The organism is Haladaptatus sp. W1, assembly GCF_001723155.1.
Lineage (GTDB): Archaea > Halobacteriota > Halobacteria > Halobacteriales > Haladaptataceae > Haladaptatus > Haladaptatus paucihalophilus.
This window is the reverse complement of the sequence record NZ_MEIH01000298.1, coordinates 1-54548: the sequence shown is the minus strand read 5'-3', so window position 1 is coordinate 54548 and position 54548 is coordinate 1. Positions and strand designations below refer to the sequence as shown.

Sequence of the window (54548 nt, the reverse complement as noted above, 5' to 3'; positions counted from 1 at the left end):
CTGCCACCGGAACCACGGTTCCGCCGCACTCCGGGCAGACGTCGTGGCTCGTGTAGAGGCGCTTTCCGCAGTCCGTACACTCGTAACTCGCTTCTTCGGCCGCGACCGCCTCGGAGGTCTGTTTGAACTCCTCGACTTTCCGGCCGATGTTCTTGAATAGTCCCATCGTTATCGGCACAGAGGGGGATGGGAAGGATAAGTCTTGGTGAGCTGAGAACTCCGATACCGTGCGAACGGCGACCCGAATCGACCCGCTTTCTGCCCGGTTCAGTCGAAAATCCGTTCTTTCGAGGACTCACTGAAGCCGTCGCTCGTCTCTTTCGTCGTCTCGTAGACGCACCGGAGTTCCGCTATCGCCCCCTCGTGTGCATCGACCCGCAAGTCGTGATAGGCCGTCGTTCGCGGCGCTTTGACCATCACCGCCGCCGAGGTCCGGCAGGAGCACGACGCCCCGCCTACCGAGGTGGACGTTGACGAAACTCTGCGTGCTGATAACGCCATCGTGAGTGACGTACGGTGCGCGCGCCGACCGCGGGCGCGGCGGTGGCGATGGCGAAACTGGTTCCCTCGTCGGTTTCCTCCTGGACGCAGATTGAGAAGGCCATATGCGTGTGGTTATCTCACATTCCGATAAGGATCACCCCGGACCTATTTGGGGGGTACTTTAGGGTTGCATCCGAGTATGTCATTGTATGACGCAACCCGATTTGGATAGGTTTACTTCGCGGCGTTCGACCGTTTACGCGCCGAACGGTGTCGTCGCTACCAGTCAACCGCTCGCTTCGCAAGCGGGCGTCTCGATTCTACAGCAGGGGGGGAACGCGTTCGACGCCGCCGTCGCCACCGCCGCGGCGCTCAACGTCGTCGAACCGACGAGTACTGGACTCGGCGGCGACGTGTTCGCGCTGTATCGCACCGCGGACGGCGACGTCGGCGCGATGCGAAGCTGTGGCGGCGCGCCCGCCGAGGCGACCATCGAAAACGTCCGCGCCTCGTTGAAAGCGCAGGATGACCCGTCGGAGTGGTACCCTGAGAACCGCGGGTACGCCGTGGACGGCACCGAGGACACGGACGACCTCGGCATGCCGTTCCTCGGCCCGCACGCCGTCACCGTCCCCGGAACCGCCCGCGGGTGGGAGGCGACGGTGGAGCGCTTCGGGAAGCTATCGCTCGAAGACGCGCTCCAACCCGCCATCGACTACGCCATCGGCGGCTATCCGGTCTCGGAAGTCATCGCCTCCCACTGGGTCGGCGCGGAGGCCCTCTTCAAGACGGACCACGCCCGCGAGGCGTACCTGAAGGACGGCACGGCACCGGAAGCGGGCGAGACGATGACGCTTCCCCGCCTCGGCGAGAGCCTCCGTCGAATCGCGGAGGAGGGCGCGGACGTGCTGTACGAGGGGGACATCGCCGAGAAAATCGCCGAGGAGGTACAGTCACAGGGTGGCTTTCTCACCGTGGAGGACCTCGCGGCGTTCGAACCCGAGTTTCCCGACCCGGTTTCGACGACGTACAACGGCGCTGAAATTTACGAACTGCCGCCGAACAATCAGGGCCTCATAGCGCTGGAGGCGCTCAACATCGCCGACGAACTCGGCGCGAGCGACCACCCCATCGACTCGCCCGAACGGGTTCACTACTTCGCAGAGGCGATGAAACTCGCGTTCCACGACGGCCACCGCTACATTACGGACCCGGAGTACGAGGATATCCCCCCGCTGGCGTCCAACTCGTGGGCGAAGAAACGAGCAGAATCCGTCGGCGAGAGCGCGAACCACGACGTTTCGTTCGGCGTTCCCGACGCGAACGCGGAGGACGCGGATACCGTCCTCCTCTGTGTCGCCGACGACGAGGGCAACGTCGTCTCGTTCATCAACTCCCGCTTCGCCGGGTTCGGCTCCGGACTCGTCGCTGGCGACACGGGCATCGCGCTCCAGAACCGCGGCGCGTCCTTCTCGCTGGACCCCGACCACCCGAACCACCTCGAACCCGGAAAGCGCCCGTTCCACACCCTGATTCCCGCGCTCGCCAAGTTCGACGACGACGACTGGGCCGCCTTCGGCGTGATGGGCGGCTACATGCAACCGCAAGGCCACGTCCAAGTCGTTTCCAATATCGTGGATTACGACCTGCCGTTACAGGCCGCGCTCGACCTACCGCGCTGGCGCTACCGTGAGGACGGCACCCTCGCCATCGAAGGGAGAATGGACGGCAACCTCGCCACGAAACTCACGCGGAAGGGCCACGACGTGCGCGTCCTCGCGCCGGTGCTCTTCGGCGGCGCACAGATAGTGAGAAACGACAACGGCGTCCTCTCCGGTGCGACCGAACCGCGAAAGGACGGCAACGCCTCCGGGTACTGAACTACTCTTCCTCTTCTTCCTCGTCCGATTCCGTCTTGTCGTCCGCTTCTTCGTCTTCGTCCTCTCCGTCCGCTTCTTCGCTTTCCGCGGAATCCTCCGCCTCCTCTTCTTCGTCGTCCGATTCCGTCGTGGTACCCACGTCGGTATCGTGAATCTCGATTTCCATCGGGCCGCTTTCGGACCCGCTGAACTCACCCAACTCCTCGCCGAGGCTCGATTCGTTTCGGCTCTTTCCGACGAGATAGCCAGCGATAAAGGAAATCCCGAGGAGGACCAGCGTTTTGAGTCCCGAACCGGACCGCTCCGCGCTCTCGGGTTCGGTTTCCGATTCCTCGTCTGTCGCGTTCTCGGACATACCGTTCGCTTTGCGGGTGAGTGACTTTTCCGTTGTGGTCGGGGACTGACACGGCGGTTGTCGCCGTCGGAGTGGACAGTTTACGGCGTCACCGTGGCCTAGCGGGTCGAACGAGCTCGGCACGCCGACGGACGATGCCGTCGCTCGTCGGTGACGTCAGAAAATCCGGTTCGGGCCGGGTGTTCCCCGAGACCCCCAAAATCCGCGGTTACGCGTCCGCTTCGGTTTCGACCGTCGGGTTCTGCTCGGTGTCGCTGCCGGAGTCGCGCATCTCGCGGAGCTCCGTCTCGACTTCTTCGCGGCCTTTCTTGAACTCTCCCATCGCCTCACCGGTCGAACGGGCGAGTTTCGGAATCTTGTTTGCACCGAACAGGAGGACCGCGATGAGCAGAATCACCGCGAGTTCCATCCCACCAGGAACTGGCCCGAACAGCGGAATCATTTCGACTACCATCTGTGTAAAACGATACCGTTCGGTTATTTATAGGCTTTTTGCCTCGTGGTAACTGTTACCACAACTCTGCTCGTCTCTCCTCCTTCTTTATTGTATGATAATTGTCATTTTCTCCCCTCCGTTTTTCAGTACCTTACTGATATTGCTGCTTGTCGGCCGCGAGAGGCGTTCTATCGATTGAATCGGTCGCGCATCCCGCCTACTAGACTCAGGTACGAATACAGACAAATAAAAACATTTATATAATTGCTCCCGGGCGAAACTGGATATGGAGTCAACAGCAACGTCGGATACCGAACCGCAGTCGATGCGGTCGAAACGACTCGCGTCGTTCTGCACTCGCGGGTTCACGTTCGGTCTTCTCTCGTATCTCGTCGGCTATCTCCTCGTCGCGGCACTGTTCGTCGTCGGTCCCGCGAACGTCAAGGGCCCCCTCGATGTCAAACTCAAGTGGTTCGGATTCGCGTTCTACAACGCCCACTTCATCCCCATCGCCATCGGGAGCCAATCGTACAACTACATCAGTCAGGCATCCGACCCGGCGGTTCCGCCCATCGTGTACTACGCGATTCCGGTCGTCTCGCTCCTCGTGACGAGCGCCGTGTTCTCCGCTCGCAACCGTCTGGGTGAGACGGTCGAAACTGTCGTCTACTCCGGCGCGAGCATCACCGTCGGATACGCGGCGATGGCAATCGTCGGCGCGTTCACATTCACGCTCCCCATCCTCGGGATGACGGCGCAACCGGACCTGCAAAAGGCGGCCGCCATCGGTGCCGCGTATCCCATCGTGCTAGCGACCGTGACCACCTTCGCGGTCGTCTTCCTCCGCCGATAACAGATTCGCGGTATCGTTTCCCTCGATTACGTATCGTTCGATGTTTCGACAAATTCGACGACCGCCTCCGTTCCCCGAAAGCCGTCGGCCATTCGGTCTACGAGTTCGCCATTCTCGAACAGCAGGAGGGTCGGCACGCTCCGGATGTCGTATCGCTCGACCAGCGAGAGGTCCTCTCCGAGGTTGACCATCGCAACCGCGACGTCCGTCGCGCGGGCGACGTTCCCGACGACGGGTTCGATGGCCTGACAGAGGGCACAGCCGTTCGTGTAGCAATCGACCAGCAGTCGGTCGTGTTTCTCGATGCAGCGGTCGAGTTCGTCGGCGTCTTCGACCCGTAGCGGCTTCGTATCGTCCTCGCTCACGTCGTTCACGACCGGAGTACGTGCGCGGTGTACTTGGGAAACTCGTTTTCGGAACTCCTCGTTTCGACGGGTCGCTTACGCGTGCCGTTCGATTTCCGAACGGAGTGCCGACTCCATCTCGCGCGCTCCCTCGTTCGTGAACGACAGTTGCGACCACCGCTCGTCGATATCGGCCATCTCCGAGAGCAGACCGCCGCGGCGGTCGATTTCGAGCTTCACGTCGAGTCCCGCTCCGGTCTCCGTGGGGACGACTTCGAGTTCGTCGAGCGCACCGGCGAACGGACCAGCGTGCGGGACGAACTCCAACTCCTGAACGAACCGTCCGGAGAAGATGGACCCCGGTGCCTGTTCGCACTCGGCCGACCTGAGCCTGAATCCGAGCGAGTCGAGCGCGTCCATGAACGCACCGAGCCGCGGGCCGGGTTCGACCTGCACCGGGTCCTTGTCCTCGGGGTCCACCGACCAGTCGATATCGAGGCCGGTTTCGAGCCACACGTTCGTCCGCCCGGCCGTGATGGGCGCATCGAGTGGGACGTCGATGGTGACGGGGAACGTCCGCTCCTCGTCCGGACCGATGGTGAACGGGTCGGCGACCTGGAACTTGTCGATGACGCCGGTTCGAACGCTGTCGTCGGTTTTGTATCGAGTCAACAGCGCGAAGTAGATGGCGTCAACTTCCTGTTCGGAAGAGCCGCCTTCGACGCGGACTTCGACATCGACCGACTCTCCGGCCGAGAGCGTGGTTTTCGGGAGGATGGTATCGACGCGGGCGGAACCAATACCAACGCGGGAAAGGATTTGTTTCATTCCACCGGTCACTTGCTCCATTTCCGATATAAGCTTTGTTGGTGCAGGTCGGTAGCGTTCGACACGGCTTTGTGTCCCGCCATCGCCCCTTCGAGCGATGACCGAGCCGGAACGCGCCGCCCGTGAATTCCTCCTCGCCGACCGCCGAGAAACCGTCCGCACCCTTCTGCAGTGTGCGAAGCGAGTCGCCGAGGGGTGGGACGACGGTTCGACGGACGACCTCGATTCGACGGACGGCCCCGATTCAACTGGCGGCCGGAACTCGACGACCGACCGAGATTCCGTCGTCCGACCGCTCTCGCGCGAGCTTCGGAAGACGGGGTTGTTGGAGCGGCTCCCCGACCTCCTCTCGGAGACGGTAACCGCCGCCGGATTCTCGCTTCAGGCGCGGCCGGTTCCCGCGCCGCCGTACGTGGCCGTGACCAGTCGCGGGCCGGTCCTTCGCGCCACCCTTCCGGCGGGTCGCCTCGTCGTTTCGTTTCGCCTGTTCGACGTGGTTCGAGAGGAGGACGCCACCCGAGAGGACGGGGTTCGGGTTCGGTACGTTCTCGGCGCGTGCGACCCCGAGAAGGTCGTCTCGGTCGAATTGCGGTGACTCCTCCCGCCGTCGAGCGGCGTCAGGTCGCTGGCGGTTCGACGCTCACGGTTCCCGCCGCGCCGCCCGCGATTGCGCCCTCCAGCGCGACGATTATCCCCGCGAGGAGCGGCAGGGCGATGCCGAGTTGCGCGTCGTACGCGGCCAACCAGAGTGGGATGCCGCCCGTCGCTATCAGGTAGTTCATGCCCCAAAGCGCGCCCACTTCGCTTCCGGGCGTCGCCATGGTGTAGCCCAGAACGACGGCGAGGGCGACGCCGCCTATCGCGCCCGCAAGCAGGCCGTGCCGGAATCCGTCGCGCCAGTTGCCGCCCGCGAACCATCCGGCGACGTATCCACCGGCGAGGCCGACAGCGAGGAGGACCAGCGCCGCCGAGACGCGGACGCTTCGGGGGAGCGGAATCGTCGCGCCGACGGCGATCGCGAGCAGTTCGACCAGCGCGCCCGCACCGATCGCTTCGAATCGCATGCCCCACACTGGGCGCTTCGTGTGGGAAGACGTTTCGGCCTCCCCTGCCCTGATTCGAACGCTCGATGGGTTTCGAATATTAAGTGTCCGCGACCCGTCGCCCCGATATGGCCCGGCAACTCGCTCCCGGCGTGTGGATGCTCGAACTCGCGGTTCCCGTCGTCGGCGCGAACGCCTTCCTCGTGGACGACGGCGAGGTGACGCTCGTGGACGCGGGCTTGCCGCGATTCGGGTTGCGCCGCGAACTCCGCGATGCGGGTTACGACGCCGCCGATATCGACCGCGTGCTGCTCACGCACTACGACATCGACCACGTTGGCGGCCTCCGCGACCTCCCCGCCCTCGACGCGCCGGTGTTCGTCGGCGAGCGCGACGCCGACCTGCTCGCCGGGCGGTACGACCCGCCGCTTTTCCACCACAAGGGCGCGTTTCATCGAGTCGCGCGCCGACTCGTTTCGATTCCCTCCCGGTTCGACGTCCGGCCCGTCGCCCACGGCGCGCGAATCGGCGAATTCACGGCCTACCACACGCCCGGCCACAACCCGGGGCACACGGCCTACGTCCACGACGGACTCGGCGTCGGCCTCCTCGGCGACCTAGTATGGGAGCGCGACGGGACGCTGACGCCGCCCGAGTGGTGGGACTCCTACGACACCGGCGAAATCCGACGGAGCATCCGGGCGTTCGCCGGGTCCGTCCCACCGCTCGACCTCCTCTGTATGGGTCACGGCACGCCGATTCTCCGCGGCGGGTCCGACGCGCTCGCGTCGCTGGTTCGACGACTGTGATGCGTTTCGGTATTTCGTTGTCGCACCTCCTCTTGCCTCTAGCGTTCGTTCTGCCCTTCGAAACTGTCCCTTCCTCGGCCGTGATTTCAACCGCTAGGGTCCACCCCTCCCCGATTTTGGCTTCGCGCGGGACGTGAGTCCCGCGCTTCGCCTCGTCTTCCGCCCCGAATCGCCCGGACGAGCGGCCGTCGCAAATCTGAATCCGACAGTTCGACGGGTGGGGTGGCCAAGTGAGCGGACCGAGCGGACCGAGCGGACGCGAAGCGTCCGCGAGGGGAGCAGGCGGTGGGGTGGGGTACGGTGGGGTGGGTGGTCCCTAGCGACTGCACACACCATCGCTATTTCCCCGACACTGTTGCTGGCAGGGATATCGAATTCACTGTTCTCCGGACCCGCTCTGCATTCACGCGACCCTTCCCCACACGTTCCCCAGTCACGCGGTTCTCCAATCACGCCGCTCCGTTCGATTTCATACGCCGAGTTCGTCGGCGAACTCGGACAGCGAATCGACGGTCAGGTCGGGGTCGCCGTCGAACGGTTCCCACGGCATATCCTTTCGATTCAGCCACACGCCCTGCAGTCCGGCGTGTTTCGCACCCATCACGTCGAACCACCCGGCCGTAACGTGGGCGAGTTCCTCGACCGGCACGCCGATTCGGTCGGCGGCGTGGCGGTACAGTTCCGCGTCGGGTTTGAACGTCCTCACCTCGTCGGCGCTGATGGTGTCCGAAAGTAGGTCGCCGATGTCGGCGTGTTCGACCATCGAATCGAGCATTTCGGGGTTGCCGTTCGAGACGACGTAACAGTCGTAGCCGCCGTTCCGCAACCGCTCGATGCCGCTCCGAACGTCGTCGAACACGTCGAGTTTGTGGTAGACCGCGAGGATTTCGTCGCGCTCGTCCGCGGACACGTCCGTGTCGTGGACCGACAGGGCGTATTCGAGCGCGTCGCGGTTCATCTCGTAGAACGTTTGATACGCGTCGATGTGATTGCCCACGAAGGTGTATTCGAGCGACCGAGCGCGCCAGAGTTTCGAGACGGGTTCCGGGTCGGCGACGCGCTCCGCGAGCGCCTTCTCGGCGGCGTCCACGTCCACCAGCGTGCTGTACGAGTCGAACGTCACCGTCGAAACGCGGTCGGAATCGAAGGCCATGCGTCGAACCGACGGAGCGGGGCGGGTTAACCGCTGGGGCGCACCACCACCACGATTATTTTCTTCCCCGTCCAGTATCCGAATATGACCACGGCAAACGACGGTAACTCGTTCCTTCGACTGCTCGTCGTCATCGTTATCGCCCTCCTGTTGTTCCCGATGGTGATGATGCTGTTCGCGTTCCCCATGATGGGCGGGTGGATGATGGGCGGTCAATACGGCCCGGGATACGGCGCGATGCCCGTGTGGGGCTGGCTCGTCATGCTCGTTCCGCTCGGTCTCCTCGTCGCGCTGGGCTATCTCGCTTACCGAGTTCTCCGCTCCGGCGAGCACGGGACCGACCCGGCGCTCGCCGAACTGCGGATGGCGTACGCCCGCGGCGACATCTCGGAGGAGGAGTTCGAAAACCGACGCGAGCGACTCCGCGGCGAGCGCTGACCGCGTTCAGTCGGCGGAGTGCGCGCTTCCCTCGCCCATCTTCTTCGGGTTCATCATCCCCTCCTTGATGCCGAAGCGGACGAGCGCGGCGTTCACCGGGTAGGCGAACAGGAACCCGACCGAGAGCGAGAAGGCGAGCGACCCCCAGAACAGGGGACTCCCGAACTTCGCGCCCCCGGCGAGCAGGAGGTCCGTGCCGATGGCCGTGATTTCCATGATGGTTATCGACGGCGTTTCGCTGTAGAAGGCGTCGGCGAACGCCGTCCGGAAGCCTTCTCCCTCCTGCATCAGCGGCCCGACCGTCAGCGCGTAGCCGAAAACGTACGCGAGTGCGAACGTTCCCGCGGCCTGAACCAGCGTGCTCCCGACCGCGAGCATACCCGCGATGGTTACCATGCCGACCACTTCTCCGGCACCGCAGCCGGAGTAACAGTGTGCGGTCGAGCGAAAGCCGCGACGCCACAGCGAGTCGTGGGAAATCTGGGTTCGTCCGGAGTACCAGTAGATGGCCAGTCCGAACGGCCCGGAGTACAACACGACGAGCGTCCAGACGAACTTCATCAGCGAGGGGAGCGCCCCGTTTCGCTCCCGGATGTCCCACCACAGGACGCCGACACAGACGAGGACGAGAAGCGCCCACGCACCGAGTAACGTCGGATTCGACAGTATCGGCTTCAGTAGTTCCCGCGCTGGCTCGAACGCGTGTTCGACTTGCGTGACGACGTGTGTGAGTTGCATGCGATGGTCACCTCGGAGTCCGCGTTCGGACCCGCATGTATGTGACCGCGCTTTTATACCATTCTGGCTAATGACGACGAAAAATCACCGTCGGAAATGCACGGAAGACAAAAATCAGAGGCGCTTTCGTGTGCTCTATTTCAATTCACTGGTGGCCGGACACGCGAACCGGTTCGTACGGTTCTTCGAGATACGCCATGTCGCCCGAGGAGAGGTCGATGTCGAGCGCCTCGACGGCCTCCTCCAGGTGTTCAATGCTGGTCGTTCCGACGATAGGGCGTCCACGGCGTCCTTGTGGAAGAGCCACGACAGCGCGATTTGCGCCATCGTAACGCCCTTCTCGGCGGCCAACTCCTGCACTCGTTCGTTGATTTCCTCGCCGCCACCCTCGGCGTAGGGGTGCTCGTGAGCGTAGTCGTCCGTCTTGCCGCGAGTAGTGTCCTCGAACGCCTCGTAGGGACGGGTGAGGAAGCCGCGGGCCAGCGGACTCCACGGGATGACACCCATGCCCTCCTTTTCACAGAGGGGGAGCATCTCGCGCTCTTCCTCCCGGTACGCGAGGTTGTAGTGGTTCTGCATCGTGACGAACCGGTCCACTCCGATTCGCTCGCTGGTGTAGAGCGCCTCGGCGAGTTGATGTGCCCACATCGAACTCGCGCCGAGATAGCGGACCTTCTCGCGTCGAACCGCGTCGTCCAGCGCCCGCATGGTGGTTTCGATGGGCGTGTCGGGGTCCCAGCGGTGAATCTGGTAAAGGTCGATGGTGTCCATTCCGAGGCGCTCGCGGGAGTTGTCGAGTTCCTGCTCGATGGCCTTCCGCGACAGGCCCCCGGAGTTGGGGTCGTTTTCGTCCATCTGGAAGTAGCCCTTCGTGGCGACGACCATCTCGTCGCGTCGGCCCTCCAGCGCCTTCCCGAGGATTCGCTCGCTTTCGCCCTTCGAGTACATGTTCGCCGTGTCGAAGAAGTTGATACCGAGGTCGATGGCCCGCTCGATGATGGGCATGCTCTCGTCCTCGTCCAACACCCATTCGCGCCAGTCGCTCGACCCGAAGCTCATACAGCCGAGACAGATTCGACTGACTTCCATTCCGGTGTCCCCGAGCGTCGTATACTCCATGCGCGTTCGCTCGTCGCCCGCGAGGAAAAAGGTACGGGCAACGGAGATTTCCTCGGTCGAACGAACGACCTCTCCCCGCGAAGTACGGTATCGGGAGGAGAACCCCACGGATTTCGATACTACTAATTATTAGGCAACGAATACGATAGTTGATAGAGAAGTTGAAACGATGATGGATGACATCCGTGTGCTATTCGTTGACCCCCTCTCTGACGCGGGTGTTTTTCCGGGCCGTCTCGCCGATGCCATCGACAGTCTCTCCGTCGTGGAGGCGCGGACCACGGACGAAGCACTCGATGTCCTGTCGGAGCGTCGTATCGACTGCGTTATCAGCGCCTACGCGCTTCCCGATTCCGACGGTATCGAGTTGTTGCACGCGGTCAGGCAAACGCGATTGAACCTTCCGTACATCCTCTGTACCGAATCCGGGAGCGAAAAAATCGCAAGCAGAGCCATCTCCGCCGGTGTGACCGAGTACCTCCGGGCCGGGGGCATCGACTTGGAAACGCTGGCGAAGCGCGTCGAACGAATCGTCTCTCCATCCGAAACGAGCGGCACCGACCGGCGATTTAACCACTACCGTTCCATCGTGCAGGCGATGGGTGACGGTGTGTACACGCTGGACACGAACGGCCGTATGACCGCCGTCAACGATACCCTCGTCGATATCTCGGGCTACGAACGTGACGAACTCGTCGGCGAGCACATCTCGATGCTGTTGGACGACGAGGACGTCGAGCGCGGGGACGAACTCATTAGAGGCCTCATCCGTGATAACGACGCCGTCGGTCAGTTACTGGCGACGCTTCATACGGTGGATGGGCGGACCGTCCCGTGCGAGGCCCGCATCGGGTTGCTCACGCACAACGACGTGTTTCGCGGAACCGTGGGGGTGTTCCGAAGTATCGAGGAGCACGAACACGTCAAGAAGGAGCTTCGTGACGAAAAACGACGAATCGAGGAACTCCACGAAGTGGCATCGGAGATGGAGTCGTGCCAAACGGCGGACGAAATCTGTGAACTGACCGTCGATGCGGCGGAAAGTATCCTCCAGTTCGACATCTGCGGTGTCGACCTCATCGAGGACGATCACTTCGTTCCGACTGCTATCTCCACCGGCATGACGAACGACGGGTACTCCAAACTCCGGACCAACGAGGGTATCGCCGGAAAAACCCATCAAAATAACGAGACATACGTTATCGACGACGTGCGCGAGGAATCGGATGCGGTCCCGGCACAGGCCGAATACCGGTCGCTCCTCAGCGTTCCCGTCGGTGACGAGGGCATCTTTCAGGCGGGGTCGCGCGACGTCGCGTCCTTCGACCGCGACGACGCCGAATTGGCCGAACTGCTGGTTTCACACACCGCCGAGGCGCTTCGACGAATCAACTCGCAAACGGCCCTTCGGGAGAGCGAAGAGAAGTACCGAACGCTGGTCGAACAGAGCCACGACGCGATCTATATCTACCGAAACGACTCGTTCGAGTTCATCAACCAGCGCGTGTGTGACTTGACAGGGTACACGCGCGACGAACTCATGGAGATGGAAATTTGGGACCTGATACATCCCGACGACCGCGAGGAGGTAAAGCACATCGCAAGCGGTCGAAGCCGCGGCGAGCACTCGCCGCACTACGAAGCCCGCGTCGAGACGAAACACGGCGACATCAGACATATCGAATTCAGCGTGCGCATCATCACGTACGAGGGCAAACACGCGCACCTCGGCTCCGCCCGTGACGTGACCGGACGAAAGAAGCGAAAGCAGGAGCTCAAGCGACAGAACAAGCGCTTGGAGGAGTTCGCCAGCGTCATCTCCCACGACCTTCGCAATCCCTTGAACGTCGCACAGGGCCATCTCGAACTCGCTAAAGAACGCGGAGAGGACCGCCACTTCGAGAAATCGGAGAGCGCCCTCGACCGAATGGAGAGCCTCATCGCCGACCTCCTGACGCTAGCGCGACAGGGGCAGGTCGTCAGCGAAACGGAACCGGTCGAACTTCCGACCATCGTTCGACAGGCGTGGTCGAACGTTGAGACGGGGGACCGAACGCTCATCGTGGATACCCTCGGAACCGTCGATGCCGACCCCGGACGACTGCAGGAACTGTTCGAGAACCTGTTTCGAAACGCGGTCGAACACGCCGGTGACGAGACGACCGTTCGCGTCGGGGGACTCGCGGACGGCTTCTACGTCGAGGACGACGGTCCCGGCATCCACCCCGAGGAACGCGACGCCGTGTTCGAACACGGCCACACGACCGCAAAGAGCGGGTCCGGACTCGGACTGTCCATCGTGAAGGGCATCGCAAACGCACACGGCTGGTCCATCTCCGTGTCCGACGGATCGGACGGCGGCGCGCGCTTTCGGATTCGACGGAGCTAGGTGCCCCCCGCCCTCGCCGCCGCCCGTTTCGTTCTCCGCTCGCTCGACATCGACGCGAAACGGTGCTTCCTCCGCTACTTATCGAGCTACTCCCACCGAAACCCTTCGACGGTCGGCGCTGGCAGCGGACTCGACTGTAACCCGGCGGTCGGTTCCGGGTCGTTGTACGACCGCGGAGCCACGTCGTTCGGCCCGTCCGGGTAGAACAGCGACGCCAGTAGTTGAATCTGTCCGCGGCCGACGCCGAGTTCGAACTGCCCGCCGCCGTACAGCCGAATCCCGTGCTCGGCACAGTATTCCAGCGCGTCGAACAGCGACTTGACGGTTCCGAAGCGCGAGGGCTTGATGTTCAACCACTCGGGTTCGAACGGGCGCGATTCGACGCTCTCGACGCCCGTAATCGGCGCGTCCCACGACACCCGCTCGCGCACCGAATCGAGCACGGTCGCCGTCTCGTCGGTGTACGCCGGGTCCTCGATGACGACTTCGGGCAGCGCGTCCGCCACGCGCCGGTACAGCTCGGGATTCGGAGACTGGCCCACCTCCGCCTCGCCGTACTCCGCTTTCATGTCCACGATTCGAACCCGCTCCGTCTCGGCCAGTTCCGAGACGAGTTCGTCGTCCCACTCCGGCGTGGCGTCGAGTTTGAACCCCAACTCGGGGTCGATGTCGAGCCACTCGCGCACTCGGTCGGCGCTCGGCGGGTCGCCCAGCCGCGTGCTCACGACGAATCGTACCGGTTCCGGCGTGCGGTCGAGGACGGCCGCGAGGTCTGTCCCCGCCTGCCGAAACGCGAGGTCGAGCGCCGCACTCTCGAACGCCCACTGTCGGTAGTGTCGGAAATCCTCGCGCGACGGTCCGACCGGGAACAGGTCGAGGTCCGATAGCGCTTCCGAGAACGAATCGAGGGTGTAGGTCCCGGTCAGGCCGAACTCCAACTCCGCCAACCCGTGCTGGTCCTCCGCGTCGTAGGTCACGTCCTCGCCCTTGCCGACCTCCCCGCCGCCGCGAAGCGAGATTTCGGTCGTGACGCGCGTGAAATCGCTCGACGTCTCGCGTTCGTGCGGCTCGAACGAACAGGACTCGATTTCGAGCGGCAGGTCCGCGACTGACTCGTAGAGTGTCATCGAACGATGAAACGGCAGGGAGAGTGAAAACTGTCGGGTCGGTTCACGTCGATTGACGGTTTCCATGGTCTCGCGGCCGACGGAAACGACATCGACGTTCCGGACTCTCGGGTCTCGTTAGGCCGGGCATTTTCCCGCTTCCCATCGATCTCCCTCGTTGAAATTTCAGTGCGTGATTGGTTTCAGCGAGTGTGTCGAGTTCCGTTGAGCGTGGCTACGGTTGCACTTGGTCCGTTGGACGGATCAAGACCTCGTTGATGTCCACGTGCTCCGGCTGGGTCACGACGAACGTGATCGTCCGGGCGATGTCGTCGGGCTGGAGAGCCTGCATCGTTCCGACGTGGCCCTCTACCCCTTCTTTGATCTCCTCGTCGGGAATGTGTTCGAGGAGTTCCGTACTGACCGCACCCGGTTCTATCGTCGCCACGCGGATTCCCTCGGAGGCGACGTCCAGACGGAGCGAATCGCCGAACATCTTCACACCGGCTTTCGCCGCGTTGTAGTGCGTGCTGTTCGCTTGCAGGAACCGTCCGACGACCGAAGAGAGGTTGACTACGTGTCCGCTCTCTTGCTCCAGCATCGTGGGGATGACGGCGTGTGTCAGGGTGATGAGACCGGTGAGGTTGACGTCGATGGTCCGCTGGAGCGTTTCCCTGTCCGCGTCCGCGATATGCGTGAGGGGCATGAGCCCAGCATTGTTCACGAGGATGTCGATGCGACCGTATTCGTCGGTCGTCGCTTCGACTACGGTGTCGATGTCCTCGTCATCGGTGATGTCGGTCGGAACGACGAGTGCCTCGCCGTCTTCGTCCTCGATTTGGGCCGCGAGTTCGTCGAGTTCATTTTCCCGTCGAGCGGCGAGTACGACACTCGCACCGCGCGCCGCCAGCGACTTGGCCGTCGCTTCTCCAATCCCGGAAGACGCCCCGGTAACGATTGCTACCTGTCCATCTAGTTCGGAACCAAACTCTGCTGTCATCAACTGAAAGAAGGAGACGGTACGGGGTAGATTCGATGCTATCTGTAAAGCGCGTTTAAGTACCGATGATAACGAACTCGACACCGCTCGTCGGGTTCTCCAGCTACTCGCTATTCGACCCCGCGAAGCTACTCTCTAGCGCCTCGACGATATCTTCGAGGTGCGCAACGATCAGTCGCTGGTTTCGCGTGGCAGTATCTCGATGGTGGCGGAGCGGGCCCGCTCGCTGACCATCGATTCGAGGTACGGGCTTCCCTCGTACTTCTCGCGGTAGGCTTCGTCGATGCGGTCGGTAATCGGTCCATCGACCGGCTCGAATGTAACCTCCTTCGTCATACCGGCGGCCTCGATTCGCCCCGCGTTTTCTCGGACCGCGGCCCGATACCAACTGGAGTCCTGACCGTTGTAGGCACGCACGTAGAGGGCGTCGTCGACCCGGACGGACCATATCCACGTCGGAGTGCCGTACGTCTCGCCGTCCTCACGGAACGGCGCGATGTGCAGGTCGTCGGATTCCGCAATCTCGCTCAATTCGTCGTCTGGCCATGCAGTCATCGGTATCTCCTCGAAAGTGGGGGACGCATACTCGGATGTCGGTTCGGCGGTATCGGCGTTGGATTAGCTATCCGACTCCGGGTCGTACTCCTCGTCGGTGACGTGTTCCAGCCAGGTGACGGCCTCCCCGTCCTGCTCTTCCTGGATGGCGATGTGGGTCATCGCGTTGTCCGGCGTCGCACCATGCCAGTGTTTTTCGCCCGGCGGGAACCAGACCACGTCGCCCGCTCGTATCTGCTCGATTTCTCCGCCTTTGCGTTGTACGAGGCCACACCCGCTCGTCACTATCAGCCGTTGGCCAAGCGGGTGGGTGTGCCACGCGGTGCGAGCACTCGGTTCGAACGTGACGCTCGCCGCCGCCGCGCGGGCCTCGTCTTGCGGGTCGAATAAGGGGTCGATTCGGGTGCTTCCCGTGAAGTACTCGTCGGGTCCCTCGACGGAGGGTTGTGAACAGTCTCTGGTGATATCCATGAATTGTACCGCTCTTCAGTAGAACGTCGTGTGACTTGGTTTCGATGCTATCTGGAAAGGGTACTTATGTGCTCCTGCACGTCGAGCGAGGAGGTGAGGAGCTGGCGCTCGCCGCGCCGGAGGAGACTCGACAGCGACGGTTGTGAAATATCTAACTCCTCGGCGAGTTCCGCGGCCGTCACTTGGCGCGGGCTCTCGTAGTATCCGCGAGAGACGGCGAGCGTCAGGGCCTCGCGTTGACGGTCCGTGAGTTCGTCTCCCGTGCGGTCGTTGGACGAGGATTGGTCGGGTGTGATGGAGATGAGGTCGAGCGAGATTCCGTGGTTCTCGAACGTGGTGTGAAAGTCGTGGAACGTCTCGTAGTCTTTGAATTCTTTCGTTTCGTGCCACCCTTCCGACGTGATGATCGTCGATTTCATCTTCGCACCGTCGAAGCGTTCTGGGTCGAAGGCCGGGGATATCGAGTCGTCGAGTTCGACGGTGAGCTTGTAGACGGTTGTATCGCCCCGGTCTCCGAGCGGCGTTACCGTTACGACTTCGTCGAGCGCTGCGAGTTGCGCTTCGGAGACGTCATCCTCGGCGTCGATTTCGACGATGAATACCCGCGCGTCAGGCTCGAGACAGAGGGCGTGGGAGCACACGATTTCGTCGGGCGGAAGCGTCGTCGGGATACTGACGAGCGGAAGTGCGGATGAACGAAGTCGAAATTCCGTCGTGATGGTCATTGTGTGGAGTCACGCTTTGCGCCCAGTTAAGCGTCTGGACGCCGCGGGTGGGCACCGAACTTCCATCGAATCCCCCCGCCACGGCCACCGCCGACGGATGCCAGAGTTGGTACGCGTGAACGGTCAGAACCGCGTCCGAAAACGGCGACCGCTAATCGTTCGACGCCAGCCACCGAGCCAGCGGTTCGGGGTACTCCTCGCCGAGCGTAACGCCGTATCGGTCCCGTTCCTCGGAGGTGAGCCGCCACGGTTCGTGCGCTTTCTCGTCGGGCACGTCGCGGAGTTCGGGGAGCCAGTACTTGACGTACGCCGCGTCCGGGTCGTAGTGCTCGGCCTGCCACAGCACGTCGAACGAGCGGTTTCGGGAATCGTTGCCGACGCCCGCGACGTACGCCCAGTTGCCGTAGTTGCTCGCCGGGTCGTAATCCACGAGTTTGGTTTCGAAGTACGCCGCACCCTTCCGCCAGTCGATGCGGAGGTCGTTCGCCAGCACGCTGGCGACATTCTGCCGCCCGCGATTCGACATGTACCCCGTCTCGTTCAACTCCCGCATGTTGGCGTCCACGAACGGGATGCCGGTCTCCCCGCGCTTCCACCGTTCGAACTCGGATTCTCCGTCGCCGTCGTCCCCGCTATATTCGTCGCCTCCGTCGTTTCCGCTATCTCCGTGAACCTCTCCGTTCCGCCAGTCGATGGTCCGCCGACGGATTCCCCGCCGTTTGAACGGTTGACTCCCGTGCTTTGCGAACTGGAACTGGAAGAAATCCCGCCACAGCAACTCGAACACGAGCCAGTAGGTCGATTCGTTCGCGACCCGCTCGCGCTCGTACCGCTGGACGGTTTCGACCACCGTTCGAGGGGAGAGGCACCCCGCGTTGAGCCACGGCGAGAGTTTCGAGGAGTAATCCGACCCCAACAGCCCGTTTCGCGTCTCCTTGTACTCGCGGAGACGGTCGCGCGTCCAGACATAGCGCTCCAACCGCTCCAGTCCGGCGGGTTCGCCGCCCTCGAAATCGAGGACGCGTCGCTCGTCCCGGGTCGGCGGTTCGACCCCTAAATCGGCGAACGACGGTATCGTTCCGGGATCGATTTCGTCGCCATCCGCTACCTCCCCCGGCACCGGCGGGAGCGTCGTCGGCGCATCGACGGTGGGACGGACGTCCGCGTCCGAACGCTCGACCGTCTGTCGAAACGTCGTGAACGTGTCGTCGATTTCGGCGACCGGGACGGGCACGTCGTCGGGATGATAGAGCGTGTGCCCCCAAATCGACTCGACGTCGGCATCGACATCCGTTTCCGGGTCGGCGAGTCGCTCGGTGACCGCCCGTTCGACGGCGCGCTCCTCCGGGGTGGGGAGGGCGTGAAAGCACACGAGGTCGGCGTCGATGTCGGCGGCGAGCGACGGGACGACTTCCTCAGGGCGTCCGTGTCGAACGAGCAGTTCGTTTCCCCTCTCCCGAAGCAAGATTCTGAGGGCTTCGACGCTCTCCCGGAGGAATCGCGTCCGGTGACTCCCCGTCTTCTCGTACCGGAACGAATCCTTTCCGCCGTACTCCCGCGACCCGAACTCCCGCGGGTCGAAGCAGTACACACAGCGGAGTCGCTCGGCCTCGCTCGCGACGACGAGGGCGCGGTTATCCCGAACGCGGAGGTCGGTTCGAAACCAGACGAGCGCGGTGTCCATACCGCCCGTTCAGTCCCCGAGCACTTCCCCTATCTCCCTAACTGAGTCGAGTACGTAGTCCGGCGTCACGTCCGATTCGGCGAGTTCACCGCGCGTCGTCACCCCTGAGCGAACCAACACCGTCGTCGCACCGATCCGCTCGCCGAGGGCTACGTCCGTATCGAGTCGGTCGCCGACGACGAGACACTCTTCGGGCGACACGTCGAGGTGCGACAAGGCGGCCCGTCCCGCGTCCGCGGAGGGCTTTCCGAGGACGTGGTTCGGGTCCCGTCCCGCCACGCCGGCGATGGCGTTGATGATGGCTCCCGACCCCGGCACCAGTCGCTCGTGGACCGGAATCGTCACGTCCGGGTCGGTACCGACGAAGGACGCGCCACTTTCGAGCGCCCAGAACGCCTCGGTGAGCGTCTCGTAATCGAACTCGCGGTCGATGGACGCGACGAGGACGTCGGCGGCGTCGGGGTCGTCCCGAACCCCGAACCCGCGCCGTTCGAGCAACTCGCGGAGATACGTTTCCCCGACGACGAACACGTCGCGTCCGGCATGCTCGTCTTCGAGGAACTCCGCGGTGACGAGTGCCGAGGTGAGCACTTCCACGGCGTCGATGTCGATGTCGTGCGTCGCGAGTCGCTCGACGTAGTGTTCGGGCGGCTGCGTCGGATTGTTCGAAAAAAAGAGTGGTGTGATTCCTGTCTCTCGCAACGTCCTCACGGCGTCGGCCGCACCGGTCAGGCTGTTGTCGCCGCGAACGAGCGTTCCATCCACGTCCACTATCGCGCCGCGATAGGTCGCCATTGGCGTGGTAGACGAACCACGGGATGTTGAGTCGTCCGGTGATTGGTGGCGGTCCGGTACCCAACCTCCGACCGTGATTCACACAGAACCTCTCCGGCGGACGGCAGAATGAAGTCCTCCGGCTTACAGTCATACGATAATGGTCGACCGACCCCGGCGCGTTCCGTTTACCGTCTTCTCGTCAGTCACGCGGCAGCGACGCCGGGTGTTTCTCTATATCGCGTCGTTCGTCGGCGTCATCGTCCTGTACACCGTCGCGTACATGTGGGGGATGGCGACGTTCCAAGGCGAAACCCGGACCGTCCTGCAGGCGTTCTCCATCGTCGTCGAGACGTTCACGACGACCGGATACGGGGTGGATGCGGGCCAGTGGACGACGCCGCAAATGCGCCTGCTGATGGTGTTGATGCAGATGTCCGGGGTGATACTCATCTTCATGGCCCTTCCGGTGTTCGTCGCGCCGTGGGTACAGGAGGCGCTTCGCGTGAGTCCGCCGACGACCATCGACGACGTGGAAAACCACGTCGTTATCTGTGGCTACTCGCCGCGCGCCGAGACGCTCATCGACGAGTTTCACTCATGGGACCACGAGTACGTCGTGGTCGTCAGGGACCGGGACGCCGCGCTCAATTTGTACGAACAGGACATCACCGTCGTCCACGGCGACCCCGAGTCGGCCGACGCGCTCCGAAACGTCCACGTCGAGGACGCGGATGCGGTCATCGCCGACGCGACCGACGAGCAGAACGCGAGCATCGCGCTTGCCGTCCGCGAGGTGTCCGAGACGGTTCGCGTCATCAGTCTCGTGGAGAATCCCGACCTGACGAACTACCTCCAGTACGCCGGTGCGGACCAAGTGTTCTCGCCGCGCCACCTGCTCGGTCACAGTCTGGCGGAGAAGGTCACGGCGTCCGTGACGACCGACCTCGGCGAGACCGTCACCATCGGCGAGGATTTCGAAATCCTGGAACTGTCGATTCAAGCCGGGTCGGACATCGACGGGACGAGGCTCGACGAGAGCGGTGTTCGGGAGCGCACCGGTGCGAACATCATCGGCCTGTGGCGGCGCGGGGAGTTCCAGAGCTCGCCCTCCCCGACGACTGAATTGGACGGCGACACGATTTTGCTCGCGGCCGGACGGGAGACGCAGCTCGAACGGCTGAAGGAGATGACCATCTCGGACGGCCGCGGACCCGTTCGGAGTTCGATACTCGTCGCCGGATACGGGGAAGTCGGTTCGACGGTGGAAGAGACGATGCAGTCGAAATCGGTGCGAACCACGGTCGTGGACAGGGAGGAGAAACCCGGCGTGGACGTGCTCGGCGACGTGACCGACGAGGACGTGTTGCGGGAGGCGGGCATCGAGTACGCCAACGCGCTCATCCTCGCGCTCGCGGACGACACGACGACGATTTTCGCCACGCTCATCGCCCGCGAACTCGCGCCGGGCGTCGAAATCGTCGCCCGGGCGAACGAGACGGACAACATCGGAAAGCTGTACAGCGCGGGCGCGGATTACGTCCTCGCCCTCGAAACCGTGAGCGGTCGGATGCTCGCCTCGACCATCCTCGAAGGTGAGGAGATAATCTCGCCCGACAAGCAGATAGAAATCCTCAGGACGACCGCGCCGCGACTCACCGGCCAGACGTTGCGGGATGCGGCGGTCAGAACCCGGACGGGCTGTACCGTCATCGCCATCGAGCGGAACGGCGAGGTCATCACCGACCTCGGCCCGAATTTCGTGGTTCGTGGCGGCGACCAACTCATCATCGCCGGAACGGACGAAGACACGAACGAGTTCGCCGAAATCGCGCAGTGAGTCTTCTGCTCACACGACCGCCGAGGCGACCCACCACGTCACGAACGCTTCGATGAACGCCGCGACGACGAAGACCGGGAACAGGCCGAGCAGGACGTAGTAGACGCGGACGAGTTCGCTCGCAACGGCGTCGACCGACGACCGACCGCGAACGTAGGACCACGCGACCCCGCCGAGATGTAAGCCGAGCGCACCCGCGACGGACAGGCCGGGGATTTCGATGATTCCGTGCGGGAGGATGAGCGCGAGGGCGAACGTGGGGTCGGGAAGGAGGCCGATGACGGCACCGACCACCGCACCGTTGAACAGCAGCGCGACGAGCGTCGGGACGCCGAACCCGAGCCCCGCGAACGCCGCCGTGATGGAGACGAACCAGTTGTTCGCGGCCAGCTTGACGAACACGTCTATCGGGAACGACCCGAAGACGTTGCTCGTCACGTCCGGGCGAACGCTTTCGAGCGTGAACGGTTGGACCGCGAGCCAGCCGCCGACGCCGCCGATCGCGAAGAGCGAGAGCGCGCCGAGAACGAGAAGCGGTCTCCGGCCGAGGAACGTCCGCAGTTCGTGAATCCCACGACCGAATGCGCCGCGGACCGACCCCCGACCGTTGGACACCGCGGATTCCGAATCGAGATACAGCGCCGTCTTCAGCACGCCGAGCGTCGGAAGCACCCCGAAGAAGAGGAGGAGTGCGGCGACTCGACTGACGCCGAGGAAACTCAATCCGGCCGTCGCGACGCCGAACACGCCGAACGACGCGACGACGACGACGATGTAACCCGCGACGCGAGCCTTGTGGTGACGGATGAAACTCCCGCTCCGTCGCAGTCCACCGCGAACGCCAACGTCGTCGATGACGATGGCCTGCGGGACGAACAGGAAGAGCAGGTAAACCGCGAGGAGGACGACGAAGAGCACGAGAGCCAGCACGAGCGACCCGAGGACCGCCGTGACGGTACTCCCACTCGTCACCGCGACCTCCACGACGCCGAACGCGACGAAGACGAGGAAGTACGTGAACAGACGGGCGAGCGACAGCAGGATGAACCTCGTTCCGTCCCTGCTCGCACCGGCGACGCCGGCCCCAATCGCTCGTTCGGTTCGAAGCGGCGTCGGGAGGGGAACGGTGGCCACGTCGCCGTCGGTCGCACTCGCGCGCTCGTTCTGCAGGGACCTCATCACGGCGTGTACTTGTCCCGCCCCGACGAGCGCGCGGGCGACGAACACGACAACGAGACTGCACAGAACGGACGCGACGAGGATGACGATGACCTCGGGCGTAAACGCGCCCATAATCGCGTCTCGCAGTCGCTCCACGGCGGCGGGATTCGTCTCGATTCCGTTCAAATCGCTCCGTCGAAACGCGGCGAATACGGCGTTGAGTCGCCCGGTTCCCGCGAGGAGCAAAAATGCCAGCACGAGTCCCACTATCGGGAACGTCTGTGCCATGAGGTTGATGCTCGCCCCCGCGAGGAACAGCGGGAGGACCGAGGCCGGGCGGCTAAGGAGGACCGTTCGAACCGACGCGCTCGCGTCGCTGAACTTCATACGGGAAACCTCTCACTCGAATTAGATATGTGTGATGGTGAAGAGGGTTGTGCGGTGATGTCGGTTTGGTAGTTGTGATGGTTGGGATGGTGGTGATAGTGGTTTTGTTGCGGTAGTAGTGATGGTTGAGATGGTAGAGGTGGTGGTATTGTCACGGTAGTCGTGAGGGTGAGAACGGTAGTAACAGTGGCACTGTCGCGGTAGTCGTGAGGGTGGGAAGTATCGCGGTAGTTGCGAGCGTCGGAATCGTTTCGAGGATACCGAACGTACCGATGGAACGAATCGTACCGAGAGTGCTGACTACCGTGATGGTTTCGATGGTAGCGATAGTACGAATTGTAACTGAGTGTACGTCGGTTACCGGTTCGCGTCGTATTCGATGGTGAGGAACCGTCGACCGAACACCCACATCGCGTGTTCGGCGTGGATGCCGTCACCCTCCGGAGCCACGCGGAAGCGCTGTTCCATCGGGAGCGCGACCGGACCGAGCGGCGTGCGGAGATACAACCCCTCGTCGCCCGTCTCGCTTCGGGTCGTCAGTTCGATGCCGGTCCCCTCGCCGTCTTCGTCACCGACCGACCCGTCGAGCGTTCGCACGTGCAGGACGGTGCTCAGGTTCGACCACGGGAGCGGGACGGCGATGTTGACGTAGCGGATTCCGTCCCGAACGTGGCTGGCGTAGATGGCGACGAAGACGGCGGTTCCCGTCCCGTCCGTTCGAATCCACGCTCGCGCCCCGTCTCGGGGGTCCTCGTCCGGGTCGATGGCGACGAGTTCGCTGGTGAGGGGGCCGCCGGACGACTGCCACGGGCCGGGGAGGTTGAGCTGTTCGATGCGGCTCGTGAGTCGGGCGGCGAGTGCCGCGCCGACCCGGAAGCCGCGGTGCCAGTGCACCCGATACGCCATGTCGTAGTCCGCGGTGCACTCGTAGAACCGTCTGACCTCCGGGTGCACCTCGTCGGGGTCGAAGTCGGGACGGGCGAACGCCGCCATGTCGTCCATCTCGCCCGACAGTTGCACGCCGGTCGTAACGTCGTTCCGTTGAAGGTAGTCCGAACCTACCCGGGTGCTGGCGACGAGCGGACTCAACGGAACGTCCCGTGTTCGGCGGAATGCCGAACGAGCGCGCCGACCGACCGCGACGACGGAGACGAGAAGTGCGAGAAAGAATCCGACGGCGCGTCGGCGCGGACGGACGGGCCACACGGTCATGCTATACGATTAGTCATCTCCGTATTTCAATTCACTCCCGCCCTGTCACGCGGTTATCGGGCGTATAATAAAGACGCGTGAAGTGTTTTCTCGGTGGTGTGAGCACCTTCGGAATCAACTGGCGGAAGACGTCCGACCGAGGAACGGGCCGACCGGACGCGAAAACCGAACAGTCGGACGACGAGGACGCCGCCCGCCGGTCGTATTCGATTCGCGCCCTCCTTCCCGGACCGTACGTTCGCTACCCAAAGGAGTGACGAGTCGGCCCCGCTACTCGCCGTGCCAGTCTAACACGGTCGCCGCCCACGTGTAGCCCGTCCCGGCGGCGAGAAAGCAAACCACGTCGCCCGATTCGACCAGTCCGTTCTCGATTCCTGCGTCCAGCGCGAGTATCTGGTCCACGCTCTGAACGTGCCCGAACTCGTCCAGATAGTAGTTCGCCGTGTCGAGCGTCGAACAGAGGTAGTCGTGGAACGACCGCTTCATGTGCGTCAACGCAACGAACCCCAGGTCGTCCCGGTCGTAGTCCGACCGCGAGAGCGCGGTGTCGGCCACGTCGAGGAAGTTATCGAGGGTGACCTCGTCCAATCGTTCCTTCATGCCGTCCGGGTCGGGCACGTCCAAGGTGTGGAGCCCCGCCGCCACGGTCGCCTCGCTGGGCGGGTTGCGCGACCCGCCAGCGGGCAGCGTCCATCGCGGTGTTCTCGTTCGCGCGGAAGACGAGATTGTTGCACGTCTCGCCGTCCGAGGTGATGGATGCAGACACGGCCGGTCCGGCGACGTACGGCATGCTGCTCGCCTTGGCCACCGTCTTGATGACCGTCGTCGCCGAGGACGACGACGCACAGCCGAAGAGCATATCGACCTTCTGATCCGTCACAAGGTTCGTCGCCAGTTTCTTCGCCTTGCTCTGGGAGAACCCGGTGTCGCGGACGTACAGTTCGAAATCGGTGTCACCGACCGAAACGACCGTTTTCCCGCTCTTGACGCCGGTCTTCGGTTCGGCGTCGGCTTTGTAGGCCAGTCCCGAGAGGAAGCCCCACAGGCTCTGTTGTCCGTAGTATTTGAGACTCCCCGAAATCGGTTGGAGAACGCCGATTTTCACCGTTCCAGATACGTTCTTGGTCGTCGTCATGCCACCCGTTCCATTGTCGTTCCCCGATTTATCGTCGTTCTTCGTATCGATTGTGTCATCGTTTCCAGTGCACCCTGCTAATCCGGCAATCCCGACCGCACCCGCGGACGTGAGGACGTTGCGCCGTGTCAGTCTCCGGTTCGTCATACCACCTATATCGGGAGTTACGAGCGGCAAATACTGCAGGGTTAACATGTGAACAGAACAGAATCAGGACGGTTCACATATCAACCGTGGATTTTTCGTCGCTATCGCTCGGAGTTTGAAATATGGCAGACGACGCGGTAACGCCGCCGACGTTCGACCCTGACGAGGTACTGCACGTCGAAGACGACCACTTCACGCCCGAGAACGTGGCTATCGTGACGGGTGCGGCCTCCGGAATCGGTCGTGCGACGACGCTCGCACTCGCCACGAACGACCTCACGGTGGTCGGGACGGACGTGGACGAGGACGGCCTGGCAGAGACGACCGACCGCGCCGAGGAGTTGGGACTCGGAGGAAACGTCGAAACGGTAGTTGCCGACCTCACCGACGAGGACGAGATAGACCATATCGTCTCCCACGCGGCGGACGCGGGCGCGGTGAAATATCTGGTCAACGTCGCCGGACTCCAGCACATCGACCCCATCGACGAGTTCCCGGCCGAGCGGTTCGACCTGCTTCACGACGTGATGGTCCGCGCGCCGTTCCTGCTGGCGAAGGCTTGCCTGCCCCACATGCGCGAGAGCGGCGACGGAACGGGCTGTATCGGCAACATGGCGTCGGTTCACGGCCACTACACCACCTCCGATAAGGTGGCCTACAACGTCTCGAAGTTCGGCCTCCGCGGCCTCACGCAGTCCCTCGCGGCCGAGGGCGGCGGCGACGTTCGCGCCTTCTCGGTCAGCACGGGCTACGTGAAGACGCCGCTCGTGACGGACCAGATACCGGACACCGCCGAACAGCGCGGTATCAGCGTGGACGAGGTGGTCGAGGACGTGATGCTGGGCCAAGCGCGCACGAAGGACATGATGACGCCGCAGGACGTGGCGAACCTGTTCGTCTTCGGCTTCTCCAAACACGCGGACCACCTGAACGGCGGCGACCTGCTGTTCGACGGCGGTATGACACTGACCTACGAGTGATTACTGCCGTCACAGACGAGCGACTACTGCCGTGACCGTCGAGTGAGAACCGTCGTGACGTCCGACCGAGCGCCGCCGCTGTGACGTACGAGTCGATACCGCTGTGACACGCGAACACCGCCGCTGTGAACGCGGGACGGTACGAAAAATCGATTCGACGACCGTTCGTCGGGCGCTTCACCGGTGCCGATTCATCTCGCTTAGCCCCACAGCCAATCCGAGAACCACACGGCGAGTCCGAGGACTATCGACGCGATTCCGACGGGTTGGAACGGCGGGACGACCAACATCACGACGCCGGCGGCGATCAGGATGATCGCCAACTCCTCTTCGGCGTACTCCTCGGCGAATTCGACGAACAGCGGTCTGCTGTCCTCTCTCGGTTGTTCGGACGTCGTTTTCTGTTCGGTTTCTTCGGTTGCCATATCGTATTCCCCCAGTTAGTCCGGTATCTCTGTCTCTTCGATCGGTTCCTCCTCGCGGTCGAACTGTCCTTCACCGAGCGCGATGAGGACGGTTCCGATGAGGTCGAGCGGCAACGTGAAGAACGTCACCAACCCGAGCACGCCAGCGGTCATGCTGCCGTACCAGTTGTGACCGTTGTACGCCGACCAGCCCCCCGCGAACTCGATGATCGAGAACACGAGGACGATGCCAGCGAGAATCGCCGCGCCGAGCCCGGTCACGCCGAGCATCTGCCCGGCGGCGCTCGTTATCAACAGTCCGAGCCCCACGATGACGCCGATGACCCCCGCCAACATCAACAGGAAGCCACCTGCTTTGTACGTGCGCGGCGTGTACGTTACTTCAGGCTCACCTACCCGTTCAGTTACTGCAATACGTTTTCACCTCCCCGCGTAGAAGGAGGGTTCCCCGCCACTTACGCCCGTTGTTGGTTCACGAAATCGTATCCGCTCTGATTCGGTCATCTCGCCGTTACTCTCATCTGACACTGTACGATTACAAATTCGGCCGTTCGCGCCGTACCGGAGTTTCGAAACTCGACGAAGGGCCATCTCCGACTCCTCGGCGGAAACCGTCAGCGCGACGGCGACCGTGACCGAGGATTTGGGCACGGACCGCCTCGCGGTGGAAATCAGCGCGGAAACCGACCGGGAAGTCCTCTCCGGCGAGACGACCGTCATGTCGCTTCCGCACGAATAGGGGCGCTACTGCCCGATTCGACGGCCGATTTCCCCCGTATCCTTTCCGCCTGTATCCTCTCTCTCCGTATCCTCTCCGCCCGTATCCTTTTGGGCGTGCCCGTTGCCCACATGAGCCATGACGACGACAGCAGAACTCGCGGATTTCGTCACGGAAACGACCTACGATGACCTTTCGGAGGACACGGTGGACGAACTCAAAAAGCGGGTGCTCGACTCAGTGGGAATCGCCGTGGGAGCGATGGGCGAAAACCCCGTCGAGGCGGTTCGCGCGACCGTTGAGGAGATGGGCGACGGAGATTGCACCTTGTGGGGTGGCGGAAGCGCGTCCCCGCCGGACGCGACCATGCTGAACACGGCGTACGTCCGGTATCTCGACTACATGGACTCGTTTCTCGCACCCGGCGAGACGCCGCATCCGAGCGACAACATCGCCGCCGCAATCGTGTGCGGGGAGTACGAGGGGTGTACGGGAGAAGACCTCATCACCGCCATCGCCGTCGCGTACGAGGTGCAGGCCGAACTGGCGTGGAACGCGCCAGTTCGGGACAGAGGATGGGACCACGTTACCCACACCGTCATCTCGGCGACGGCGGGGGCGTCGAAACTGCTCGGGTTGGACCGCGAGGAAACCCGGTCCGCCATCGGCATCGCCGGAACCGCGCACAACGCCCTTCGGGTGACGCGGACCGAGGGCATTTCGGAGTGGAAGGGTCTCGCCTCAGCGAACGCCGCGCGAAACGCCGTCTACTCAGCGATGCTGGCGAAAAACGGCGTCGAGGGGCCGACGAACCTCTTCGAGGGGCAAAAGGGATGGAAGCAGATAGTCTCCGACGAGTTCGACGTCGACCTGTCGCCGGGCGAGCGCGTCCACGACGTGATGACGAAACGATACGTCGCCGAGACGTACGCCCAATCCGCCGTGGAGGGTATCATCGAACTGGCGGAGCGCGAGGACATCGACCCCGACGACGTGGAATCGATTCACCTCGATACGTTCGCGGGTGCGAAACTCATCATCGGCGGTGGCGAGGGGTCGCGCTACGAGGTGGAGACGAAGGCGCAAGCCGACCACTCCCTGCCGTACATGCTCGCCGTGTCGCTCATCGACCGCGAGATGACGAACGCGCAGTACGACCCGGACCGAATCCGGCAGGACGACGTACAGGAACTGCTCCGGACCGTCGAAGTGGAGGAGGACGAGGACCTCACGGACCGCTTCGAGGCGGGCGAAATGCCCGCGAACATCGACGTGGTGATGGACGACGGCACGACGTACCACGTCGAGAAGGACGACTTCGCGGGTCATCCGAACAACTCGATGTCGTGGGAACAGGTCGAATCGAAGTTCGAGCGGATGGCCGAATCCCGGTACGACGAGGCACACCGGGAAGACATCATCGAGACGGTACACGGACTCGAAGACAGGGATGCCGACGACATCGTCCGGTTACTCGACTAACGGCGGCGCGTCAGCCCGCGGTTAACTCCCGGATATGCTGTCAATGGATAGCATATAACTCAGCTGGCAGCTCGGACATATCCTATGGAAAATGATATTTATCGACCGGTCGGCTGTGCTTTATCCGACAAGTTCGCCGAACCGTTTTGGACTGAAAGTCCTGAATTCGGCTGTATCGAGCGGTTTATCCTGCTTACCTCTCCTCGATGAAGGTAGCCAGAAGGTACCGACCGGCCGCGTCGAAAAAACGGTCCTCTCCATTGAAATACAGTTGGGGCGACACGAGAAAGTGGACGATGAACACACGACGACGTGTCGGTGTCGTCCAAGGTGAATACAATGAAAAAAGGATTCAAAGTTCTCCTCGCGATGAGTCTGGTCGCCAGTCTCTTCGTGATGGGCTTCGCCGGAAACGCAGCGGCCACAGATCGCCACCACCGTCACGGGGGCGACCATAGCGTACAGTACAGTGAACAGCACGCTTGGTCTGGTGTGAACCAGGACCAGTACGTCGCACAGGGTAACTGGAACAGCCAGGACGACAACTACGCAGTTTCTGCTGCGATCGGCGAGGACGCTGAGTCCGACGACGCAACGGCGATTCAGGCCAGCGCCCAGAGCAACCAGAACTCGCAGAGCGCGTGGTCGAACGCGGGTAACTGGAACGAACAAGAAAACTGAAGCGACGTCACACGTCGCAATTCGAGGGAATGTCCCCTCGAGCTATCCAGATTCGATTTTTTGTCCGGTTTCTCACGACGAGTGGCTACGCTACGTTTGGCGCATGTTCAATTCTCACCGGAATCTGATAGAATTGTATCTGGAACTGATACTACTCCCGCTAACGGATCTGAAACCGGTAATATGGGCGGTATGATGCTTTAGAGGGGAGGAGATACTCTTGGGGATGCGTCTCTCACACGTCACGTAACCGTCGTTATCCAACAAGCGACGGCCGAATAACAAAGGACCAACGGCACGTCGCTCTCGCCGACCAGCCATGAGTTTTCGTCCATCGTCGTCGAGATCCCGAACGTCCGTCGGTCTCCTCCTGCTCGTCCTCTCGTTTAGCGTCCTCGGCATCGTCACGGTCGGAATCACGAGCGCGACAGATACACGGACGGACACGCGAGTCGATGACACACGGGTCTCCGACTGTCCCACCGATGGGGGAGCGGGAAACGACGTCGCGTGGCACCTCCAGCGCTACGGCGCTGGCTGTGAGCGAAACGACTTCGTTCGCTTTCCGGCGGGTGAGCAGATAGACCGCATCGGCGAACCGCCGTGGGTGCCGCTGTAGCGGGTCGTCGCGCCGACTACCGAGCGAGATCCCGAGACTGCACTCCCAGCTAGTCCAAGAGCGGTCGAATGTCGTCCAGTCTGTCCTCGCCGTCGGCGTCGTCCCGTTCGACGTCGATTCCCGGAGAATCCGTGATCGTTCCGTCCTCGGCCACCGACGCGCGGAAGCCGACCTGATACCTCGTCGTTCGCCGTTCGCTTCCCTTCAGTCGAAACAGGCCGTCTCTGTCGCGCTTCAAACGCTCGCTACCGACGAGAAATGCCGGGTTTCCGCACGTCGCGCGTCGAACGACCCGCCTATCGATATCCGTGTTCGAGTCCCAGTGAACGCTTTTCTTCCGCTATCGGTTCCGTTCCGGGTTCGGCGTCGGATTCAGGTGACAGACAGTCCCGACAGTAGACGTTTTCGCCCCAGTCGAGCGTTCTGAGCGGGATGCCGAAGGCGACCTGCTGTTTGGCGTACCGCCGCCGCTCGCCGTCCTCGGTTCGACCCCCACAGCAGTCACAGCGAACCCGTTCGTCGGTTTCGATGGGCTGGATGTCGGTGCGGTGTTTCACCCCGAAGCTCGTCAGCGAGTATGCCACACGTCCTCGGGAGAACGCCCACGTCATCCCCAACAGGGTCATCCCCATGCGAGCGTCCCGTCGTCGATTCCGAAGTACGAGTCCGGGCCGATGAACGAGACGGCGACCACCGCCATCGTGGTGAGCAAAAAGATATCGTCGAAGCTCATCGACCGAATCTCCGACGCGAGCGATGGTGGAGAGCCCATACCTGTAAAATTCCGAACCACGTTCCTTCAGCGTTTGGCGAACGAATATTCTATTGTGATATTGTCATTTACTGCGACGCCCAACGCCTTTAGTATCTGTTCGTCGTACCCCGTCCGGGGGTTTCATGACCGACAGAGCATTCGACTTTCTGCACGTCAACGAGCGCGAATCGAAACCGCGGGAGAAGGGTATCACCGAGATGCGCGGGCCGTACTACGACCCGATGGGGCCGCGCGAACTGCAGGACATCCTCGACACGATGGGCGAGTACGTGGACATCTACAAGTTCTCGGGCGGGTCGTTCGCGCTGATGCCCGAGGACGTGGTGGAGGAACTCATCACCGTCTGCCACGAGTACGACGTTCAGGTTTCGACCGGGGGATTCATCGAGAACGTCCTCGTCCGCGACAACGACAAGGTAGAACAGTACATCGAGGAGGCCGGAAACCTCGGTTTCGACATCGTGGAAATCTCCTCGGGGTTCATCGCCATCGACACCGACGACCTCGTGGAACTGACCCGACTCGTTCAGGACCACGGCCTGAAGGCCAAGCCCGAAATCAACGTCCAGTTCGGCGCTGGCGGGGCCTCTTCGGTCGAGGAACTGGAGAGTGAGGCGGCCATCGACCCCGCGAGCGCCATCGAGGAGGCTCACCGTCACCTCGAAGCAGGCGCGTACAAAATCATGGTCGAATCCGAAGGAATCACCGAGCGCGTCCGCGACTGGCGGACCGACGTGGCCTTCGAGATAGCGAACGAAGTCGGCATCGAGAACTGCGTGTTCGAGGCCGCCGACCCGCAAGTCTTCGAGTGGTACATCAAGAACTTCGGGCCGGAGGTGAACCTGTTCGTGGACAACTCCCAAATCGTCGAGTTGGAGTGTATGCGTTCGGGCCTGTGGGGGAAGAAGAGTTCGTGGGGGCGCGTGGTGTCGTACGACGAGGAATAGCGGCGGAACGACGAGGTGTCATGGCGGAGTATCGGGAACGCCGTTCGAACCTCACCAGTCCGCCAGTCGATATTTACCGTCCCGCACGCATACGAACGATATGGAGTACGAGACGATTCACGGAGAGGAGATTCCGAAGGTCGGGCTCGGAACGTGGCGGATGGAGGGCGCGACGTGCCGCGATGCGGTCGGAACCGCGCTCGACCTCGGCTATCGACACATCGACACCGCGCAAGCCTACGGCAACGAGCGGCAGGTCGGGCAAGCCATCGAGCACTCCGACGTCGACCGCGACGACATCTTTCTGACGACGAAGGTGTGGCCGATGCACCGCAAACGTCCCGACATCGTGAACTCCGTCCACGAGAGTCTGGCGCAGTTGGGGACCGAGTACGTAGATTTGCTCCTCATCCACTGGCCGAACCCGCTCGCCTCGACGGGCGAGGTGATGCGGACGCTCTCGGACCTACAGAGCGACGGGGTGGCCCGCCACATCGGCGTGAGCAACTTCGACACGGAGCAGTTGGAGACGGCGCGGGAGGAGGCGACGGTGGACGTGTTCACCGACCAGGTGCAGTTTCACCCGTTCAACCCGCAGGCGGAGTTGCTCAACTACTGCCAGCGAAACGACGTGCTGCTGACGGCCTACAGTCCGCTGGCCCACGGCGGCGCCATGCACGACCACGTTCTCACGGAACTCGGGACGAAGTACGACAAGTCCCCGGCACAGGTCGCGCTCCGGTGGGTGACACAGCAGGACGGCGTGGTGACGATTCCGAAATCGACGAGCGAGGCGCACCTGAAACAGAACCTCGAAATCTTCGACTTCGAATTGACCGAGACGGAGATGGCGCTCGTGGCGCGCCCCTCGCGCCTTCGCACGGGAATGTCGATGCTTCGCGGCCGGTTGGGACGGTAGTTTACAGCCTTCGAACTCGGTTTCACCCGTCGAACGACGCGCCATCGGTGCGGAGTTCGTCCACGATTGCCGACCCGACGTCGACGACGTTTTCCAGCGCGGCGTCGAACGTTTCCGCCTCCGCGCCCTCGTGGAGGCTTTCCCGCATCGATTGCCCATCGTACGGTCGGTCGAAGTTGACGACGCCGCGGACGCTCAGGAACCTATCGAGCACCCCGAACCTGTCGAGGGCCGTCGCGGTTCCCATCTCCTCCATCTCGGTCGTGGCGTAGGTCCCGACGTCGTACTCGTCCACGAGCCACTGGGCTTGCTCGGACACCGTCTCGCCGTGCCAGAACTCGTCGCTACAGAGCGTCGTTCCGACGGCCACGCTCGGGTCCGACCGCGCAGCGTCCTGCGAGTACTGGTTTCGGTACTCTCTCATACCGGGAGCGTCGCGCAGTTCGACCGACTGTCCGGCGTCGAGAGCCACGGCCACGAGGTCGTCGTCGAGGTGATAGACGTAATCGTGTGGACGATACGAGAACAGTTCGAGGGGATGATTCCGTTCTTCCTCCGTTTTTCCGTCTCGGGCGACCCACCGATGTTTGATATCCCAATCCACGATGTGGTCGGCGACGAATACCGACCCGAGCGTTCCAACGTCCGGCGGCGACCCGGCGATGCCGACCGTGATGAAGTACGTCTCCGAGCAGTCGAACCGCTCTCCAGCGAGAATCGCGGTCACGGTCGCCGCGGCGGCGGCTTTTCCCATCCCCGTTGACGTGATTCCGATACCGTCGTCCGTGTAGTAGACGGGCATGTTCGCGCCGGGAACCGACGCCGAGTTTTCGAATTCGTACGTCGAGAGCCACCGTTCGAACTCGTCGGGGAGGTCTTTCTCCATCTCGAAATCGTCCGCCGCGAAGGCGGGCAACAGGAGTACGTCGAGCGAAATCCGCTCTGTCGTATCCGTCATGTAAAAGCGCGTTCGGTAGCGTTCCTATAGAGTTTGGTGACCGATGTCGGCAGAACTCGTGTTCTCAAATTCGTTTCTCCACCGGTATCTCGACCAACGTCATGTCCTCGCTCTCGACCGCTTCGGTCAGCGCCGCGTCGATTTCGTCCCACGTCTCGGTCCGCGTGGCGTCGATGCCGAAGCTTTCGGCGAATTTCACGAAGTCGGGATTCGTCAGGCCGGTCCCGAAGTGTTCGCCGAACTCCTCCTCCTGTTCCTCGGTGATGAGTCTGTACTCGGAGTCGTTGAAGACGATGATGGTGTACGCACAGCCGAGTCTGGTCGCCGTCTCTATCTCCGCCGCGTTCATCATGAACCCGCCGTCCCCCGTGGCGACGACGACGTTCGAATCGGACGCGAGGTCGGCCGCCAGACCGCCCGGAACGCCGATTCCCATGCTGGCGAGGCCGTTCGAGACGATGACCGTGTTCGGTTCGTAGGTCGGGAAGTTCTGCGCGATGGCCATCTTGTGGCTGCCCACGTCGGAGACGAGCACGTCCTCGTCGGCCATCGCCTCCCGGAGGAATGGGAGGACGCTCGTCACCGTCACCGGGTCGTCGGACTCGGGGTGCCGGGTCGTCTGCTCGGCGATGGCCTCGCGCTGGTCGCGGTACCATCCGGCGGGGCAGGCCACGTCGAGTCGCTCCCGGAGCGCGTCGAGTCCGGCGGAGATGTCACAGACGAGTTCCACGTTCGGGTTGTAGTGTTCGTACACCTCGGCGGGTTCAGAGTCGAGGTGAACGATGTCCTTGTCGCGGTCGGGATTCCAACTTTCGGGGTCGTGTTCGGCGATGTCGTAGCCGAGCGTGAGCACGCAGTCGGCCCGCGCAATGGCGTCCGCGGCCTCGCCGTTTTCGCCCGAGTCGAGCGTGAACAGGGAGTGCTCGTCGGCGTCCGAGAGCGCCCCCTTTCCCATGTAGGTTCCGACGACGGGAACGTCGGTCTCGGAGACGAACTCGCGGAGGCTCTCTGCCGCCCGTTCCCGCACCGCACCGTTGCCGGCGATGACGAGCGGTCTGTCGGCCCGTTGGAGCAGTTCGGCGGCGTGCTCGACGGACCACTCGTCCGGGTCGGGCCGCCGCACCCGACGAGTGAATTCGAGCGGTTCCGCGCTCGTTTCCTCGGCCGCGACGTCCTCCGGGAATTCGAGGTGTGTCGCGCCGGGTTTCTCGTATTCGGCGAGTTTGAACGCTTTGCGGACCGACTCGTTGATGGTTTCCGGGTCGGTCATCTGCGTGTTCCACTTCGTCACCGACCGGTAGGTGTGGAGCACGTCGAGCAGTTGATGGCTCTCCTTGTGCTGGCGCTCGAGTCCGGCCTGTCCGGTGATGGCGACGACGGGGCTCTTGTCCAGATGTGCGTCCGCGACCCCCGTCAGGAGGTTCGTCGCGCCCGGCCCGAGCGTCGAGAGGCAGACGCCCGCACGTCCGGTCACCCGTCCGTGCACGTCGGCCATGAACGCCGCACCCTGTTCGTGTCGAACGGGGATGAACTCGATGTCGGAGTCGCGGAGCGAGAAGAGGACGTCGCCGAGTTCTTCGCCCGGCAGGCCGAACACGTACTCGACGCCCTCCTGCTCCAGACAGTCCACCAGCAAGTCGGATGCTTTCATCGCCCGGAATACGAGGAAGAAGGATTAGTGCTTGGTGGCGGGTCAGCAGTTGACCGGCTTCACGCTATCGACGGCGAGCAGGCGACAGCCGCTTCCCGTCTCGGCTTCGAGGAGCAGGCTCCGGTCGCTCGAACACAGTTCGAGGTCACAGCTACAGAACGTCAGTACGGTGTCGCCGTCGGCGTCGCCGTCCACGTTCTCGTTTTTCACGCGACACGCCGGTGCGGACCGCCCGTCGGTCTCCGAGAGCAGGCCGTCGATGTCCGCGCAGGAGATGTCTCGCCACTTCGGATTTCGGTACTTCTGACAGCGCCGCGATTCGAACGGTGCCCGGGCCGACGACGGAACCAGACGAACGCTCTCGGGTTTCACGTTCGGCCAGCCGATGTAGACCGTGACGGGTACGTCCGCCCGCGCGTTCACCGTGTTCGGACAACAGCCGGGTTTCACGTCCATCCAGCAGGTCTTACAGCAGTCTTCCGTCTCGTCTTGCGCACTCGCCTGCCCGACGAGCGAGGGGACGCCGAAGGCCACCCCGACGGTGGCGAGGGCACCCCGTTTGAGGATGCGTCGTCTGCTCTGTGTGTGTCGTTTGGATTCCATGCGAATCGTTCCTGCATGGTCGCCCAACATGTTACCGTTTTTGTCCGTTTCAGAGAGATGTTCGTCAAATCGTCGTTCCGTCGCTCGCCATCCGACCGAAATGGCATATCGACGACGGGGTTTATCCTCGTTCGGCCCGTGATACCCGTTCGAGGGGGTTTCGATGAGCCAACAGGAAGGGGAAATGGAGCGACAGGAGTCCGAAGAGGAAGTGGAACAGGCTGGAAGAGCGACCGAATCGTCGCCACAACAGCGCCGACTGGAGCGCAAGGCGCGGCGGCGACGGGAGCGCGAAGCCGAGGCGGAACGGGCCGCCGAATCGCCGGACGAGTCGGTTCACCTCAAGGTGTTCCGGTACGACCCCGACGTGCCCGAGAAGCAAAAGCCGCGGTTCGACCACTTCTACGTCCCGGACAAACGGGGGCTGACGGTCCTCGACGCGCTCATCTACGCCCGCGACCACTTCGATTCCACGCTGACGGTGCGCCACTCGTGTCGGCAAGCCATCTGCGGGAGCGACGCCGTGTTCATCAACGGGTCACAACGGCTGGCCTGCCAGACGCAGGTGTCCGACCTCGACAGCCCGGTGCAGGTCGAGCCGTTGCCGCATCAGGAGGTCATCAAAGACCTCGTGGTGGAGATGGAGCACTTCTACGACCAGATGCACGCGGTCGAACCCTACTTCCAGACGGACGAGAAGCCGGACGACGACCTCGAAGAACAGCGCCAGTCCCGCGAGAACCGCGAGGAAATAAAGACGGCAACCCGGTGTATCTGGTGCGGTGCGTGCATGTCCTCGTGTAACATCGCGGCGGGCGACAATCGGTATCTCGGCCCGGCGGCCATCAACGCGGCGTACCGGTTCGCCATGGACGAACGCGAGGGCGAGTCCGTGACGGAACATCGACTGAACCTGATGGACCAAGAACATGGCGTCTGGCGCTGTCAGACGCAGTTCTCCTGTACCAACGTCTGCCCGAAGGACATCCCGCTGACACAGCACATTCAGGAACTGAAGCGGGAAGCGGTGAAGAAAAACCTCTCCTTCTGGTAACGCCCGGTTCGGCGCGTCGGCCGTGCGTTCCCCGTCGCCGTCCGCCACTTGATTTGTCGTGCCACGCCTTTTTATCGGAGCGTTTCACATCGAATACATTTCAGGTCATACATGGAACTCGTGTGGCCACGCAAAAAATGACAAACGACCGAAACGAATTACTCCTTCCCCGCCGACCATTGTGTGATGGCAGCGCTTACCACATCATTGGCGCTCTCCATTCTGATGGGTGGGTTCCTTCTCGTCGTCCTCTACTTCATCCTCCAAGTCGAGGACTGGCGGTCGTACACACCCACCGGTGGGGGGTTCGGTCGCGGCGAAGAGCAGGGGGTCGGCTACGCACAAAAGCCCTCGGGGATACTCCGTTGGCTGACGACCGTCGACCACAAGGATATCGGCATCCTGTACGGCATCTACGGGTTGGTCGCGTTCGCGTGGGGCGGTATCGGCGCCCTGCTGATGCGAACCGAACTGCTCTCGCCTGATACGATGTTCCTTCAGGCGCAGGCGTACAACGCTCTGATGACGACCCATGGCCTCACGATGTTGCTCCTGTTCGGGACGCCGATGATTGCGGCGTTTGCGAACTACTTCATCCCGCTCCTCATCGGCGCGGACGACATGGCGTTCCCGCGCATCAACGCCATCGCCTTCTGGCTGCTACCGCCCGCGGCGATTCTCGTTTGGATCGGCTTCCCGCTCGGGGCAATCGGGTCGGGCATCCAACCGGCACAGACGAGTTGGACGATGTACACGCCGCTTTCCGTTCAGCAACCGAGTCCGGCGACGGACCTGATGCTCCTCGGTCTGCACCTCTCGGGAATCAGTACCACGATGGGAGCCATCAACTTCATCGCCACCATCTTCACCGAACGCGGCCCGAACATCGGGTGGGAGAATCTCGATTTGTTCTCGTGGACGATGGTCACGCAGTCGGGGCTCATCCTGTTCGCGTTCCCGCTGCTCGGTAGCGCCATCATCATGCTCCTGCTCGACCGCAACTTCGGGACCACGTTCTTCTCCCCACAAGGCGGCGGCGGTCCGATTCTGTGGCAACACCTCTTCTGGTTCTTCGGCCATCCGGAGGTGTACATCCTCGTCCTCCCGCCGATGGGGTTGGTCAGTCTCATTCTACCGCGCTTTGCGGGCCGGAAGCTGTTCGGGTTCAAGTTCGTCGTCTACTCGACGCTCGCTATCGGCGTCCTGTCCTTCGGCGTCTGGGCGCACCACATGTTCGCTACCGGCATCGACCCGCGCATCCGTCTCAGTTTTATGGCGGTGTCACTTGCCATCGCGGTGCCCAGCGCCGTCAAGGTCTTCAACTGGATTACGACGATGTGGAACGGAAACATCCGCCTGACGGCACCGATGCTGTTCTCTATCGGGTTCATCCAGAACTTCATCATCGGGGGCGTGACGGGCGTCTTCCTCGCCTCGATCCCGGTGGACCTCGTGCTCCACGATACCTACTACGTCGTCGGCCACTTCCACTTCATCGTGATGGGTGCCATCGGGGTCGCCCTGTTCGCGGCGTTCTACTACTGGTTCCCGATTTACAGCGGCAAGATGTACCAGAAGTCGCTCGCCCACTGGCACTTCTGGCTGACGATGATCGGAACGAACGTGACGTTCTTCGCCATGCTGTTCCTCGGCTACGGCGGCATGCCCCGCCGGTACGCGACCTATCTCCCGCAGTTCACGACGTGGCACCAGGTCGCCACGCTCGGTGCGTTCATCCTCGGCATCGGCCAGTTTATCTTCGTCTGGAACATCACCCAGTCGTGGCTCGAAGGCCCGGCGGTCGAAAGCGGCGACCCGTGGGCGCTGGAGGAGGAAGGCATGCTTTCGCCCGAGTGGGTGTGGTTCGAGAACCGACGCGAAACCGCGCTCGCCGACGGTGGCGACGGCGATGGCGACGGATTGACGGACGGCGGTTCGGACGAGGCCACGGGAGGTGACGACTGATGGCCACCTACTCCGTCTTCGACCGCGAGACGCTGCTCGACATCGTGGTGAACATCGTTCCCCTCATCATCCTCGGGTTCTTCTTCGTCCTCTTCTTCGTAACGTCGCCGTATCCGCCGAACGAACTCTACCGCGTCCTCGGTCTGCTGTTGCTCGTCGTTCCGTTCGTCCTGCTCGGGTTGCTGACGTGGGTCGCCGCCCACTACGTCGGCTGACCGGTCGAGCGGTCCGCGGATGACCGCGACCGCTCGCCCCGCTCGTCGGCTTCACTTCCCGATAAGGGTTTCACGTCCCGATAAGTGCGGTGAGAACGGCCAAGAGCGCCGCACACGACATCACGACAGCAAGCAGGCCGAACGCGGCCGCGAACCCGGTCGTGTCGGAGACGACGCCGACGACGGCGGGCGCGAGCGCGCCGACGCCCATCAGCAGGGTGCGGACCAACCCCAGACCGCCTCCGGCAACGTCGTCGGGAATCGTCGCCGCGAGGTACGCGCCGCGAATCGGACGGAATCCGTGACTGCCGACGCCGAGCGCGACGACGATACCGCCGAAGACGACGGCGCTCGCCGTCCCCGCGAGGGAAAGCGCCCCGAGCGCGCCCGCCGCGACGGCGAGGACGGCGACGGCGAGCGGAAGCCGCCCGATTCTGTCCGAGAGGTCGCCGGTGACGACCTGCACCAGACTCACGGCGAACAGGGCGCTGTAGACGAGCGACGCCGCCGACTCGGACAACCCGTGGTCGGTGAGATAGAGCGGGAGGAACGCGACGACGCCGTTGTACGCGAAGCTGAAACAGACGGTCACGCCGACGAATACCGTGAATCGACGGCTTCGAAAGAGGTCGAGATACCGCCGGAACGCGAGCGGGTTCGCGGAATCGTCTCCACTGGCGGGGTCGCCATCTTCGCCATCGTCCTCGGCGTCCGACGACCGCCGTGGGACGTACGCGAGGACGCCGCCGCCGAGCGCGACCCCCGTCACGGCACCCGCGAGAAAGAGCGCGTGCCAGTTTCCGGCGTCGGTCACGAGGACGACGGCCGCGGGTGCGGCCACGCCGCCGAACGCTCCGAGCGTGTCGAACAGGCCGAGCGCCCGGCCGGTCCTCGTCGGGTACACCCGCGAGAGCAACCGAATCGAGACCGTCTTGTGGATGCCCGTCCCCACCCCGACGAGGAGCATACCGCCGACGAGCACCGCGAGCGGCGCGGCGACCCCGAGCACCAGCGCCCCTCCGGCGGCGACCGCGGCACCCGCCGCGATGACCCGCACCGCGCCGAACCGGTCGGCGAGGACGCCGCTGGGAAACTGCATGAGCGAGTAGCCGAGCATCGTGGCCGTGAACACTGTTCCGAGGAACGCGTTCGAGACGCCGAACTGGGTTCGAAAGGTGGGGAACAGCGCCGGAAGCGCGTATCGCAGGAACTTCGCGAGAAACCAGAGTCCGGCCGTCAACAGGAGCGTGTCGTAGTCGGCGACGCGCGAAAACCGACCGGACACTCGGGTTCTCATTCGTTCGTCGGTCGGTAGGGAACCGTGAAAAAGCGGACGGAAGCGGCGATGTGCGCCAACGGCCCGTGCGTAAAAATTATTATCTTTTGGTTGTCACGTCCCGTCGTGTCCCCAGATTCGAAACTCTCCACCGCGTTGAACACGTTCGACCGTACCCACTTCGGGGCGTTACTGCTGGTCGTCGGCATCGCCGTCGCGGGCTACGGCGTCTACGACTACACGCAACAATCCGACGTCGTGGCCGATGCAGTGACAGTGAACGCCACCATCACCGATACGGGCATCGAACGCATCTCGAGACGTCGTAGTTCCCCGGACTACAAGCCGACGGTCACGTTCGACTATCGCTACCGCGGCGAGTCCTACACGGCACACAACATCTACCCTGCCACTATCACGCCGAGCTACGATACGAAATCGAAGGCCCGGTCGGTCATCGATGGGTACGAGACGGGCGACTCGGTGACGGCATACGTGTCCCCGGGGTCCCCGAGCGATGGATTTCTCGAAGCCGAAACGACGAACGAACCGCTGAAATTCGTGCTTCTCGCTGGCGGCGCGCTCATCCTCATCGGCGGCAAGCACGTCGTGGACGGTCTCGGGTGGACCTGACCCGGACGGGAACACCGAGAGTGGCTACGAACGCTTCTTCCTACCGCTTCGACGATCAGTCGAGCGAAACAGTCACGCGCTCGCCGCTTCGCGCGGACTCGTAGGCCGCTTCGGTGAGCGCGGTCACGGCGAACGCGTCGCGGGCCGTCGCGGGCGGCGTCTTCCCGCTCTCGATGCAGTCGATGAATACGGCCGCCTTGTCCTCGCTCCGTTGCTGGTCGATGTAGGGTGAGACCGTCGTGCTGTCCTCCCGAATCTCGGTCAACTGCCGGGGTTCCCACTGTCGTCCTTCGAGGTACACGGCCCCTTCGTCGTCCCAGACGTGGATGTGTTCGCGGACGCACGGCGCGTCGCTGAACACCGAGATACTGGCCGAGGCACCGTTCTCGAACGCGACCGTGAGCTGTGCCCGCTCGTCCACGCGGTCGTCCTCGTCGGCGAACTTCATCTCCGCCTGCACCGACGTCGGCGTCAGCCCCGTCGTCCAGAGAACGGCGTCCACGAGGTGGCTTCCGGTGTCGTAGAGGTTGCCGCCTCCCGAGAGGTCGGGGTTGGTCCGCCACGTGTCCTCGAACCGGGAAATCCAGTCCTGCGTGATTTCGGCGCTGATGAACCGCGGCGTCAGTTCCGAGTCGGCCCACCGCTCGCGCGCCTCGACGAACGCCTCGTTCAGGTGGCGTTGATAGCCGACCATCAGCACCTGGTCGCTCGTCTCCGCTCGCTCCGCGAGTTCGCGCGCTTTCTCGCGGTCGGTCGTGAGCGGTTTGTCACAGAGCACGTGCAACCCGCGGTCGAGCGCGGCCGTTACCTGTTCGTAGTGGAAGACGTGTGGCGTCCCGACGAGCACCGCGTCCACCTCCTCGGCATCCAGCATCGCCTCGTACTGCTCGTACTGGGATCCCTGTCCGACGTAGAGCGCGTTTCCGGCCTCCGCTCGTGCCACCTCGCTCACGTCGGCGAGGGCGACGACCGTCGAGCGGGGGTCCTCCTCGAAGGCGCGTCCGACGGTCGTTCCGATGAATCCGCCGCCGATGACGCCGACGCGGAGTTTTTCCGGGGATGGTGATTGTCCTGACATAAGTAACTCTCTCGTGAATAAATTCGTCCGAATGATCGATACACGCGGCCGTGACTTATCTCTCACGGCTGTTTTCGGGCCGAAATCGGGGGTCGCGTTCGGACTCACTCACCCTCAGACGGGCATCGGTCCGCTCGTCCCCGGTCCCGACGGATACCACCCCTCGGACATCGTGAATATCGCCACCTCGTCGTTCTCGAACGCGAGGTGATACTGCGGCGACGAGAGCATCGTCGACATCATCTCCGGCGGTTGGTAGTGGCGCATCCCGCGAATCGTGTAGGTTTCCTTCGGGACGTAGATGTACTGCGGGTGTACCTGCATCCGCATCAGTTCCGTCGTCAGACAGTTGGCACTGTGACACCGCGATAGCTCGCGGAACTGATGGAGTTGATACTGGTACTGCTCGTGACCCTTCCACTCGACGCCCCACGGCCCGATGGCGATGGTCCTGTCCGTCTGCTGTGGGAACCACTCCGCGGCGTCGCCGAGCACCAGAAACTGTGCGGACGGGTCGGTGTGCTCGCCCGCCCACGTCATCGCCTCGACGTCGTTGTCGTTGACGAACTGCGGGAGGGACGGACTCCCGGCGTGGGCGTTCATCCCGCCCATCGCGTACAACATCCCGCCGCTGAGGCCGATGGTCGCCAGCAACACCACGGAAAACGTGACGATTTCGTTCCGTTCAGCGGACGAAGAGGTTTCCTTGACCCACCGGAAGATGCCGTCGAAGACGAATCGCGCGGTGATGAGCGCGCCGATGAGGAACACGAAACGCGCCTCGTCCATCGACGCCGTGATGACGACTAACCACGCGGGGAGGAAGTACTCGCGTCGTCGAACGAGCCAGAGACATCCGATTGCCGGAAGCAGGTGCCACGCCGACAGGAACGGCGGTTCGTTGAGCTGCTGGCGTAGTAATCCCTGTAGCGCCGGAATGGCACCGCCGAGCCCGCCGTGGGTACCCGCGGCCCCGCTGAACACGGCGGTTCCGTGCATCGAGACGACCGACAGCCACCATGGGGCTGTGAGCACTATCCCGCCGAGACCGACGACCAACCCGTAGGCGAGCCCGCGTACGGATCGGTCGAACCGGACGTAGAGCACGAGAAAGCTGATGACGAAGAAGATGGTGTACATCGGATGCGTCAGCACCGTCAGCGCGAAGGTGACGAGCGCGGGGACGAGCCACCGGCGGTCGTGGTTCCGAAAGAGGTGCAACCCGGCGTAGATTCCGGTCAGGGAGAACAACATCGCGGGAGCGCGGACGATACCCCCGGCCGAGATGTGCCATTGGAGCACCGGCGGGCTGACGGCGACGATGAGCGTGGCGAGCGAGGCTTGTGGCCGCGACCCGAACAGGTCCCGCGCGAGGAAGTACAGCGGGACGAGGTATGCGACCGAGACGAGGCCAGGAAGGTATCTGGCGATGGTGAACGCGCTGACTCGCGTCACGTCGAGGATGACGGCCAGGATGTAGAACATGAACGGCGGATACGCGAAGGGCACGCCGTCGGGCGTGTAGCCCGGAATCGTCTTCGGAAGGACGTAGCCGTTTTTCTGTATCTCCTCGGCGATGTGGAGGTACAGCCCCGCGCCGAAGGACGGGTAGGGATGGCTTCCGACGTAGAGGTAGAGGACGCACACTCCGGCGATGAGCGCGGGGACGAGCCATGGCAGTTCGTAACTCAGTCCTCTCGATTCCTTCGCCGTTTTCGAATCCGTCTGATGACTAGCCATGGTTGTGTTGGGGGAAGCGGCCGCTCCGAGGCTGGCAGCGGCACTGTTCTCGTTCGGACGGAACTATCGCAGGATTCACTCTTTGTTATCCAGTGGCTATCGGCGGGATAGCAACGAATACTGACCGCGGAGTGAGGGTAGGTGCGAATTCCACCGGCAGTAACACGAGGTTGTGAGCGCGTCGATTTCGGCACGGACGGTCCAAACGAGTTCGCTCCGTCGTCCCCGATTTGAAACGGTCGAAACAGTTCACGGAACCGTTCTCTCGTCCGAGAGGTTCCGCGACCGTCACTCGTAGCGGAGCGCGTCGATGGGGTTCGTGTGGGACGCGTCCCACGCCGGATAGAGTCCCGCGAGCACCCCGACGATGACGCCGACCACGACGGCGATGCCGAACCACTCCGCCCTGAACGCGAGGGGGAGTCCGATGAGCTGGGCCGCGACGTAGCCGCCGCCGAAGCCGACGAGCGCCCCCAGCGCCGACCCGAACAGGCCGAGCAACACCGCCTCGAACAGGAACAACTGCAGGACGTCGGTGTTCTGCGCGCCGACGGCTTTCATAATGCCGATTTCGCGGGTCCGTTCGGTCACGCTCACCAGCATGATGTTGGCGATGCCGATGGCCCCGACGATAAGCGAGATGAGGGCGATGCCGGAGATGTACGCCGTGAACGTGTCGCTGACCCGTTTGACCTGGCTGACCAGTTCCTCCTGCGTCGTCACCTTGAACTTGTAGTTCTCCGATTTCAGTTCGCTCGCATCAGAGCCCTCGCCCAGGTACGTGTAGACGCGCCCCTGCACCGCGTCCACTTGGCCAGGGTTGCCCGCGAGGACGAGTATCCGCCCGTACACGCGCTGGTTGCGGTCCGCCGACGGACTGTACACCGTCCGCTGGTAGAAGGGGTCCGTCGGTGCGAAGATTCGCGGGGTCGGGCCGCTGCTGATGCCCAACGTGGTCTCGTCGGACGGTTCGACGATGCCCGTCACCGTCGCGTTGATCTCTTCCCCGTTGACGGCGCGCGTGACGGTGATGTTGTCCCCGACGGAGACGTTTCCGCCGCTGAACATCCGCGCGGCGGGGCGGTTCAGGACCACTTCGCGCTCCCCGCTCCGGAACGACCCGCCCGAGACGAATTGCTGGTTTTTCACGTCGAAGTAGGGCGGAGACGTGACGACGACCCACTGCCGACCGACCGTCGAGTTGTTGAACGCCACCGTGGAGGCGGCGATACCACTCTCCGGGACGGCCGCTTCGACGCCTTCGAGCGACCGAATCCCGCCGAGGTCGTGCTCGGTGAAAATCGTTTGTCCGCCGCTACTCCCGAAGTTCGGAATCCCGCTCTGACTCGGTGACTCCGCCGAGACGTACATGGTCGCCGCGTTGCCGCCGGCGACCGTGTTGACGATATCCGCCTGCAAACTCGCGCCGAGCGTGACGAAGGTGATGACCGCCGCCACGCCGATGATGACGCCGAGCGTCGTCAGCGTCGAGCGAAGTTTGTGTTCGCGGATGTTTCGCCAACTGATTCGAACGCTTTCGAGAACGTTCATCCGCCCGTGTCTGTTAGCGTGTCAATCATTTTCTCATCTACCCGCACACGTCTACGGCGTCATCCGACAAAAGTCTATGACGCGAAATCCGGTCTTAAACGCCTGAAATGCCAAATTATACCGTATCCGGGGGGTTTCACCGTTCGGCCTCGCTCCTCGTTTCACTCTTCGTTCATCCGAACCGTCAGGACGGGGACCTCCGACAGGCGGACGACCTTTTCGGTGACGCTGCCGAGGAGGTACCGGTCGAGACCGCGGCGGCCGTGCGTTCCCATCACGATGCAGTCGATGTCGTTCTTGTCGGCGTAGTCCAAAATCACGCGGTGTGGCGTTCCGCGGAGTACCGTCGTTTCCACGTCCACACCCGACTCGTTCGCCGCGGCTTCGACATCCGAAACCGCGGCGGCGCACTCGTCTTCGAGTTCGTCGTAGAGGATGTCGGACCGAACGTCCGGCGGGACGATGGTTCGGTCGACGACCGATAGGACGTGTAGGCTCGCGTCGTAGGCGTCCGCAAGGTTGAGCGCCTGTTCGACCGCCTTGTCCGTGGACACGCTCCCGTCCGTTGGAAGCAGGATTCGCTCGTACATTTACCCTAGAACGGACGCTATCGACGCTCAAAATCATACTGGTCCGAACAGTTCGTCGGCCATAACAGTTCTAATTCTCGGCATCTGATTATCGTGGGGTGGGAATCATCCGCGTTCTAAAACGGATGTCACACCAAGCTTGGTACAAGAGTGAGTATGCTCGACCCAACAACCGCAAGCCGTCTCCAGTTCGCACTGACGACTATCGTACATATCGTGTTTCCAGTGGTGAGTATGGGTCTCGCGCCGTTCCTCGTCTATTTCACGTGGAAGGAGGTACGGACGGGCAAGGCCATTTACGAGCAGCTACGGCGGTTCTGGGTTCGGATATTCGCGGTCAGCTTCGTCGTCGGCACCGTCACCGGACTGGTGTTGGAGTTCGAGTTCGGGACGAACTTCGCGGCGTTCGCGGCGACGACGGGGGAACTGTTCGGGGGACCGCTGGCCGTCGAGGGGATGATGGCGTTCTTCCTCGAAGCGACGTTCCTCGGAATCTTCGTCTTCGGCCGCGAGCGGGTTTCTGACAGACTGTATCTCCTCTCGTCTATTCTGGTCGGATTGGGAACGTGGCTTTCCGCGGTGTGGATTCTGGTGGCGAACTCGTGGATGCAGACGCCGCGGGGGTTCGAAGTCGCCATGCGGAACGGCAATCCCATCGTCACCCTCGTGGACCCCATCGCCGCCTACGCCAACCCGCGGTTCCCGTGGATGTTCGTGCATATGCAGAACGCGGCCGTGCTCTCCGTCGCGCTGCTCATGGCGGGTATCGCGGCCTATCACATTAGAAGCGCGCGAACCGACGACGACCGCTTTTGGCGCGCGACGCTCAAAATCGCGCTCGTCGCGCTCATCATCACCGCCCCGCTGCAGGTGCTTCACGGCGACGCGTACGCCCGCCACGTCTCGGTGACGCAACCCCAGAAGTTCGCCGCGATGGAGGCGGTTTGGGACACCGCAACCTACGTCCCCGAGTACATCGTCGCCTTCCCGACGTCGTTGAACGACATCCTCGATCCCCGCGCGAAGGACATCTTCGGCATCGGAATTCCGGGCGGAGCATCGTGGCTCGCTAGCGGCGGCGACGCGCAGGCCGAAATCGTCGGCCTGAACGAGTTCGAGGGGTCGCCCCCGGTGGCCATCGTCTTCTGGTCGTTCCGGTTGATGGTCGCCATGGGCTTCTGGTTCATGCTCCTCGCGTTCTGGGGCGGCTACCGCTGGCGGACGGGCGAACTGTTCGAGGACGGACTCCTCCACAGGGCGTTCGTCTGGACGTCGCTGCTCGGGTTCTTCGCCGTCGAAACCGGCTGGGTCGTCACCGAGGTCGGTCGCCAACCGTGGGTCGTACAGGGCGTGATGAAGACGAGCGCGGGCGTTTCACCGGGGCTTTCGAGCACCGAAGCGACCCTGACGCTGCTCGGATTCGTCGCGGTGTACACCGCTCTGCTGGTCGTGTACGTGTACGTCATCCGTCGGATAATCCACGGCGGTGCGCCCGAAATCGAACGCGCACAGCGGGAGGCTCCCGGAAGCGAGGTGGCCGCGGATGATTGATCTCGCGGTGCTCTGGTTCGCGCTCGTGTTCGTCCTGCTCGGGACGTTCCTCTTCCTGGACGGGTTCGACTTCGGCGTCGGGTTGTTGTTCGCCACCCGCGACGACGAGGAGGAGCGCGAGACGCTGCTGGCCGCCATCGGGCCGATATGGGACGGCAACGAGGTGTGGCTCGTCGTGTTCGGAGGGGCGCTGTTCGCCGTCTTCCCGGCGGCGTACGCCGGACTGTTCAGCCGCCACTACCTCCTGATGTTCGCCATCCTCGGGGCACTCATCCTCCGCGGTATCGCGCCCGAACTGTACGAACAACGGTCGGACGACCGCTGGAAGCGTTGGTGGGGTCGGTCGTTCATCGTCGGCAGCGCGTTGTCACCGTTCCTGCTCGGCATGTTCGCCGCCAACTGGGTGCTCGGCGCATCGACCATCGTGTCCGTTCCCTCGCTCGCGTTCGGGCTGACTGTCGTCGCGCTCACGCTCGTCGAGGGGGCGGCGTTCCTCGGCCTGAAGACGCGCGGAACGCTCCGAGACGAGATGTCGGACTACAGCGGTCGCGCCGCGCTCGCGTACCTCGCGCTGGTCGTCGTCGTCATCGGATACCTCGCGGCGACCCGCTCGGACCTTCACGGGGCGCTGCTGTCGCCGCTCTCGCTGGCGGCCGTCGTCGTCTCTGTCGCGCTGGTCGCGGGCGTCGTTCTCGCCAGCAGGGCGGACCGCCACCGCGCGGCGTTCGCGGCGGCCGCGTTCCTCCCGTACGCGCTGGTCGCGTTCGTCGGAAACCTCCTGTACCCCGCCATCGACCCCGCGGTCGGACTGTCGGTACAGGAGGGCGTCGTCTCGGATCTGCCGCTCACCATGCTGACCGTCGCCGCGGCGTTCATCCTGCCGATTGTCGTGGTGTACTTCGGCGTAGTGTACTCCGTCTTCAGCGGTCCTGCCGACCCCTCGGAAACCTACTGAGGCGCGCGTCGGTGGGGGCATCGATCCAACCGTCGTCATCTGGTCGGTCGTGCAGGTCCGACGGCGCTATCCATTTTCGGCGACCGCCCGCAGAATCGAGTCGCGGCTCCGGACCAACGCGCCGAGGTGGTCCTGCTTCTCGAAGGTGGTTAGTTCTCCGTCCGGTAGCCGTTCGGATAGCCGCCGAACCGAATCGACGGGGACGTTCGTATCGCGTCGGCCGTGCCACAACCGAACGCTGTCGTCTATCTCCTCGTAGCGAACGTTCCACGCCTCGGCGAACCGTCGGCACTCGGTGACCGCGCCGCTCCGCGTCGTTTCGAACGCATCGATGAAGTCCCGTCGGACGATTTCCGCGACGCCTCCCGGAATCGGGGCCGAGCCGTCCGTCGTGTATTGGGCGAGAACGAAGTCGGGGGACGCGCGTTTTGCGACCCAGCGTTGGCCGCGAAACAGGGCCTTCAACAGCCGCGGCATCGTGTGCGCGAGGGTACCGAGGAGTTTCTGTATTCCCGGTGTCCGCTCCCGGAGCGACGGCGGCGTCGCACCGGAGACGAGGTGGACATCCGTCACGCGTGACGGTTCCGTCGCCGCGAGCGAGAGCGCGTAGCGTGCGCCGCCCGAAAATCCGACGACTGCGGTGTGTTCGAGCTCGGCGCGGTCCAGCACGGCGGTTACGTCGGCCACCACATCGGTCGGAACGCGGTTCGGATTCGGCGACGAGCGCCCGTAACCCGGTCTGTCAGGGGCGAGCAGACGGATGCCGTGGCGGCGAGCGCGTTCGTCGAACACCGCTCCGAGAACGCGCGACCCCGGCGTTCCGTGGAAGAAAATCGCGGGGACTCCGGCCGGGTCGCCGTACTCGGCGTAGCGAACCGTCCGCCCACCGTCGACCCTGACCGTCCGTTCGTTTCCGATTTCGGCGTTCGCTTCCCGGTCTCGATTCGGTGCGGACCCGCTCATCTCTGGCAGAACGGTTGTGCTCCGGTTGTAGTATTTATACTGACGGATGAGTACGGTTTATCATATGCTCCCGGGAATAAGCGCATGAAGCAAGTTTCGATGACCGTCACCTACACGGTCGAAACCGCCCAGCAGACGCACAGTCAGGTGATGGAGGACGATTCGATTTCGCGCGTTGACCTCCTCGTTTGGGGACCGCTACTCGGCGTCCCGACGCTCTCGTGGTTCGACGGTGACGAATCCGCCGTCGCGTCGCTCCTCGGTCGCGTCGGGAGCGTGAGCGACGCTCATCTCGGGGACTCGGGTCGCGTTCGTTCCCCCGCTCTCCTTTTTCGATACCGGCGAACTCCGGTTCACGGCGGTCGGCGAACAAGCCGCTTTGAGCGAGCTGTACAGTGACGTCGCGGCGCTCTTGCCCGTTCGAATCGAGCGGCTCCAGACGTTTCATCCGCATCGACCCGCCCCGTCCATAACCTAGCGACAACGGCGGGCGCTCGTGGCGGCCCTCGACGCGGGGTACTACGACGTTCCGCGGACGGGAAGCGTCGACGACGTGGCCGCGGCGCTCGACTGCGCCCACAGCACGGCCGGGGAACTCATTCGAAAAGCCGAATCAGCGGTCATCTCGGACGCGATTAGAGGAAATGGAATATACGGGAGAAGTCCGCTATAGCGGTCGAAACTGCTAGTTGACCGGCGTCGGGGTGCCGTTTCCTTGGAACGTCGTCAGCAGGACGTAGCCGATGGGGAGCATGAGCAGGCCGCCGAGGACGAACGGGAGCCAGTAGGCGACCGCCGCGTACAGCGCTCCCGCCGCGATGGGACCGACCGCTCTGGCGATGCTTCCGGCGCTTTGGGTCAGGCCGAACGCGCCGCCTTGGGTGTCCTCCGTCGCGCTCTTCGAGACGAGCGTCGTGAGCGAGACGTTCGCAAAGCCGTTGCCCGCCGCGAGCGGCGTGAGGATGACCAGCAGGACGAGCAGACCACCGGAGAGCGGTCCGATGGCGGGGAGGTGGTCGCCGAGCATCGGCGAGAACGGGAGGGCGGCGAGCGTCACGAGTTCGAGCACGACGCCGACAAGCGCGAGCGTCCGCTCGCCGTAGCGGTCCGTGAGTTTTCCCACGAGGCCGCCCTGAACGACGGCGATGACGACGCCGACGTAGGCGAGGACGTAGCCGTTCATCTCCGGTCCGAAGCCGTACTGCTGTTCGGTGAACAGGACGAACATGCTCTCCATCGAGGAGAACGCGAGCGAGAGGAGGAAGAAGGAGGCGACGAGTCCGGCGAGCGCCGGGTCGGCGAACGCGTCCGCGAGGCGGGCGAGACGCGACTGACGCTCGTCCGTCGTCTCCTCGTCGCTGTCCCGCTTGGTTCGCGTCTCCGGGAGGACGAGCGCGGCGACGACGAGATTGAGGCCGCAGATGGCCGCGGCGGCGAAACTCGGCAGGGAGAACTGGTTCACGGGCACCACCGCGGGGAGGACGTTCCGTGCGAGCGAGAGCGCGGCGTCGCTGGAGAAGATGCCGCCGAGTGCCGGACCGAACACGAAGCCGAGTCCGAACGCCGCGCCGATGAGGCCCAATCCCTTCGCACGGTCCTCCGGCGGCGTGATGTCGGCGATGTACGCCTGTGCGGTGGCGATGTTGCCGCCCATCGCGCCCGCGAGGATGCGAGCGACGAAGAGCACGAGGAGGCTTTCCGCGAGGCCGAACAGCGTCCACGCGACGACGCTCCCGAACAGCGAGAGCAGGAGGATGGGTCGGCGGCCGCGCTCGTCCGAGAGGCGGCCGAGAACGGGTGCGAAGAGGAACTGCATGACCGAGTAGGAGGCGAGCAGGAGTCCGACGACGAACTCGTTCGCGCCGAAGTGCTCGGCGTACAGCGGGATGATGGGAATCAGAATCCCGAAACCGAGGAGGTCGACGAAGACGATAGCGAACACCGTCGCCAGCGCCCTCTTGGACCCGTCCTCGGCCATCAGAGCCACCCGGCGACGACGAGCAGGCCGAGCGCCACGACGCCCGCGACGTAAAACAGCGTCGTGGCTCCCGCTGCGGCCTGCTTCGCACCGGCGTCGAGGTTCTTCTTCAACCGACTACCCGCCATGTGGCTCAACCCGGAGAGCGCGAGCCAGAGGACGACCATCGTGAGGACCAGATGGCCGCTCGAGCTACCCGTGAGGGTTTCCGTGCTGTAGAGGTTTCCGGCCATGAATCCCCCCGTGAGCAACAACACGACGGACGAGAGCGACGAAAAGCGCGTGAACTGCTGGGTCATCCACCGGATTCCGTCCGCGCCGAGTTTCCCGTCCCGTGCCGCCGGGACCACGAGCGCCGCCATGAACACCGTCCACCCTGCCCACACGCCCGCGAAAAGCGTGTGTACGATTCGCATCGTCACGTCGATAAGCGTCATTTGTCGGTGGTTGTTTCACACCCTTCAAATAGCTTCGGATAGAATCGGATGCTGTATAATCCCATTCCGATTATGACGCCAGACACCGACAGGGGACGTGGCATCCTCTCGCCCGCCGACCGAGCCTATCTCCTCGGCGAGGCCGACATGGAACACGAACAGTCGAAGCGCAACGCGGAGGCGCGAATCCGCGGTCGAATCACGGACGCGATACTGGATTTCGGGATACTCGTCCACCACCTGAAAAAGAAGGACCGGCGGCAGGTGTTCGACACCGACGACGAGCGGTTCATGGACGGACTGACCGCCATGCTCTCGTTTGCTTACATCGGCATGCGCGAGAGCGGAGGCGAGTTCGGACACGCCCTCGAACCCGCGATTCGGAAGGCGGAAGAGGTTCACGCGGCCGACATGCTCGGCCAAGCGGTGTCGGTGGACGTGCAGTTCGACGTCGAAACGGAGGTCGAGACCGCCGTGGACGACGTTGCGGTCGCCATCGACGCCGGAAAACCCGTGACGCCCGCCGAGTTGTTCTCCGTCATGGTCGGCAGCGACGTCTTGGAGGACGTAGAGGAGGTCACGCTCCAGTTGAGCGACGAGGCGGACGAGGACGGCCTCCTGAAGGAAGACGAGTTCGTCGCGCACGTCGCCGACTATCTGGACGCCGAGCTACGCTGGCTTCCGTACAACCGAGTAAAAGTTCTCGTCGAGACGTAACCGTCTTGGTGATGTCGAGAGCGGCGATGGGGTCCCGTGAGCCGTTCCGTCAGACCGGTTGTTCGGGCTGTTCCATCGGGTCGTACTTGTCCTCGAACTCCTGAATCAACTGGCCCATCTTGGCGTACCACTCGTTCAACATGCGCTGCATGTCGTGGGACACTTCGCCGGGGTCGGTCGGCTTGTAGACGTGGTAGTAGCCACCCTGGTCGTAGTTGACCTGTTCTTTCTGGATGAACCCAGATTGGAGCAGTCGCTGGATAGAGCGGTACGCCGTCGACCGTTCGCGGTCGATCCGCTCCGCGATGTCGTCGATGGTTAGTGGGTTCTCGCTCTCGATCACGACTCGATAACACTGCTTATCGAGTTCTTTCAGTCCGTGAAGACACTCCAGCAATCCTTCACACTCCATGTCTTGCTGAAGGTACTCGGCCATCGAGTTCGCCATTTTCAAGTCGTGAGTAAGAATTTGGCACGTATAAGGATTTTGCATGGTTTGTACAAAACTACTTGTTCGCCCCGAAGGTCAGTCGGAGGTCGACACGCTCGGCGACTCGCGCTCCCGAAGGTTGACGAGTGCGCTGTAGACGACCGCCGCGGCGACGACCACCGCGGAGCCGAAGATGAGCACCAGGCTGATCTGGTCGAGGAGGTGGATGCCCAGCGCGTCTCCGACTCGGTTGCTCGCGACGGCGACGCTGCCCGCGAGGAGCATCGCGGCGAAGTAGCCTTTGATGTCGTCCTCGTCGGTCAGGTTCGTTGCCGCTGCACCGATGCGTGCTCCGAGCGCGCTTCCCGCCAAGAGCGGAGCGACGACGGCGAGTTCGACGGCCCCGTTCTGGGCGTAGGAGAACGCGCCGAAACCACCGGAGACGGTGATCTGGAGCACGTCAGTCCCGACTGCCACGACGGTGGGAACGCCGAGGACGTACACCATCGCGGGCATCAGGAGGAAGCCGCCACCGACGCCGAGGAAGCCGGACAGGATGCCGACGAACAGCGCGATGCCCAGCGTGAGCCAGACCGAAATCTCCACGCCACCGCTGATGGAAACCATCGGAGGAATCTGGAGCACCTCGAAGCGCTCCGGGAGCGACGATGCGCCGTCGTCGTCACTGCCACGCGAGTCGCGGAACGTGAAGAGGCCGACCGTGGCCAACAGGAGGACGTAGGCGGTCCCCACAACGATGTCAGCCATGCCGGTCGCTTCGAGCCACAACACGACGTATTCCCCGACCTTGATACCACTCGTCATGCCGACGATGAACATCAGCGCGAGTTTGTAATCGACCTGTCCGAGGTTACGGTGTCGGAGCGCGGCGATGACCGATGTGCCGAACACGAACGCCAGTCCGCTTCCGACCGCGACCTTCGCCGGTATCCGAACACCAGCAACGCGGGCGTGACGAGGAACGACCCGCCCATCCCGAAGAATCCGAACAGGATTCCGATGACCAGTCCGAACCCGATGAACAGGGCAATGAGGAGTGGCTCCACGATTACTCACCCGTAAGCGCGTCGATAACGTTCGAACTCACCATCTGCACGACGACACCGTATCCGGCATAGAGGACGACTGCCTCCCCGAGAACGGCACCGACCGTCGTGGCTGCTCCGAGTCCACTCAATTCGATTCCGAACATGCTCATCGACCTCGCTTTCGTACTGACCGCGGTTTTGTGCGAATCATACTTTTCTACTCACTACAGCCTATCCGCTCACAGGTCTTAATAGTTTTGTGAATATTGTGCAATACAATCTGCCTCGGTCGAAACCGGATATCGGCATGTATCAGGCCCCTATTGCGGTAACGTGTCGTTTTTTTGAGCAACATTTTATCCTCTTCCTCCATCTTGGAAAATATCGATGCGGCTCGAAAAATATCGGCGAAACCATCCCTAGTGATTTGCAATAGAAATACAATATTGTTAAATGGGTCAGTACCGTGTCCGCGGTTCCACACGGCGTAGTCGAACCGACGACTGCGGTGCTGTCGCTGACATCGGTTCGTTACCCGACCAA

Annotated in this window: 59 protein-coding genes and 4 pseudogenes (1 of these 63 running past the window's edge); 23 read left to right on the top strand and 40 right to left on the bottom strand. The window is 63.1% G+C overall.

Going from position 1 to position 54548, the window contains the following annotated elements; translation table 11 throughout:
* Both BG842_RS15145 and BG842_RS31745 read right to left on the bottom strand, forming a co-directional pair.
* A protein-coding gene (locus BG842_RS15145; protein WP_069451394.1) for a DUF1272 domain-containing protein crosses the window boundary here: on the bottom strand, nucleotides 1-166 show its 5' portion. 56 nt of this gene lie to the left of the window's left edge; only the first 166 of its 222 coding nucleotides appear in the window; the start codon lies at nucleotides 164-166; its stop codon lies off the left edge, out of view.
* Nucleotides 167-267: 101 nt separating this feature from the next.
* Nucleotides 268-417 carry a hypothetical protein gene (locus BG842_RS31745; RefSeq protein WP_254663206.1) on the bottom strand — a complete coding sequence of 50 codons (150 nt, stop codon included), beginning with the start codon at nucleotides 415-417 and terminating at the stop codon, nucleotides 268-270.
* A gap of 275 nt (nucleotides 418-692) precedes the next feature.
* Between BG842_RS31745 and ggt the strand changes: the two genes are divergently transcribed.
* A complete protein-coding gene (ggt, locus tag BG842_RS15135) occupies nucleotides 693-2363 on the top strand; it encodes a gamma-glutamyltransferase (RefSeq protein ID WP_069451393.1) in 1671 nt (556 codons plus the stop codon).
* A gap of 1 nt (nucleotide 2364) precedes the next feature.
* Here the strand turns inward: ggt and BG842_RS15130 are convergent, their stop codons facing one another.
* Together BG842_RS15130 and BG842_RS15125 are read right to left on the bottom strand one after the other, a co-directional pair.
* Nucleotides 2365-2718 carry a hypothetical protein gene (locus BG842_RS15130; protein WP_069451392.1) on the bottom strand — a complete coding sequence of 118 codons (354 nt, stop codon included), beginning with the start codon at nucleotides 2716-2718 and terminating at the stop codon, nucleotides 2365-2367.
* Nucleotides 2719-2926: 208 nt separating this feature from the next.
* The gene (locus tag BG842_RS15125) at nucleotides 2927-3172 is read right to left on the bottom strand and encodes a twin-arginine translocase TatA/TatE family subunit (RefSeq protein WP_007977186.1); all 246 of its coding nucleotides are present in this window, start codon (nucleotides 3170-3172) and stop codon (nucleotides 2927-2929) included.
* Between the two features lie 268 nt (nucleotides 3173-3440).
* Between BG842_RS15125 and BG842_RS15120 the strand changes: the two genes are divergently transcribed.
* Nucleotides 3441-4007, top strand: coding sequence for a hypothetical protein (locus BG842_RS15120; RefSeq protein ID WP_254663205.1), 567 nt, complete (start codon nucleotides 3441-3443; stop codon nucleotides 4005-4007).
* A 26-nt stretch (nucleotides 4008-4033) separates the two neighbouring features.
* On the opposite strand, the gene BG842_RS15115 is transcribed toward BG842_RS15120, so the two are convergent.
* Together BG842_RS15115 and BG842_RS15110 are read right to left on the bottom strand one after the other, a co-directional pair.
* Nucleotides 4034-4381 (bottom strand): thioredoxin family protein, encoded by a 348-nt coding sequence (locus tag BG842_RS15115; RefSeq protein ID WP_069451390.1) that lies wholly within the window; start codon nucleotides 4379-4381, stop codon nucleotides 4034-4036.
* Nucleotides 4382-4447: 66 nt separating this feature from the next.
* Nucleotides 4448-5179 (bottom strand): sporulation protein, encoded by a 732-nt coding sequence (locus tag BG842_RS15110; RefSeq protein ID WP_069451400.1) that lies wholly within the window; start codon nucleotides 5177-5179, stop codon nucleotides 4448-4450.
* 97 nt (nucleotides 5180-5276) lie between these two features.
* On the opposite strand from BG842_RS15110, the gene BG842_RS15105 reads away from it, so the two are divergent.
* Nucleotides 5277-5774: a hypothetical protein gene (locus tag BG842_RS15105; protein WP_069451389.1), complete on the top strand. Its 498-nt coding sequence runs from the start codon at nucleotides 5277-5279 to the stop codon at nucleotides 5772-5774.
* Between the two features lie 22 nt (nucleotides 5775-5796).
* Here BG842_RS15105 and BG842_RS15100 read toward each other — a convergent pair whose 3' ends face one another.
* A complete protein-coding gene (locus BG842_RS15100) occupies nucleotides 5797-6243 on the bottom strand; it encodes a hypothetical protein (RefSeq protein ID WP_069451388.1) in 447 nt (148 codons plus the stop codon).
* A gap of 107 nt (nucleotides 6244-6350) precedes the next feature.
* Here BG842_RS15100 and BG842_RS15095 point away from each other — a divergent pair, with 107 nt between their 5' ends.
* Complete coding sequence (locus BG842_RS15095; RefSeq protein WP_069451387.1) at nucleotides 6351-7031, top strand: MBL fold metallo-hydrolase; 681 nt, start codon at nucleotides 6351-6353, stop codon at nucleotides 7029-7031.
* A 469-nt stretch (nucleotides 7032-7500) separates the two neighbouring features.
* Here BG842_RS15095 and BG842_RS15090 read toward each other — a convergent pair whose 3' ends face one another.
* Nucleotides 7501-8184, bottom strand: coding sequence for a haloacid dehalogenase type II (locus BG842_RS15090; RefSeq protein WP_069451386.1), 684 nt, complete (start codon nucleotides 8182-8184; stop codon nucleotides 7501-7503).
* Between the two features lie 84 nt (nucleotides 8185-8268).
* On the opposite strand from BG842_RS15090, the gene BG842_RS15085 reads away from it, so the two are divergent.
* Nucleotides 8269-8622 (top strand): SHOCT domain-containing protein, encoded by a 354-nt coding sequence (locus BG842_RS15085; RefSeq protein ID WP_069451385.1) that lies wholly within the window; start codon nucleotides 8269-8271, stop codon nucleotides 8620-8622.
* A 6-nt stretch (nucleotides 8623-8628) separates the two neighbouring features.
* On the opposite strand, the gene BG842_RS15080 is transcribed toward BG842_RS15085, so the two are convergent.
* Together BG842_RS15080 and BG842_RS15075 are read right to left on the bottom strand one after the other, a co-directional pair.
* Nucleotides 8629-9360 carry a DUF4396 domain-containing protein gene (locus BG842_RS15080; RefSeq protein WP_069451384.1) on the bottom strand — a complete coding sequence of 244 codons (732 nt, stop codon included), beginning with the start codon at nucleotides 9358-9360 and terminating at the stop codon, nucleotides 8629-8631.
* A gap of 145 nt (nucleotides 9361-9505) precedes the next feature.
* Nucleotides 9506-10479 (bottom strand): annotated as a pseudogene (locus BG842_RS15075) (aldo/keto reductase).
* 169 nt (nucleotides 10480-10648) lie between these two features.
* Here BG842_RS15075 and BG842_RS15070 point away from each other — a divergent pair.
* On the top strand, nucleotides 10649-12868 hold the full coding sequence (locus BG842_RS15070; protein ID WP_254663202.1) for a PAS domain S-box protein: 2220 nt from the start codon (nucleotides 10649-10651) through the stop codon (nucleotides 12866-12868).
* A gap of 86 nt (nucleotides 12869-12954) precedes the next feature.
* On the opposite strand, the gene BG842_RS15065 is transcribed toward BG842_RS15070, so the two are convergent.
* The 7 genes from BG842_RS15065 to BG842_RS15035 all read right to left on the bottom strand — a co-directional run bounded on the left by BG842_RS15065 (nucleotide 12955) and on the right by BG842_RS15035 (nucleotide 19204).
* Nucleotides 12955-13995 (bottom strand): enolase, encoded by a 1041-nt coding sequence (locus BG842_RS15065; protein WP_069451399.1) that lies wholly within the window; start codon nucleotides 13993-13995, stop codon nucleotides 12955-12957.
* 214 nt (nucleotides 13996-14209) lie between these two features.
* Nucleotides 14210-14974: an SDR family oxidoreductase gene (locus tag BG842_RS15060; protein WP_069451382.1), complete on the bottom strand. Its 765-nt coding sequence runs from the start codon at nucleotides 14972-14974 to the stop codon at nucleotides 14210-14212.
* A 171-nt stretch (nucleotides 14975-15145) separates the two neighbouring features.
* Nucleotides 15146-15529, bottom strand: a complete 384-nt coding sequence (locus BG842_RS15055) for a DUF2255 family protein (RefSeq protein WP_069451381.1) — start codon at nucleotides 15527-15529, stop codon at nucleotides 15146-15148.
* 63 nt (nucleotides 15530-15592) lie between these two features.
* Nucleotides 15593-16000 (bottom strand): cupin domain-containing protein, encoded by a 408-nt coding sequence (locus BG842_RS15050; protein ID WP_069451380.1) that lies wholly within the window; start codon nucleotides 15998-16000, stop codon nucleotides 15593-15595.
* A 47-nt stretch (nucleotides 16001-16047) separates the two neighbouring features.
* Nucleotides 16048-16725: a helix-turn-helix domain-containing protein gene (locus BG842_RS15045; RefSeq protein ID WP_069451379.1), complete on the bottom strand. Its 678-nt coding sequence runs from the start codon at nucleotides 16723-16725 to the stop codon at nucleotides 16048-16050.
* A 151-nt stretch (nucleotides 16726-16876) separates the two neighbouring features.
* Nucleotides 16877-18409 (bottom strand): DASH family cryptochrome, encoded by a 1533-nt coding sequence (locus BG842_RS15040; RefSeq protein ID WP_069451378.1) that lies wholly within the window; start codon nucleotides 18407-18409, stop codon nucleotides 16877-16879.
* A gap of 9 nt (nucleotides 18410-18418) precedes the next feature.
* A complete protein-coding gene (locus BG842_RS15035) occupies nucleotides 18419-19204 on the bottom strand; it encodes an HAD-IIA family hydrolase (protein ID WP_069451377.1) in 786 nt (261 codons plus the stop codon).
* A gap of 139 nt (nucleotides 19205-19343) precedes the next feature.
* Between BG842_RS15035 and BG842_RS15030 the strand changes: the two genes are divergently transcribed.
* The gene (locus tag BG842_RS15030; RefSeq protein ID WP_069451376.1) at nucleotides 19344-21023 is read left to right on the top strand and encodes a TrkA family potassium uptake protein; all 1680 of its coding nucleotides are present in this window, start codon (nucleotides 19344-19346) and stop codon (nucleotides 21021-21023) included.
* Between the two features lie 9 nt (nucleotides 21024-21032).
* On the opposite strand, the gene BG842_RS15025 is transcribed toward BG842_RS15030, so the two are convergent.
* Nucleotides 21033-22571 (bottom strand): stage II sporulation protein M, encoded by a 1539-nt coding sequence (locus tag BG842_RS15025; protein WP_069451375.1) that lies wholly within the window; start codon nucleotides 22569-22571, stop codon nucleotides 21033-21035.
* Between the two features lie 357 nt (nucleotides 22572-22928).
* On the bottom strand, nucleotides 22929-23783 hold the full coding sequence (locus tag BG842_RS15020; RefSeq protein ID WP_069451374.1) for a hypothetical protein: 855 nt from the start codon (nucleotides 23781-23783) through the stop codon (nucleotides 22929-22931).
* A gap of 98 nt (nucleotides 23784-23881) precedes the next feature.
* Here BG842_RS15020 and BG842_RS15015 point away from each other — a divergent pair, with 98 nt between their 5' ends.
* On the top strand, nucleotides 23882-24040 hold the full coding sequence (locus BG842_RS15015) for a hypothetical protein (protein ID WP_254663201.1): 159 nt from the start codon (nucleotides 23882-23884) through the stop codon (nucleotides 24038-24040).
* A 13-nt stretch (nucleotides 24041-24053) separates the two neighbouring features.
* On the opposite strand, the pseudogene BG842_RS15010 reads toward BG842_RS15015, so the two are convergent.
* Nucleotides 24054-24470 (bottom strand): annotated as a pseudogene (locus BG842_RS15010) (3-oxoacyl-[acyl-carrier-protein] synthase III C-terminal domain-containing protein); the annotation flags it as partial.
* 49 nt (nucleotides 24471-24519) lie between these two features.
* A pseudogene (locus BG842_RS33165) lies at nucleotides 24520-24918 on the bottom strand (ABC transporter substrate-binding protein); the annotation flags it as partial.
* A gap of 269 nt (nucleotides 24919-25187) precedes the next feature.
* On the opposite strand from BG842_RS33165, the gene BG842_RS15000 reads away from it, so the two are divergent.
* On the top strand, nucleotides 25188-26045 hold the full coding sequence (locus tag BG842_RS15000; protein WP_069451372.1) for an SDR family oxidoreductase: 858 nt from the start codon (nucleotides 25188-25190) through the stop codon (nucleotides 26043-26045).
* 200 nt (nucleotides 26046-26245) lie between these two features.
* Here BG842_RS15000 and BG842_RS14995 read toward each other — a convergent pair whose 3' ends face one another.
* Together BG842_RS14995 and BG842_RS14990 are read right to left on the bottom strand one after the other, a co-directional pair.
* Entirely contained in the window at nucleotides 26246-26470 is a 225-nt protein-coding gene (locus tag BG842_RS14995; protein WP_069451371.1) for a hypothetical protein, read from the bottom strand.
* A gap of 15 nt (nucleotides 26471-26485) precedes the next feature.
* Nucleotides 26486-26806: a hypothetical protein gene (locus BG842_RS14990; RefSeq protein WP_069451370.1), complete on the bottom strand. Its 321-nt coding sequence runs from the start codon at nucleotides 26804-26806 to the stop codon at nucleotides 26486-26488.
* A 520-nt stretch (nucleotides 26807-27326) separates the two neighbouring features.
* On the opposite strand from BG842_RS14990, the gene BG842_RS14985 reads away from it, so the two are divergent.
* From BG842_RS14985 to BG842_RS14975, 3 genes are all read left to right on the top strand, one after another.
* Nucleotides 27327-28670 (top strand): MmgE/PrpD family protein, encoded by a 1344-nt coding sequence (locus tag BG842_RS14985; RefSeq protein ID WP_069451369.1) that lies wholly within the window; start codon nucleotides 27327-27329, stop codon nucleotides 28668-28670.
* A 369-nt stretch (nucleotides 28671-29039) separates the two neighbouring features.
* On the top strand, nucleotides 29040-29351 hold the full coding sequence (locus BG842_RS14980; protein WP_254663198.1) for a hypothetical protein: 312 nt from the start codon (nucleotides 29040-29042) through the stop codon (nucleotides 29349-29351).
* 319 nt (nucleotides 29352-29670) lie between these two features.
* Nucleotides 29671-29970 (top strand): hypothetical protein, encoded by a 300-nt coding sequence (locus BG842_RS14975; RefSeq protein WP_069451367.1) that lies wholly within the window; start codon nucleotides 29671-29673, stop codon nucleotides 29968-29970.
* A 49-nt stretch (nucleotides 29971-30019) separates the two neighbouring features.
* Here the strand turns inward: BG842_RS14975 and BG842_RS14970 are convergent, their stop codons facing one another.
* Genes BG842_RS14970 through BG842_RS31735 form a run of 3 tightly spaced genes read right to left on the bottom strand, consistent with a single transcriptional unit; the run spans nucleotide 30020 to nucleotide 30742 of the window.
* Nucleotides 30020-30208, bottom strand: a complete 189-nt coding sequence (locus BG842_RS14970) for a hypothetical protein (protein ID WP_069451366.1) — start codon at nucleotides 30206-30208, stop codon at nucleotides 30020-30022.
* Nucleotides 30209-30266: 58 nt separating this feature from the next.
* A complete protein-coding gene (locus tag BG842_RS14965) occupies nucleotides 30267-30602 on the bottom strand; it encodes a hypothetical protein (protein WP_254663197.1) in 336 nt (111 codons plus the stop codon).
* On the bottom strand, nucleotides 30593-30742 hold the full coding sequence (locus tag BG842_RS31735; protein WP_254663196.1) for a hypothetical protein: 150 nt from the start codon (nucleotides 30740-30742) through the stop codon (nucleotides 30593-30595). The genes BG842_RS14965 and BG842_RS31735 overlap by 10 nt, the downstream gene beginning before the upstream one ends.
* A 125-nt stretch (nucleotides 30743-30867) precedes the next feature.
* Between BG842_RS31735 and BG842_RS14960 the strand changes: the two genes are divergently transcribed.
* Nucleotides 30868-31692: a phosphosulfolactate synthase gene (locus tag BG842_RS14960; protein ID WP_069451365.1), complete on the top strand. Its 825-nt coding sequence runs from the start codon at nucleotides 30868-30870 to the stop codon at nucleotides 31690-31692.
* 100 nt (nucleotides 31693-31792) lie between these two features.
* Nucleotides 31793-32611, top strand: coding sequence for an aldo/keto reductase (locus tag BG842_RS14955; protein ID WP_069451364.1), 819 nt, complete (start codon nucleotides 31793-31795; stop codon nucleotides 32609-32611).
* Between the two features lie 22 nt (nucleotides 32612-32633).
* Here BG842_RS14955 and BG842_RS14950 read toward each other — a convergent pair whose 3' ends face one another.
* The 3 genes from BG842_RS14950 to BG842_RS14940 form a co-directional block, all read right to left on the bottom strand.
* Nucleotides 32634-33569: a phosphorylase gene (locus BG842_RS14950; protein WP_069451363.1), complete on the bottom strand. Its 936-nt coding sequence runs from the start codon at nucleotides 33567-33569 to the stop codon at nucleotides 32634-32636.
* A gap of 64 nt (nucleotides 33570-33633) precedes the next feature.
* A complete protein-coding gene (locus BG842_RS14945) occupies nucleotides 33634-35220 on the bottom strand; it encodes an acetolactate synthase large subunit (RefSeq protein WP_069451362.1) in 1587 nt (528 codons plus the stop codon).
* A 42-nt stretch (nucleotides 35221-35262) separates the two neighbouring features.
* On the bottom strand, nucleotides 35263-35823 hold the full coding sequence (locus tag BG842_RS14940; protein ID WP_254663195.1) for a twin-arginine translocation signal domain-containing protein: 561 nt from the start codon (nucleotides 35821-35823) through the stop codon (nucleotides 35263-35265).
* Nucleotides 35824-35986: 163 nt separating this feature from the next.
* Between BG842_RS14940 and BG842_RS14935 the strand changes: the two genes are divergently transcribed.
* The 3 genes from BG842_RS14935 (at nucleotide 35987) to BG842_RS14925 (ending at nucleotide 39057) form a co-directional block, all read left to right on the top strand.
* Entirely contained in the window at nucleotides 35987-36877 is an 891-nt protein-coding gene (locus BG842_RS14935; protein WP_069451360.1) for a succinate dehydrogenase/fumarate reductase iron-sulfur subunit, read from the top strand.
* Between the two features lie 186 nt (nucleotides 36878-37063).
* Entirely contained in the window at nucleotides 37064-38842 is a 1779-nt protein-coding gene (ctaD, locus tag BG842_RS14930; protein WP_083252551.1) for a cytochrome c oxidase subunit I, read from the top strand.
* Nucleotides 38842-39057 (top strand): DUF6684 family protein, encoded by a 216-nt coding sequence (locus BG842_RS14925; protein WP_007977263.1) that lies wholly within the window; start codon nucleotides 38842-38844, stop codon nucleotides 39055-39057. The genes ctaD and BG842_RS14925 overlap by 1 nt, the downstream gene beginning before the upstream one ends.
* Before the next feature lie 70 nt (nucleotides 39058-39127).
* Here the strand turns inward: BG842_RS14925 and BG842_RS14920 are convergent, their stop codons facing one another.
* Nucleotides 39128-40354, bottom strand: coding sequence for an MFS transporter (locus BG842_RS14920; protein ID WP_069451359.1), 1227 nt, complete (start codon nucleotides 40352-40354; stop codon nucleotides 39128-39130).
* Nucleotides 40355-40459: 105 nt separating this feature from the next.
* Here BG842_RS14920 and BG842_RS14915 point away from each other — a divergent pair, with 105 nt between their 5' ends.
* On the top strand, nucleotides 40460-40966 hold the full coding sequence (locus BG842_RS14915) for a DUF3592 domain-containing protein (RefSeq protein ID WP_254663194.1): 507 nt from the start codon (nucleotides 40460-40462) through the stop codon (nucleotides 40964-40966).
* 55 nt (nucleotides 40967-41021) lie between these two features.
* On the opposite strand, the gene BG842_RS14910 is transcribed toward BG842_RS14915, so the two are convergent.
* From BG842_RS14910 to BG842_RS14895, 4 genes are all read right to left on the bottom strand, one after another.
* Nucleotides 41022-42044, bottom strand: a complete 1023-nt coding sequence (locus tag BG842_RS14910) for a Gfo/Idh/MocA family protein (protein ID WP_069451357.1) — start codon at nucleotides 42042-42044, stop codon at nucleotides 41022-41024.
* 114 nt (nucleotides 42045-42158) lie between these two features.
* Nucleotides 42159-43784, bottom strand: coding sequence for a glycosyltransferase family 39 protein (locus tag BG842_RS14905; RefSeq protein WP_069451356.1), 1626 nt, complete (start codon nucleotides 43782-43784; stop codon nucleotides 42159-42161).
* 288 nt (nucleotides 43785-44072) lie between these two features.
* Nucleotides 44073-45335, bottom strand: a complete 1263-nt coding sequence (locus tag BG842_RS14900) for an ABC transporter permease (RefSeq protein ID WP_069451355.1) — start codon at nucleotides 45333-45335, stop codon at nucleotides 44073-44075.
* 161 nt (nucleotides 45336-45496) lie between these two features.
* Nucleotides 45497-45925 (bottom strand): universal stress protein, encoded by a 429-nt coding sequence (locus BG842_RS14895; protein WP_069451354.1) that lies wholly within the window; start codon nucleotides 45923-45925, stop codon nucleotides 45497-45499.
* 156 nt (nucleotides 45926-46081) lie between these two features.
* Here BG842_RS14895 and BG842_RS14890 point away from each other — a divergent pair, with 156 nt between their 5' ends.
* Complete coding sequence (locus BG842_RS14890) at nucleotides 46082-47476, top strand: cytochrome ubiquinol oxidase subunit I (RefSeq protein WP_069451353.1); 1395 nt, start codon at nucleotides 46082-46084, stop codon at nucleotides 47474-47476.
* Nucleotides 47469-48431, top strand: coding sequence for a cytochrome d ubiquinol oxidase subunit II (gene cydB / locus BG842_RS14885; RefSeq protein ID WP_069451352.1), 963 nt, complete (start codon nucleotides 47469-47471; stop codon nucleotides 48429-48431). Before BG842_RS14890 ends, cydB begins: the two co-directional genes overlap by 8 nt.
* A gap of 66 nt (nucleotides 48432-48497) precedes the next feature.
* On the opposite strand, the gene BG842_RS14880 is transcribed toward cydB, so the two are convergent.
* Nucleotides 48498-49394 (bottom strand): alpha/beta fold hydrolase, encoded by an 897-nt coding sequence (locus BG842_RS14880; protein WP_069451351.1) that lies wholly within the window; start codon nucleotides 49392-49394, stop codon nucleotides 48498-48500.
* Between the two features lie 84 nt (nucleotides 49395-49478).
* Here BG842_RS14880 and BG842_RS30630 point away from each other — a divergent pair, with 84 nt between their 5' ends.
* Nucleotides 49479-49793 carry a hypothetical protein gene (locus BG842_RS30630; RefSeq protein ID WP_217493328.1) on the top strand — a complete coding sequence of 105 codons (315 nt, stop codon included), beginning with the start codon at nucleotides 49479-49481 and terminating at the stop codon, nucleotides 49791-49793.
* Nucleotides 49794-49890: 97 nt separating this feature from the next.
* Entirely contained in the window at nucleotides 49891-50067 is a 177-nt protein-coding gene (locus BG842_RS30625; RefSeq protein WP_217493327.1) for a helix-turn-helix domain-containing protein, read from the top strand.
* A gap of 12 nt (nucleotides 50068-50079) precedes the next feature.
* On the opposite strand, the gene BG842_RS14870 is transcribed toward BG842_RS30625, so the two are convergent.
* Both BG842_RS14870 and BG842_RS14865 read right to left on the bottom strand, forming a co-directional pair.
* Entirely contained in the window at nucleotides 50080-51372 is a 1293-nt protein-coding gene (locus BG842_RS14870) for an MFS transporter (protein WP_069451350.1), read from the bottom strand.
* A complete protein-coding gene (locus BG842_RS14865; RefSeq protein ID WP_069451349.1) occupies nucleotides 51372-51809 on the bottom strand; it encodes a CopD family protein in 438 nt (145 codons plus the stop codon). Before BG842_RS14865 ends, BG842_RS14870 begins: the two co-directional genes overlap by 1 nt.
* Nucleotides 51810-51881: 72 nt before the next feature.
* On the opposite strand from BG842_RS14865, the gene BG842_RS14860 reads away from it, so the two are divergent.
* Nucleotides 51882-52526, top strand: a complete 645-nt coding sequence (locus BG842_RS14860; protein ID WP_069451348.1) for a hypothetical protein — start codon at nucleotides 51882-51884, stop codon at nucleotides 52524-52526.
* Nucleotides 52527-52575: 49 nt separating this feature from the next.
* Here BG842_RS14860 and BG842_RS14855 read toward each other — a convergent pair whose 3' ends face one another.
* From BG842_RS14855 to BG842_RS29930, 3 genes and pseudogenes are all read right to left on the bottom strand, one after another.
* Nucleotides 52576-52974 carry a helix-turn-helix domain-containing protein gene (locus BG842_RS14855; protein ID WP_007980716.1) on the bottom strand — a complete coding sequence of 133 codons (399 nt, stop codon included), beginning with the start codon at nucleotides 52972-52974 and terminating at the stop codon, nucleotides 52576-52578.
* A gap of 78 nt (nucleotides 52975-53052) precedes the next feature.
* Nucleotides 53053-54023: pseudogene (locus tag BG842_RS14850) on the bottom strand (sulfite exporter TauE/SafE family protein).
* Between the two features lie 2 nt (nucleotides 54024-54025).
* Nucleotides 54026-54169, bottom strand: a complete 144-nt coding sequence (locus BG842_RS29930; RefSeq protein ID WP_171970536.1) for a hypothetical protein — start codon at nucleotides 54167-54169, stop codon at nucleotides 54026-54028.
* Nucleotides 54170-54548: the final 379 nt, after the last annotated feature.

Bases quoted from the DNA above. Each gene is read 5' to 3' on its own strand.
- BG842_RS29930 (WP_171970536.1), bottom strand. From the start codon at position 54,169: ATGTTCGGAATCGAATTGAGTGGACTCGGAGCAGCCACGACGGTCGGT.
- BG842_RS14910 (WP_069451357.1), bottom strand. From the start codon at position 42,044: ATGTCAGGACAATCACCATCCCCGGAAAAACTCCGCGTCGGCGTCATC.
- BG842_RS15090 (WP_069451386.1), bottom strand. From the start codon at position 8,184: ATGGCCTTCGATTCCGACCGCGTTTCGACGGTGACGTTCGACTCGTAC.
- BG842_RS14960 (WP_069451365.1), top strand. From the start codon at position 30,868: ATGACCGACAGAGCATTCGACTTTCTGCACGTCAACGAGCGCGAATCG.
- BG842_RS14975 (WP_069451367.1), top strand. From the start codon at position 29,671: ATGAGTTTTCGTCCATCGTCGTCGAGATCCCGAACGTCCGTCGGTCTC.
- ctaD (WP_083252551.1), top strand. From the start codon at position 37,064: ATGGCAGCGCTTACCACATCATTGGCGCTCTCCATTCTGATGGGTGGG.
- BG842_RS15105 (WP_069451389.1), top strand. From the start codon at position 5,277: ATGACCGAGCCGGAACGCGCCGCCCGTGAATTCCTCCTCGCCGACCGC.
- BG842_RS14890 (WP_069451353.1), top strand. From the start codon at position 46,082: ATGCTCGACCCAACAACCGCAAGCCGTCTCCAGTTCGCACTGACGACT.
- BG842_RS14920 (WP_069451359.1), bottom strand. From the start codon at position 40,354: ATGAGAACCCGAGTGTCCGGTCGGTTTTCGCGCGTCGCCGACTACGAC.
- BG842_RS15070 (WP_254663202.1), top strand. From the start codon at position 10,649: ATGATGGATGACATCCGTGTGCTATTCGTTGACCCCCTCTCTGACGCG.
- BG842_RS14880 (WP_069451351.1), bottom strand. From the start codon at position 49,394: ATGAGCGGGTCCGCACCGAATCGAGACCGGGAAGCGAACGCCGAAATC.
- BG842_RS14965 (WP_254663197.1), bottom strand. From the start codon at position 30,602: ATGGGGATGACCCTGTTGGGGATGACGTGGGCGTTCTCCCGAGGACGT.
- BG842_RS15080 (WP_069451384.1), bottom strand. From the start codon at position 9,360: ATGCAACTCACACACGTCGTCACGCAAGTCGAACACGCGTTCGAGCCA.
- BG842_RS15000 (WP_069451372.1), top strand. From the start codon at position 25,188: ATGGCAGACGACGCGGTAACGCCGCCGACGTTCGACCCTGACGAGGTA.
- cydB (WP_069451352.1), top strand. From the start codon at position 47,469: ATGATTGATCTCGCGGTGCTCTGGTTCGCGCTCGTGTTCGTCCTGCTC.
- BG842_RS15055 (WP_069451381.1), bottom strand. From the start codon at position 15,529: ATGACTGCATGGCCAGACGACGAATTGAGCGAGATTGCGGAATCCGAC.
- BG842_RS15065 (WP_069451399.1), bottom strand. From the start codon at position 13,995: ATGACACTCTACGAGTCAGTCGCGGACCTGCCGCTCGAAATCGAGTCC.
- BG842_RS14995 (WP_069451371.1), bottom strand. From the start codon at position 26,470: ATGGCAACCGAAGAAACCGAACAGAAAACGACGTCCGAACAACCGAGA.
- BG842_RS14860 (WP_069451348.1), top strand. From the start codon at position 51,882: ATGACGCCAGACACCGACAGGGGACGTGGCATCCTCTCGCCCGCCGAC.
- BG842_RS15045 (WP_069451379.1), bottom strand. From the start codon at position 16,725: ATGACCATCACGACGGAATTTCGACTTCGTTCATCCGCACTTCCGCTC.
- BG842_RS15095 (WP_069451387.1), top strand. From the start codon at position 6,351: ATGGCCCGGCAACTCGCTCCCGGCGTGTGGATGCTCGAACTCGCGGTT.
- BG842_RS14980 (WP_254663198.1), top strand. From the start codon at position 29,040: ATGAGTCTGGTCGCCAGTCTCTTCGTGATGGGCTTCGCCGGAAACGCA.
- BG842_RS15040 (WP_069451378.1), bottom strand. From the start codon at position 18,409: ATGGACACCGCGCTCGTCTGGTTTCGAACCGACCTCCGCGTTCGGGAT.
- BG842_RS14935 (WP_069451360.1), top strand. From the start codon at position 35,987: ATGAGCCAACAGGAAGGGGAAATGGAGCGACAGGAGTCCGAAGAGGAA.
- BG842_RS15110 (WP_069451400.1), bottom strand. From the start codon at position 5,179: ATGAAACAAATCCTTTCCCGCGTTGGTATTGGTTCCGCCCGCGTCGAT.
- BG842_RS30630 (WP_217493328.1), top strand. From the start codon at position 49,479: ATGAAGCAAGTTTCGATGACCGTCACCTACACGGTCGAAACCGCCCAG.
- BG842_RS15130 (WP_069451392.1), bottom strand. From the start codon at position 2,718: ATGTCCGAGAACGCGACAGACGAGGAATCGGAAACCGAACCCGAGAGC.
- BG842_RS14895 (WP_069451354.1), bottom strand. From the start codon at position 45,925: ATGTACGAGCGAATCCTGCTTCCAACGGACGGGAGCGTGTCCACGGAC.
- BG842_RS15025 (WP_069451375.1), bottom strand. From the start codon at position 22,571: ATGAAGTTCAGCGACGCGAGCGCGTCGGTTCGAACGGTCCTCCTTAGC.
- BG842_RS14870 (WP_069451350.1), bottom strand. From the start codon at position 51,372: ATGGCCGAGGACGGGTCCAAGAGGGCGCTGGCGACGGTGTTCGCTATC.
- BG842_RS15060 (WP_069451382.1), bottom strand. From the start codon at position 14,974: ATGACAGCAGAGTTTGGTTCCGAACTAGATGGACAGGTAGCAATCGTT.
- BG842_RS14940 (WP_254663195.1), bottom strand. From the start codon at position 35,823: ATGGAATCCAAACGACACACACAGAGCAGACGACGCATCCTCAAACGG.
- BG842_RS14985 (WP_069451369.1), top strand. From the start codon at position 27,327: ATGACGACGACAGCAGAACTCGCGGATTTCGTCACGGAAACGACCTAC.
- BG842_RS31745 (WP_254663206.1), bottom strand. From the start codon at position 417: ATGGTCAAAGCGCCGCGAACGACGGCCTATCACGACTTGCGGGTCGAT.
- BG842_RS14855 (WP_007980716.1), bottom strand. From the start codon at position 52,974: ATGGCGAACTCGATGGCCGAGTACCTTCAGCAAGACATGGAGTGTGAA.
- BG842_RS15100 (WP_069451388.1), bottom strand. From the start codon at position 6,243: ATGCGATTCGAAGCGATCGGTGCGGGCGCGCTGGTCGAACTGCTCGCG.
- BG842_RS15125 (WP_007977186.1), bottom strand. From the start codon at position 3,172: ATGGTAGTCGAAATGATTCCGCTGTTCGGGCCAGTTCCTGGTGGGATG.
- BG842_RS15050 (WP_069451380.1), bottom strand. From the start codon at position 16,000: ATGGATATCACCAGAGACTGTTCACAACCCTCCGTCGAGGGACCCGAC.
- BG842_RS14990 (WP_069451370.1), bottom strand. From the start codon at position 26,806: ATGTTGGCGGGGGTCATCGGCGTCATCGTGGGGCTCGGACTGTTGATA.
- BG842_RS14925 (WP_007977263.1), top strand. From the start codon at position 38,842: ATGGCCACCTACTCCGTCTTCGACCGCGAGACGCTGCTCGACATCGTG.
- BG842_RS15020 (WP_069451374.1), bottom strand. From the start codon at position 23,783: ATGACCGTGTGGCCCGTCCGTCCGCGCCGACGCGCCGTCGGATTCTTT.
- BG842_RS14945 (WP_069451362.1), bottom strand. From the start codon at position 35,220: ATGAAAGCATCCGACTTGCTGGTGGACTGTCTGGAGCAGGAGGGCGTC.
- BG842_RS31735 (WP_254663196.1), bottom strand. From the start codon at position 30,742: ATGGGCTCTCCACCATCGCTCGCGTCGGAGATTCGGTCGATGAGCTTC.
- BG842_RS14900 (WP_069451355.1), bottom strand. From the start codon at position 45,335: ATGAACGTTCTCGAAAGCGTTCGAATCAGTTGGCGAAACATCCGCGAA.
- BG842_RS15120 (WP_254663205.1), top strand. From the start codon at position 3,441: ATGGAGTCAACAGCAACGTCGGATACCGAACCGCAGTCGATGCGGTCG.
- BG842_RS15085 (WP_069451385.1), top strand. From the start codon at position 8,269: ATGACCACGGCAAACGACGGTAACTCGTTCCTTCGACTGCTCGTCGTC.
- BG842_RS15035 (WP_069451377.1), bottom strand. From the start codon at position 19,204: ATGGCGACCTATCGCGGCGCGATAGTGGACGTGGATGGAACGCTCGTT.
- BG842_RS14865 (WP_069451349.1), bottom strand. From the start codon at position 51,809: ATGACGCTTATCGACGTGACGATGCGAATCGTACACACGCTTTTCGCG.
- BG842_RS14955 (WP_069451364.1), top strand. From the start codon at position 31,793: ATGGAGTACGAGACGATTCACGGAGAGGAGATTCCGAAGGTCGGGCTC.
- BG842_RS14905 (WP_069451356.1), bottom strand. From the start codon at position 43,784: ATGGCTAGTCATCAGACGGATTCGAAAACGGCGAAGGAATCGAGAGGA.
- BG842_RS15030 (WP_069451376.1), top strand. From the start codon at position 19,344: ATGGTCGACCGACCCCGGCGCGTTCCGTTTACCGTCTTCTCGTCAGTC.
- BG842_RS14950 (WP_069451363.1), bottom strand. From the start codon at position 33,569: ATGACGGATACGACAGAGCGGATTTCGCTCGACGTACTCCTGTTGCCC.
- ggt (WP_069451393.1), top strand. From the start codon at position 693: ATGACGCAACCCGATTTGGATAGGTTTACTTCGCGGCGTTCGACCGTT.